The sequence below is a fragment of the Caulobacter sp. FG7 genome (assembly GCF_057808875.1).
The window spans coordinates 1-53535 of the sequence record NZ_JBMDIW010000033.1 but is presented as its reverse complement, the minus strand read 5'-3'; the positions used below and the strand labels follow the sequence as shown (position 1 = coordinate 53535).

At 69.2% G+C, this 53535-nt stretch carries 62 protein-coding genes (1 of these 62 only partly in view); 33 read left to right on the top strand and 29 right to left on the bottom strand.

Features of this window, described 5'->3' with window-relative positions:
* Together ACODR1_RS21515 and mutM are read right to left on the bottom strand one after the other, a co-directional pair.
* Positions 1-588 carry the 5' portion of a TraB/GumN family protein gene (locus ACODR1_RS21515; protein ID WP_488882254.1) on the bottom strand. 288 nt of this gene lie to the left of the window's left edge, so the window shows 588 of its 876 coding nt (coding positions 1-588); it begins with the start codon at positions 586-588; the stop codon falls past the left edge of the window.
* A gap of 51 nt (positions 589-639) precedes the next feature.
* Positions 640-1503: a bifunctional DNA-formamidopyrimidine glycosylase/DNA-(apurinic or apyrimidinic site) lyase gene (gene mutM / locus ACODR1_RS21510; protein WP_488882253.1), complete on the bottom strand. Its 864-nt coding sequence runs from the start codon at positions 1501-1503 to the stop codon at positions 640-642.
* A gap of 83 nt (positions 1504-1586) precedes the next feature.
* Between mutM and ACODR1_RS21505 the strand changes: the two genes are divergently transcribed.
* The gene (locus ACODR1_RS21505) at positions 1587-2345 is read left to right on the top strand and encodes a class I SAM-dependent methyltransferase (RefSeq protein WP_110118383.1); all 759 of its coding nucleotides are present in this window, start codon (positions 1587-1589) and stop codon (positions 2343-2345) included.
* A gap of 168 nt (positions 2346-2513) precedes the next feature.
* Positions 2514-4025, top strand: a complete 1512-nt coding sequence (gene ubiB, locus ACODR1_RS21500; RefSeq protein ID WP_488882252.1) for a 2-polyprenylphenol 6-hydroxylase — start codon at positions 2514-2516, stop codon at positions 4023-4025.
* 109 nt (positions 4026-4134) lie between these two features.
* Here ubiB and ACODR1_RS21495 read toward each other — a convergent pair whose 3' ends face one another.
* Both ACODR1_RS21495 and ACODR1_RS21490 read right to left on the bottom strand, forming a co-directional pair.
* Entirely contained in the window at positions 4135-4560 is a 426-nt protein-coding gene (locus tag ACODR1_RS21495; RefSeq protein ID WP_488882251.1) for an HIT domain-containing protein, read from the bottom strand.
* Positions 4553-5611: a MaoC family dehydratase gene (locus ACODR1_RS21490; RefSeq protein WP_488882250.1), complete on the bottom strand. Its 1059-nt coding sequence runs from the start codon at positions 5609-5611 to the stop codon at positions 4553-4555. Before ACODR1_RS21490 ends, ACODR1_RS21495 begins: the two co-directional genes overlap by 8 nt.
* Positions 5612-5743: 132 nt before the next feature.
* Here ACODR1_RS21490 and mdh point away from each other — a divergent pair, with 132 nt between their 5' ends.
* The gene (mdh, locus tag ACODR1_RS21485) at positions 5744-6706 is read left to right on the top strand and encodes a malate dehydrogenase (RefSeq protein WP_101720443.1); all 963 of its coding nucleotides are present in this window, start codon (positions 5744-5746) and stop codon (positions 6704-6706) included.
* A gap of 394 nt (positions 6707-7100) precedes the next feature.
* On the top strand, positions 7101-7469 hold the full coding sequence (locus tag ACODR1_RS21480; protein ID WP_488882249.1) for a YegP family protein: 369 nt from the start codon (positions 7101-7103) through the stop codon (positions 7467-7469).
* 50 nt (positions 7470-7519) lie between these two features.
* On the opposite strand, the gene ACODR1_RS21475 is transcribed toward ACODR1_RS21480, so the two are convergent.
* Together ACODR1_RS21475 and ACODR1_RS21470 are read right to left on the bottom strand one after the other, a co-directional pair.
* On the bottom strand, positions 7520-7951 hold the full coding sequence (locus ACODR1_RS21475) for a CBS domain-containing protein (RefSeq protein WP_488882248.1): 432 nt from the start codon (positions 7949-7951) through the stop codon (positions 7520-7522).
* A 77-nt stretch (positions 7952-8028) separates the two neighbouring features.
* Complete coding sequence (locus ACODR1_RS21470; protein ID WP_488882247.1) at positions 8029-8919, bottom strand: SDR family oxidoreductase; 891 nt, start codon at positions 8917-8919, stop codon at positions 8029-8031.
* A 96-nt stretch (positions 8920-9015) separates the two neighbouring features.
* On the opposite strand from ACODR1_RS21470, the gene ACODR1_RS21465 reads away from it, so the two are divergent.
* Together ACODR1_RS21465 and ACODR1_RS21460 are read left to right on the top strand one after the other, a co-directional pair.
* Positions 9016-9435, top strand: a complete 420-nt coding sequence (locus ACODR1_RS21465; protein WP_488882246.1) for a winged helix-turn-helix transcriptional regulator — start codon at positions 9016-9018, stop codon at positions 9433-9435.
* Between the two features lie 346 nt (positions 9436-9781).
* The gene (locus ACODR1_RS21460) at positions 9782-10288 is read left to right on the top strand and encodes a DUF1993 domain-containing protein (protein WP_488882245.1); all 507 of its coding nucleotides are present in this window, start codon (positions 9782-9784) and stop codon (positions 10286-10288) included.
* 233 nt (positions 10289-10521) lie between these two features.
* Here the strand turns inward: ACODR1_RS21460 and ACODR1_RS21455 are convergent, their stop codons facing one another.
* Together ACODR1_RS21455 and ACODR1_RS21450 are read right to left on the bottom strand one after the other, a co-directional pair.
* Positions 10522-11412, bottom strand: coding sequence for a methylated-DNA--[protein]-cysteine S-methyltransferase (locus tag ACODR1_RS21455; protein WP_488882244.1), 891 nt, complete (start codon positions 11410-11412; stop codon positions 10522-10524).
* A gap of 62 nt (positions 11413-11474) precedes the next feature.
* Positions 11475-11951, bottom strand: coding sequence for a DUF2244 domain-containing protein (locus tag ACODR1_RS21450; protein ID WP_488882243.1), 477 nt, complete (start codon positions 11949-11951; stop codon positions 11475-11477).
* A 52-nt stretch (positions 11952-12003) separates the two neighbouring features.
* Between ACODR1_RS21450 and nth the strand changes: the two genes are divergently transcribed.
* Positions 12004-12702 (top strand): endonuclease III, encoded by a 699-nt coding sequence (nth, locus tag ACODR1_RS21445; RefSeq protein WP_488882262.1) that lies wholly within the window; start codon positions 12004-12006, stop codon positions 12700-12702.
* 101 nt (positions 12703-12803) lie between these two features.
* Here the strand turns inward: nth and ACODR1_RS21440 are convergent, their stop codons facing one another.
* Complete coding sequence (locus ACODR1_RS21440) at positions 12804-14024, bottom strand: MFS transporter (RefSeq protein WP_488882242.1); 1221 nt, start codon at positions 14022-14024, stop codon at positions 12804-12806.
* A 43-nt stretch (positions 14025-14067) separates the two neighbouring features.
* On the opposite strand from ACODR1_RS21440, the gene ACODR1_RS21435 reads away from it, so the two are divergent.
* Positions 14068-14580, top strand: coding sequence for a MarR family winged helix-turn-helix transcriptional regulator (locus ACODR1_RS21435; RefSeq protein ID WP_488882241.1), 513 nt, complete (start codon positions 14068-14070; stop codon positions 14578-14580).
* Between the two features lie 128 nt (positions 14581-14708).
* On the opposite strand, the gene ACODR1_RS21430 is transcribed toward ACODR1_RS21435, so the two are convergent.
* The 5 genes from ACODR1_RS21430 to ACODR1_RS21410 form a co-directional block, all read right to left on the bottom strand.
* Positions 14709-15050, bottom strand: coding sequence for a DUF2218 domain-containing protein (locus tag ACODR1_RS21430; RefSeq protein ID WP_488882240.1), 342 nt, complete (start codon positions 15048-15050; stop codon positions 14709-14711).
* Between the two features lie 28 nt (positions 15051-15078).
* Positions 15079-15660 carry a PadR family transcriptional regulator gene (locus ACODR1_RS21425; protein WP_488882239.1) on the bottom strand — a complete coding sequence of 194 codons (582 nt, stop codon included), beginning with the start codon at positions 15658-15660 and terminating at the stop codon, positions 15079-15081.
* 90 nt (positions 15661-15750) lie between these two features.
* Positions 15751-16251 (bottom strand): hypothetical protein, encoded by a 501-nt coding sequence (locus ACODR1_RS21420; protein ID WP_488882238.1) that lies wholly within the window; start codon positions 16249-16251, stop codon positions 15751-15753.
* A 91-nt stretch (positions 16252-16342) separates the two neighbouring features.
* Positions 16343-17239, bottom strand: a complete 897-nt coding sequence (locus ACODR1_RS21415; RefSeq protein ID WP_101720453.1) for a hydrogen peroxide-inducible genes activator — start codon at positions 17237-17239, stop codon at positions 16343-16345.
* 251 nt (positions 17240-17490) lie between these two features.
* Positions 17491-18348 (bottom strand): ATP-grasp domain-containing protein, encoded by an 858-nt coding sequence (locus ACODR1_RS21410; protein WP_488882237.1) that lies wholly within the window; start codon positions 18346-18348, stop codon positions 17491-17493.
* 144 nt (positions 18349-18492) lie between these two features.
* Here ACODR1_RS21410 and ACODR1_RS21405 point away from each other — a divergent pair, with 144 nt between their 5' ends.
* From ACODR1_RS21405 to ACODR1_RS21380, 6 genes are read left to right on the top strand one after another with little or no spacing between them, the layout of a single operon-like run.
* Positions 18493-19482, top strand: coding sequence for an adenosine kinase (locus tag ACODR1_RS21405; protein WP_488882236.1), 990 nt, complete (start codon positions 18493-18495; stop codon positions 19480-19482).
* A gap of 37 nt (positions 19483-19519) precedes the next feature.
* Positions 19520-20110: an imidazoleglycerol-phosphate dehydratase HisB gene (gene hisB / locus ACODR1_RS21400; RefSeq protein WP_101713144.1), complete on the top strand. Its 591-nt coding sequence runs from the start codon at positions 19520-19522 to the stop codon at positions 20108-20110.
* A 10-nt stretch (positions 20111-20120) separates the two neighbouring features.
* Positions 20121-20762 carry an imidazole glycerol phosphate synthase subunit HisH gene (hisH, locus tag ACODR1_RS21395; protein WP_488882235.1) on the top strand — a complete coding sequence of 214 codons (642 nt, stop codon included), beginning with the start codon at positions 20121-20123 and terminating at the stop codon, positions 20760-20762.
* Entirely contained in the window at positions 20750-21484 is a 735-nt protein-coding gene (hisA, locus tag ACODR1_RS21390) for a 1-(5-phosphoribosyl)-5-[(5-phosphoribosylamino)methylideneamino]imidazole-4-carboxamide isomerase (RefSeq protein WP_165832324.1), read from the top strand. Before hisH ends, hisA begins: the two co-directional genes overlap by 13 nt.
* Complete coding sequence (hisF, locus tag ACODR1_RS21385; RefSeq protein ID WP_488882234.1) at positions 21484-22266, top strand: imidazole glycerol phosphate synthase subunit HisF; 783 nt, start codon at positions 21484-21486, stop codon at positions 22264-22266. Before hisA ends, hisF begins: the two co-directional genes overlap by 1 nt.
* On the top strand, positions 22263-22586 hold the full coding sequence (locus tag ACODR1_RS21380) for a phosphoribosyl-ATP diphosphatase (RefSeq protein WP_488882233.1): 324 nt from the start codon (positions 22263-22265) through the stop codon (positions 22584-22586). The genes hisF and ACODR1_RS21380 overlap by 4 nt, the downstream gene beginning before the upstream one ends.
* A gap of 109 nt (positions 22587-22695) precedes the next feature.
* Here ACODR1_RS21380 and ACODR1_RS21375 read toward each other — a convergent pair whose 3' ends face one another.
* The 3 genes from ACODR1_RS21375 to timA are packed head-to-tail and all read right to left on the bottom strand — an operon-like array spanning position 22696 to position 25029.
* On the bottom strand, positions 22696-23271 hold the full coding sequence (locus ACODR1_RS21375; protein WP_488882232.1) for a Smr/MutS family protein: 576 nt from the start codon (positions 23269-23271) through the stop codon (positions 22696-22698).
* A gap of 4 nt (positions 23272-23275) precedes the next feature.
* The gene (gene mltA / locus ACODR1_RS21370; protein ID WP_488882231.1) at positions 23276-24427 is read right to left on the bottom strand and encodes a murein transglycosylase A; all 1152 of its coding nucleotides are present in this window, start codon (positions 24425-24427) and stop codon (positions 23276-23278) included.
* The gene (gene timA, locus ACODR1_RS21365) at positions 24427-25029 is read right to left on the bottom strand and encodes a TIM44-related membrane protein TimA (protein WP_488882230.1); all 603 of its coding nucleotides are present in this window, start codon (positions 25027-25029) and stop codon (positions 24427-24429) included. Before timA ends, mltA begins: the two co-directional genes overlap by 1 nt.
* 165 nt (positions 25030-25194) lie before the next feature.
* On the opposite strand from timA, the gene secB reads away from it, so the two are divergent.
* On the top strand, positions 25195-25689 hold the full coding sequence (gene secB / locus ACODR1_RS21360) for a protein-export chaperone SecB (protein ID WP_277796083.1): 495 nt from the start codon (positions 25195-25197) through the stop codon (positions 25687-25689).
* 81 nt (positions 25690-25770) lie between these two features.
* Here the strand turns inward: secB and ACODR1_RS21355 are convergent, their stop codons facing one another.
* Complete coding sequence (locus ACODR1_RS21355; protein ID WP_058347127.1) at positions 25771-26457, bottom strand: response regulator transcription factor; 687 nt, start codon at positions 26455-26457, stop codon at positions 25771-25773.
* Between the two features lie 67 nt (positions 26458-26524).
* Here ACODR1_RS21355 and ACODR1_RS21350 point away from each other — a divergent pair, with 67 nt between their 5' ends.
* Entirely contained in the window at positions 26525-27043 is a 519-nt protein-coding gene (locus tag ACODR1_RS21350) for a L,D-transpeptidase family protein (RefSeq protein WP_488882261.1), read from the top strand.
* A gap of 137 nt (positions 27044-27180) precedes the next feature.
* Here the strand turns inward: ACODR1_RS21350 and ACODR1_RS21345 are convergent, their stop codons facing one another.
* Complete coding sequence (locus ACODR1_RS21345; RefSeq protein WP_488882229.1) at positions 27181-27825, bottom strand: YggS family pyridoxal phosphate-dependent enzyme; 645 nt, start codon at positions 27823-27825, stop codon at positions 27181-27183.
* Here ACODR1_RS21345 and ACODR1_RS21340 point away from each other — a divergent pair.
* Entirely contained in the window at positions 27824-28450 is a 627-nt protein-coding gene (locus ACODR1_RS21340; protein ID WP_488882228.1) for a thiamine phosphate synthase, read from the top strand. The genes ACODR1_RS21345 and ACODR1_RS21340 overlap by 2 nt on opposite strands.
* Positions 28451-28460: 10 nt before the next feature.
* On the opposite strand, the gene ACODR1_RS21335 is transcribed toward ACODR1_RS21340, so the two are convergent.
* Positions 28461-28883 carry an NtrZ family periplasmic regulatory protein gene (locus ACODR1_RS21335; protein WP_243410642.1) on the bottom strand — a complete coding sequence of 141 codons (423 nt, stop codon included), beginning with the start codon at positions 28881-28883 and terminating at the stop codon, positions 28461-28463.
* Between the two features lie 252 nt (positions 28884-29135).
* Here ACODR1_RS21335 and ACODR1_RS21330 point away from each other — a divergent pair, with 252 nt between their 5' ends.
* The 12 genes from ACODR1_RS21330 (at position 29136) to ACODR1_RS21275 (ending at position 40833) form a co-directional block, all read left to right on the top strand.
* A complete protein-coding gene (locus ACODR1_RS21330) occupies positions 29136-29663 on the top strand; it encodes a DUF3576 domain-containing protein (protein WP_488882227.1) in 528 nt (175 codons plus the stop codon).
* 217 nt (positions 29664-29880) lie between these two features.
* A complete protein-coding gene (gene leuS, locus ACODR1_RS21325) occupies positions 29881-32484 on the top strand; it encodes a leucine--tRNA ligase (protein WP_488882226.1) in 2604 nt (867 codons plus the stop codon).
* Between the two features lie 3 nt (positions 32485-32487).
* The gene (gene lptE, locus ACODR1_RS21320) at positions 32488-32982 is read left to right on the top strand and encodes an LPS assembly lipoprotein LptE (RefSeq protein ID WP_488882225.1); all 495 of its coding nucleotides are present in this window, start codon (positions 32488-32490) and stop codon (positions 32980-32982) included.
* Positions 32983-32992: 10 nt separating this feature from the next.
* Entirely contained in the window at positions 32993-34042 is a 1050-nt protein-coding gene (gene holA / locus ACODR1_RS21315; RefSeq protein WP_488882260.1) for a DNA polymerase III subunit delta, read from the top strand.
* 226 nt (positions 34043-34268) lie between these two features.
* Positions 34269-35906, top strand: coding sequence for a murein biosynthesis integral membrane protein MurJ (murJ, locus tag ACODR1_RS21310; protein WP_488882224.1), 1638 nt, complete (start codon positions 34269-34271; stop codon positions 35904-35906).
* Between the two features lie 173 nt (positions 35907-36079).
* Positions 36080-37123: a tryptophan--tRNA ligase gene (gene trpS, locus ACODR1_RS21305; RefSeq protein ID WP_116490844.1), complete on the top strand. Its 1044-nt coding sequence runs from the start codon at positions 36080-36082 to the stop codon at positions 37121-37123.
* A gap of 67 nt (positions 37124-37190) precedes the next feature.
* On the top strand, positions 37191-37763 hold the full coding sequence (locus ACODR1_RS21300; protein WP_277796112.1) for a NifU family protein: 573 nt from the start codon (positions 37191-37193) through the stop codon (positions 37761-37763).
* A 192-nt stretch (positions 37764-37955) separates the two neighbouring features.
* Positions 37956-38543 (top strand): malonic semialdehyde reductase, encoded by a 588-nt coding sequence (locus tag ACODR1_RS21295; RefSeq protein WP_488882223.1) that lies wholly within the window; start codon positions 37956-37958, stop codon positions 38541-38543.
* A 73-nt stretch (positions 38544-38616) separates the two neighbouring features.
* Entirely contained in the window at positions 38617-39282 is a 666-nt protein-coding gene (locus tag ACODR1_RS21290; RefSeq protein ID WP_488882222.1) for a DUF1131 family protein, read from the top strand.
* A gap of 2 nt (positions 39283-39284) precedes the next feature.
* Positions 39285-39929, top strand: coding sequence for a tRNA (adenosine(37)-N6)-threonylcarbamoyltransferase complex dimerization subunit type 1 TsaB (gene tsaB, locus ACODR1_RS21285; RefSeq protein WP_488882221.1), 645 nt, complete (start codon positions 39285-39287; stop codon positions 39927-39929).
* Entirely contained in the window at positions 39926-40378 is a 453-nt protein-coding gene (locus ACODR1_RS21280; RefSeq protein ID WP_488882220.1) for a GNAT family N-acetyltransferase, read from the top strand. The genes tsaB and ACODR1_RS21280 overlap by 4 nt, the downstream gene beginning before the upstream one ends.
* Positions 40379-40425: 47 nt before the next feature.
* Complete coding sequence (locus ACODR1_RS21275; protein WP_109101055.1) at positions 40426-40833, top strand: Fur family transcriptional regulator; 408 nt, start codon at positions 40426-40428, stop codon at positions 40831-40833.
* A 73-nt stretch (positions 40834-40906) separates the two neighbouring features.
* Here ACODR1_RS21275 and trmB read toward each other — a convergent pair whose 3' ends face one another.
* The 9 genes from trmB to ppa all read right to left on the bottom strand — a co-directional run bounded on the left by trmB (position 40907) and on the right by ppa (position 49458).
* Positions 40907-41587, bottom strand: coding sequence for a tRNA (guanosine(46)-N7)-methyltransferase TrmB (trmB, locus tag ACODR1_RS21270; protein ID WP_488882219.1), 681 nt, complete (start codon positions 41585-41587; stop codon positions 40907-40909).
* Between the two features lie 91 nt (positions 41588-41678).
* Positions 41679-42902, bottom strand: coding sequence for a methionine adenosyltransferase (gene metK, locus ACODR1_RS21265; RefSeq protein ID WP_488882218.1), 1224 nt, complete (start codon positions 42900-42902; stop codon positions 41679-41681).
* 161 nt (positions 42903-43063) lie between these two features.
* A complete protein-coding gene (locus ACODR1_RS21260) occupies positions 43064-43489 on the bottom strand; it encodes a helix-turn-helix domain-containing protein (RefSeq protein WP_116490837.1) in 426 nt (141 codons plus the stop codon).
* A gap of 33 nt (positions 43490-43522) precedes the next feature.
* Positions 43523-45121, bottom strand: a complete 1599-nt coding sequence (gene lnt / locus ACODR1_RS21255) for an apolipoprotein N-acyltransferase (protein ID WP_488882217.1) — start codon at positions 45119-45121, stop codon at positions 43523-43525.
* Entirely contained in the window at positions 45118-46020 is a 903-nt protein-coding gene (locus ACODR1_RS21250) for a hemolysin family protein (RefSeq protein ID WP_488882216.1), read from the bottom strand. The genes lnt and ACODR1_RS21250 overlap by 4 nt, the downstream gene beginning before the upstream one ends.
* Positions 46021-46032: 12 nt before the next feature.
* Positions 46033-46491, bottom strand: a complete 459-nt coding sequence (gene ybeY / locus ACODR1_RS21245) for an rRNA maturation RNase YbeY (protein WP_488882259.1) — start codon at positions 46489-46491, stop codon at positions 46033-46035.
* Positions 46492-46502: 11 nt separating this feature from the next.
* The gene (locus tag ACODR1_RS21240) at positions 46503-47450 is read right to left on the bottom strand and encodes a PhoH family protein (RefSeq protein ID WP_488882215.1); all 948 of its coding nucleotides are present in this window, start codon (positions 47448-47450) and stop codon (positions 46503-46505) included.
* Positions 47447-48799, bottom strand: coding sequence for a tRNA (N6-isopentenyl adenosine(37)-C2)-methylthiotransferase MiaB (gene miaB, locus ACODR1_RS21235; protein ID WP_488882214.1), 1353 nt, complete (start codon positions 48797-48799; stop codon positions 47447-47449). The genes ACODR1_RS21240 and miaB overlap by 4 nt, the downstream gene beginning before the upstream one ends.
* A 125-nt stretch (positions 48800-48924) precedes the next feature.
* Positions 48925-49458, bottom strand: a complete 534-nt coding sequence (gene ppa / locus ACODR1_RS21230) for an inorganic diphosphatase (protein WP_058347149.1) — start codon at positions 49456-49458, stop codon at positions 48925-48927.
* A 292-nt stretch (positions 49459-49750) separates the two neighbouring features.
* Here ppa and rimP point away from each other — a divergent pair, with 292 nt between their 5' ends.
* The 4 genes from rimP to ACODR1_RS21210 all read left to right on the top strand — a co-directional run.
* Entirely contained in the window at positions 49751-50455 is a 705-nt protein-coding gene (rimP, locus tag ACODR1_RS21225) for a ribosome maturation factor RimP (protein ID WP_488882258.1), read from the top strand.
* 2 nt (positions 50456-50457) lie between these two features.
* Positions 50458-52149, top strand: coding sequence for a transcription termination factor NusA (gene nusA / locus ACODR1_RS21220; protein ID WP_488882213.1), 1692 nt, complete (start codon positions 50458-50460; stop codon positions 52147-52149).
* A 53-nt stretch (positions 52150-52202) separates the two neighbouring features.
* Positions 52203-52853: an RNA-binding protein gene (locus ACODR1_RS21215; RefSeq protein ID WP_488882212.1), complete on the top strand. Its 651-nt coding sequence runs from the start codon at positions 52203-52205 to the stop codon at positions 52851-52853.
* 205 nt (positions 52854-53058) lie between these two features.
* Positions 53059-53535, top strand: a 477-nt coding sequence (locus ACODR1_RS21210; RefSeq protein ID WP_488882211.1) for a translation initiation factor IF-2 associated domain-containing protein, incomplete at its 3' end; no start/stop codon positions are given.

Below are 53535 nucleotides of genomic sequence, written 5' to 3'. Positions count from 1 at the left end.
CCTAATGGTGGCGTTGAGGGTTCTCACCTGGTCGGCCTCCGTCGCGCCGGCGAACAGCGCCATCTGCTCGTCGGGGGTCTCGAAGGCCTTGCGCACGACCTTGGGCGGCGCGGCCGCCTGCAGCCGCCGCTCGACCCCGCCCTCGGCCAGGCCGCGGTCCTGGGCGAAGGCGGCCGTGGTCAGCCGCACCTCGGCCATCCACGGCTTGAGGCGCTCCAGTTCGCTCATCGGCACGTCCAGGCGGCCGGCCAGCTTGCGCAGGCGGGCGGCGGCGCGGGGCTTGAGCCGCGAAGTCAGGGTCTGGCCGGGCGGCAACAGGCCATAGGCGCCGGCCAGGTCCTGCATCCGACGGTCGGCGGCCGCGTCCATCGGAACCTCGAACCACAGGTCGTCGGCCTGGGAGAGGGCGGCGTCCAGCGCCGGCGGCTTCCAGTCGAGATCCTTGGGCAGGACGTGCATCGAGCCGAACAGCACGATCTCGGAATCCGCGTCGCGCACCGTCCACACCGGCGGCGCGGCCAAAGCGGGCGCGGTGAGGGCGGGCGCGGCCAGCAGCATGGCCAGGGCGACGAGGAGGGAACGGAACATCACGCCAAACCGAAAAAGCCGCGCCTCAAGCTGGAGAAGGCGCGGCCAGGGTCATTTCTGACAAACGGGGCAGAAAAAGGTTGAGCGCCCGGCCTGGACCTCGCGGGCGATCACGCCCTTGCAGCCAAGCGTGGGGCAGGGCTCGCCCTCGCGGTCGTAGACCCGGAACCGGTGCTGGAAATAGCCCAGCGCCCCGTCGGCGGCGGCGAAGTCCTTCAGCGACGATCCGCCGACCTCGACGGCCTCGGCCAGCACCTCCTTGATGGCGGCGGTCAGCGGGCCTAGCCGCTTGCCGGCGATCTGGCCCGACGGCTTGAACGGCGAGATGCCCGAGCGATGCAGGGCCTCGCAGACATAGATGTTGCCCAGGCCCGCCACGGTCTTCTGGTCCAGCAGCAGGGTCTTGGGCCCCTGCTTGCGGCCGCCGAAGGCCTTGACCAGGGTCTTGGCGTCGAAGGCGTCGCTCAGCGGTTCCGGGCCCATGGTCGCAAACCACGGATGGCGATCGACGCGGTCGGTGGCGATCAGGTCCATGAAGCCGAAGCGGCGGGGGTCGTAATAGGTGATGGTCGCGCCCTCTTCGGTCTCGAACACGACGTGGGCGTGCTTGTCGTCCGGCTTGACCTCGCGGGCGAAGTCGCCGGGTCTCACGGCGCCCTCCGGGGCTGCGATCTCGAACCTGCCGGTCATGCCCAGATGCATCACCAGGGTGTCGCCGCGATCCAGCGGCGCCAGCAGATATTTGGCGCGTCGCTCCAGCCGCAGGATCCTCGCGCCGGTCAGCCGCTGGACGAAGCCGTCGGGCAGGGGAAAGCGCAGGTCGGGGCGGTTGGCGCGCACGCGGGAAAGGCGCGCGCCGGACAGGACGGGCTCGAGTCCGCGGCGGACGGTCTCGACTTCGGGCAGTTCGGGCAAGGAAGACCCCTTAAAACGATGACGCGGCGCGAGACGCGGTCTAATAGGCGAAGATCATATAGAGAGCCCGACCCGTAGACGTCATGAGCAAGCCCTCCGCCACTTTCGGATTCAAGGACGTCGATCCCGCCCTGAAGGCGGGCCTGGTGCGCGGGGTCTTCGACCGCGTGGCCAAGAACTACGACCTGATGAACGACCTGATGAGCGGCGGCGTGCACCGGCTCTGGAAGGACGCGGTCGCCGCCCGCCTCAACCCGCAGCCGGGCGAGATCATCATCGACTGCGCCGGCGGCACCGGCGACATGGCTCGCCGCTTCGCCAAGATGGCCCGCAACGCGCAGCAGCGCCGCGGCGGTCCGGACGCGACCATCAACATCGTCGACTACAACGCCGAAATGATCATGGCCGGGATCGAGAAGGGCGGCGAGCCCGAGATCACCTGGACGGTCGGCGACGCCCAACGCTTGCCGCTGCCCGACGCCTATGCCGACGCCTATGTGATCTCGTTTGGCATCCGCAACGTCACCGACATCGATGCGGCCCTGCGCGAAGCCCGCCGCGTGCTCAAGCCCGGCGGCCGCTTCCTGTGCCTGGAGTTCTCGCGCCCGGCCACCGAGGCGCTCGCGAAAGCCTATGACGCCTACAGCTTCAAGGTCATCCCGCAGGTCGGCGAATGGGTCGCCAAGGACCGCGACGCCTATCAGTACCTGGTCGAGAGCATCCGCCGCTTCCCCGACCAGAAGACCTTCCTGTCGATGATCGAGGCCGCCGGCTTCAAGCGGGCCACCTACACCAACTTCACCGGCGGCGTGGCGGCCCTGCACCAGGGCTGGGCGCTCTGAGCTCGACAAGCCCATCCATCGTCGACGGGACCGCCCTCGTCCTTCGACAAGCTCAGGATGAGGGCGACTGGCAAGCCGCTTCAGTAGAAATCCTCACCCTGAGCCTGTCGAAGGGCGGGATTTCGGACCAAGATCGATGACCTCTTCCTCCGTCGCAGTCTCGGCCGCATGAGCCGAACCGCCGCATTTCTCCGCCTGATCGGCGCCGGCTGGCGCCTGGTGCGCGCCGACGCCCTGGTTCCGAAAGAGGTCGAGCCGCTGCTGCCGCCGTCGGCGCGGCTGGCCGGCCGGTTCCTGCGCCTGTTCGCCGGCGGCAAGACCCGTAAGGGTCGTCCGGGCGAACGCCTGGCCCGCGCGCTGGAGGGCTTGGGCCCCGTCGCCATCAAGATGGGCCAGTTCCTGTCGACCCGGGCCGACATCTTCGGCGCGACCTTCGCCGAGGACCTGTCGCACCTGAAGGACCGTCTGCCGCCGTTCCCGACCGCGATCGCGCGGGCCGAGGTCGAGCGCAGCCTGGCCCGGCCGATCGACAGCCTCTACGCCAGCTTCGGCGAACCCGTGGGCGCGGCCTCGCTGGCCCAGGCCCACGAGGCGACCCTGCACGACGGCGCCAAGGTGGCCGTGAAGGTGCTGCGTCCCGGCATCGAGCGCCGCGTGGCCGAGGATAGCGCCACCCTGCGCCTGGCCGCGGATCTCGCCCATCGCCTGGTTCCCGCCGCCCGCCGCCTGCGTCCGCGCGAGTTCGTCGAGGTGGTCATCCGCGCGCTCGACCTGGAGATGGACCTGCGCTTCGAGGCCGCCGGCTGCGCCGAGCTGGGCGAGGCCATGGCGCTGGACACCCACATGCGCGCCCCTGCGGTGGTGTGGGACGGCGTCGGCAAGCGGGTGCTGACCCTGGCCTGGGCGCCGGGCGTGCCGCTGTCGGATCCCAAGGCGCTGGAGCAGGAAGGCCTCGATCGCAAGGCCCTGGCCGACAACGTCACGCGCGGCTTCCTGGCCCAGGCCCTGGACCACGGCCTGTTCCACGCCGACCTGCACGAGGGCAACCTGTTCGTCAGCGCGCCTGCCGCCATCACCGCCGTCGACTACGGCATCGTCGGGCGGCTGGGCCCGGCCGAGCGCAAGTACCTGGCCGAGATCCTCTACGGGTTCCTCAGCCGCGACTACGTGCGGGTGGCCAAGATCCACTTCGACGCCGGCTATGTGCCCGCCCACCAGGACATGGACGCCTTCGCCCAGGCCCTGCGCGCCGTCGGCGAGCCCGTGTTCGGACGCGACGCCCGCCAGGTGTCGATGGGCAAGCTGCTCGCGCAGCTGTTCGAGATCACCGCCCTGTTCGAGATGGCCCTGCGGCCCGAGCTCGTCCTGCTGCAGAAGACCATGGTGACGGTCGAGGGCGTGGCCCGCCGCATCGATCCGACCCACGACCTGTGGGCCGCCTCCGACCCCGTCGTCCGCCGCTGGATCGCCCGCGAGCTGTCGCCGGTGGCCCGGATGAAGGAACTGGCCGACGAGGCCCTGCGCGCCCTCAAAGCCATGGCCCGCTACGCCGAACAGCCGCCGGCGCCGCCGACGGTGATCGTGGAAAAGCGCGCCGTGTGGCCCGGGGTGCTGGCTGGCGCGGCGGCGGCCGCCCTGGCCTTCGCCGCCGGCCTCGGCGCGGCGACATTGCTGGGCTAGCGCAGCGCGTGATCCTCGTCCTTCGACAAGCTCAGGAAGAGGATCAAGGGATCGACCGTGCAGTCGTAAACCTCACCCTGAGCTCGTCGAAGGGCGAGGTTTTCGCAGCCTAGAGCCCCAGCGCCTCCCGCGCCGCGGCGATCGCGGCGGCGCGCACGTCCTCGGGATAGGGGACGCCTGCGCTGTGGCCCCACACCGGGCCCGGCCAGGCCGGATCGCCGGCGCGGCGGCCCAGCACGTGGACGTGCAGTTGCGGTGTGACGTTGCCCAGGGCCCCGAGGTTCAGCTTGTCGACCGCCAGGCCCAGCACCTTGGCGACGGCCCGCACGGCCGCGCCGGCGGCGACGGCTTCCTCGGTCAGGGCCGTGCGGCCCTCCGGCGACAGGTCCTCGATCTCGACCAGGCCGTCGGCGCGCGGGATCAGCACCAGCCACGGATAGCGGGCGTCGTCGTGCAGGCGAACGTGGCAGAGCTCCAGCTCGCCGATCGCGTGGGAGCTGGCCGGAAAGGCCGGATGCAGAGAAAAATCAGCCACGCTTGGGGACCCCCGCCCAGTAGTCGAAATCCAGGATCACCGCCGGATCGTAGGTCCCTTCGGCGTCCTTGTCGGGGAAATCCGTACACGGCCTGTCCTTGGTGGCAACCAGCCGTAACCGCAGGGCGCCGAGCGCTCCCCCAGACCCAGGCAGGTCCGCCTTGTCGAGCACCTCGCTCCAGGCGAACACCGTCGAGCCGGCGAAGAACGGCGCCACGTGCCGGCCGCCGTTGATCCCCAGGACCAGGCCGGCGTTCTGCAGCCCGTTGAACGACAGGGCCTTGGCTGTCGAGATCACCACCCCGCCATAGACGAGGCGCCGGCCCGACGGGTCCTTGGCGCGTTCGAACTGGTTGAAGTGCACCTTGGCGGTGTTCTGCCACAGGCGGGTGGCCATCTGGTGTTCGGCCTCTTCCACCGCCATGCCGTCGACATGGTCGATCTTCTCGCCGACCGCATAGTCCTCAAAGGCGTGAGCCGCCCCGGCCAGCGCCCAGTCGTAGCGTGAGAAATCCAGGCCTGGCGGAACGACCAGATCCTCGGGCGAGACCGCCTTGGCCAGGTCCGGAACCGACTGGGCCTCGACCACGGCCGCCGGGTCGCGCTTTCGCACCATGACCCAGCGCACGTAACTCAGCACCGCCTCGCCGCGTTGGTTGGTCCCGGTGGTGCGGACGTAGACGACCCCGGTCCTGCCGTTCGAGTTCTCCTTGACCCCGATCACCTCCGACGTCGCCGCCAGGGTGTCGCCCGGAAACACCGGGGCCAGGAAGCGGCCCTCGGCGTAGCCCAGGTTGGCCACCGCGTTCAGGCTGATGTCGGGCACGGTCTTGCCGAACACGACATGGAAGGCGACCAGCGGGTCGACCGGGGCGGCGGCCAGGCCGCTGGCGCGCGCGAATTCGTCTGACGAGAAGAGGGAAAACCGCGGTCCGTAAAGCGCCGTATACAGCGCGACGTCGCCGGCGGTCACCGTGCGCGGCGTGGCGTGAACCAGCACCTGGCCGGGCCGGAAGTCCTCGAAAAAGCGTCCAGGATCGGTCTTGCTCACGGCGCCTCTCCTTGTGTTTGTTGTGATCGTTTTGCCGCAGCGCAGCGAAACGGGAAAGGGGGCTTGAGACTGAGCCGCGAGGGGCGTAGACCGCGCCCCGACATTTCCTGTCCACAGCCTGATGGAGACCCCATGGCTCGCGCGAAGATCGCCCTTATCGGCGCCGGCATGATCGGCGGCACCCTGGCCCACATCGCCGCTCGCGAAGAGCTGGGCGACGTGATCCTGTTCGACATCGCCGAAGGCACCCCGCAGGGCAAGGCGCTCGACATCGCCGAAGCCTCGGCCGTGTTCGGCAAGGACGTGGCCCTGAAGGGCGCCAACGACTACGCCGACATCGCCGGCGCCGACGTCTGCATCGTGACCGCCGGCGTGCCGCGCAAGCCGGGCATGAGCCGCGACGACCTGCTGGGCATCAACCTGAAGGTCATGAAGGCCGTCGGCGAAGGCATCAAGGCCCACGCCCCGAACGCCTTCGTCATCTGCATCACCAACCCGCTCGACGCGATGGTCTGGGCCCTGCAGCAGTTCTCGGGCCTGCCGAAGGAAAAGGTCATCGGCATGGCCGGCGTCCTGGACTCGGCCCGCTTCGCCTACTTCCTGGCCGAAAAGACCGGCGTGTCGGTCGAAGACATCCACGCCTGGACCCTGGGCGGTCACGGCGACGACATGGTCCCGATGGTCCGTCACTCGACCGTCGGCGGCCTGCCGCTGCCGGACGCCGTGAAGGCCGGCTTCCTGACCCAGGAAGAACTGGACGCCATCGTCGAGCGCACCCGCAAGGGCGGCGGCGAGATCGTCGCCCTGCTGAAGACCGGCTCGGCCTTCTACGCCCCGGCTGAAAGCGCCATCGCCATGGCCACCAGCTACCTGAAGGACAAGAAGCGCGTCCTGCCGTGCGCCACCTTCCTGAACGGCGAGTACGGCCTGTCGGGCCTGTACGTCGGCGTGCCGGTCGTCATCGGCGCCGCCGGCGCCGAGAAGATCGTCGAGTTCGAAACCAACGACGCCGAGAAGGCGATGTTCGCCAAGTCGGTGGAGTCGGTTCAGGGCCTGATGGAAGCCTGCAAGGCCATCGACCCGTCGCTGGTCTAATCGTTTCCGCGATCACCAAAACGACGAAGGGCGGCCCCGAAAGGAGCCGCCCTTTTTCGTTTGCTCGGCGTGAAGCCCAAGATTGTTTCGATTGAAACTAAATTGTTTAGAGAGCAACCTCTCCCGGCCGCGTGAGCCTTGGCGCATCAAGCATAAGGGCGGCCTACTGAAGCATAGATAAAAAATTGTTTTCGATTTCGTCCGTTCATTTTGCTGCGTGAAATTGTCTTGAGTCTAAACAGACTCAACAGGCGAAATCTTATCATGAGGTCGAGAGGGTTTCGCCTAACTGATGCGCCTCAAGCCTCTACTAATGGGTGGGTGCTTGTGGTGGTGGCCCCATATGTAGTGCTGACCTATTGACGACTCAAAAATTGAGAGGTCTCATCTGCACATGACGCTGAAACGTCGAAGCCGCCCGGGTGGCACCCCAAGCGGCTTCTGCGTCAAGGCGGTTCCCGGACCTTTTGGCGGCATCGGGAAACGTTGGCTACGACGCCAAGACGATCTGTCTTGGAGCCATACGTGTCAAGCCGTCTCCTTTGACCCTGCGCCTAAGGACGCATTCAAAATGGCGACCGTTACCTACCCCTGCTACATTCAACGTAAAGACGCCAAAGGTGAATGGCGTTGGACCTACTTCGCGAAGAACGCGGAAGCGATCGCTGTCAGCAGCGAGAGCTACAAGAACCGCGCCGACTGCACCCACGGCATCGACCTCATGAAGGCCTCGAATGCCTCGCCGGTCTTCTTCTACGAATAAGGCCTGAAAGCAGGAACTTAGGCGGTAGCGGGTTTGCCCGCTGCCGCCTTTTAGTGCGCCGCCTCGCCGGTCTCCTGCGAGATCTCTTCCAGTGTCTTGCCGACCTGCTTGGCGCCGTAGTCCTTGGCCACGTCGCCGAGCGACAGGATGCCGGTAAGGTTTCCGCTCTCGTTGAGCACCACCAGGCGGCGGACCTGGTTGTTGGCCATCTTGGCGGTGGCGTCGGCCAGGATGTCGTCTTCCTTGACCGACAGCACCTCGCCGTCGCTCATCACTTCGGAGACGGGGCTGTCGAAGCTGCGGCCTTCGGCCACCACGCGCAGCACGATGTCGCGGTCGGTGACCAGGCCCAGCACCTTGCCGTTGTCGACCACCGGCACCACGCCGCTGTCGATCTTGGCCATCACCTCGGCGACCTTGCGGATGCTGTCGCCGGGACGGGCGACCGAGACCTGGCTGGTCATGGCGTCGCTGACTTTCATGGGTCTTCCTCCTTCTGGGGGAGTGGAATTGGACCCGCTAGAAACCCCGCGACGCCGCAGACCGTTCCGCTTGTTCTCTAGGCCAGCGCCGCCTTCTGGCTCGCCAGGAAGGTCGCGACCGAGGTCGGCGCCTTGCCGGTCAGGCTTTCGACCGTGTCGGTGAGCACGGCGTGGCGGCCCTCGGCGGTGTCGTGGTCGAAGACGGCCAGCAGATCCACATAGGCCGGCGGCAGGCCGGCGCTGGCCAGGCCCGCGCGCAGGGCGTCCAGCGGGATGTCCTGGTGGGTCACCGGCTTGCCCGAAACCTGCGCCAGCAGGGCGGCCAACTGGTCCTGGGTGACCGCCTCGGGGCCCGTCACCTCGAGGACCTGGCGGCCTTGCGCGCCCAGCAGGGCGGCGACATCGGCGCGGGCGCAGTCCTCGCGCGCGACATAGGCGCGGCCCTTGCCGGCCGTGGCGGTGTAGAGGGTCCCGCTGGCCAGGGCCTGGCCCGCGCCCATCAGGATCGTCTCGGCATAGAGGTGGTGGCGCAGGATGGTCCAGTCGAGCGAGGCCTCGGCGAAGATCGCCGCCTCGGTCCAGAAGTGGTCGTCTAGGCCCTGGGCTTGCGGACGCACGCCGGGGGCCGAGGTGTAGGCGATGTGCTTGATGCCGGCCTTTGCGGCCGCAGCGACGGCGGCGCGGTGCTGGGCGATGCGGCGGCCGGGCTTGTCCAGCGCGTCGGTGCTGACCAGCAGCAGGCGGTCCACGCCCGCGAAGGCGGTGTCCAGCGAGGCCGGATCGTCGAAGTCGGCGGCGCGCACCTCCACGCCCCTGGCGGCCAGGTCGGCCAGCTTGGAGGGATCGCGGGTGGTGGCGATCACGTGCGGGGCGCCGGCCTCCAGCAGCAGTTCGACTACGCGGCGGCCCAGTTGGCCTCCGGCGCCGGTCACCAGAAGGCGGTCGTTGAGGAAGGGTTGGGCGGTCATCGCAGGCGTCCTTTGCTGGTCTCTTTTCGAGACCAAGTGTAGATGTGAGACCGATCGTGCGCCGTAAAGACGGCAGTTTTCCGGGAGATAGGCACCTTGAAGGAACCACCTGCCCTTTCGCCAGAAGCGATGTGCGAGGCGATGGACGGCTGGCGCGGCCAGGGCTTCACCAGCGCCGATTGCCCGGTGCGCGACGTCGTCGACCACCTGGGCGACAAGTGGAGCACGCTGATCCTGTCGCTGCTGTTCATCGGCCCCAAGCGGTTCGGGGCCCTGCGCCGCGCCGTGCCCGACATCTCCCAGCGCATGCTGACCCAGACCCTGCGCGACCTGCAGCGCGACGGCCTGATCGAGCGTGAGGTGTTCCCCACCAAGCCGCCGAGCGTCGAATACAGCCTTTCGCCGCTGGGCATGTCGCTGCAGACGCCGCTGAACGCGCTGATCGCCTGGGCCGTGGAACATCACGGCGCGATCCGCGAGGCCCGGGCGCGCTACGACGGGGCCGAGGCGGCCTGAAAGATCCTCCCCCTCTGGGGGAGGTGGCCCGGAGGGCCGGAGGGGGGACGTTCTCAGCTGCCGCAACGCTGGCCGCCCACACCCCACCCGTAAAATCCCAGCGAAAGCGGGGACCCAGGTGTTTTATCGTCGAGCGCCGTGGGTTTCAGAAAAAGCCTAGGTCCCCGCTTTCGCGGGGATTTTACGGAAGATGGGCCGTTCTCAGCTTCCGCAACATCCGAAAGCCATCCCCCCACTGATCGCTGACGCGATCGCCTCCCCCACAAGGGGAGGTTCGCAACACCACAGGGCTGCGCTTGCCGCCGAACCACCCTACATCCAGCGCCCAAGCCTCACCGGAGCTCTCATGACCATCACCGCCCACCGCGTCAGCGTTCCCGTCTTCGTCCAGGGGCTGAAGGGCCTGTCGGGCGTGCTGGCCAAGGCCGCCGCCCATGTCGAAGAGCGCAAGCTCGACCCCGAGGCGCTGCTGAAGGCCCGGCTCTATCCCGACATGTTCCCGCTGATCCGCCAGGTGCAGATCGCCACCGATTTCGCCAAGGGCGCCAGCGCGCGCCTCGCTGGCGTCGAGGTTCCGGCCTGGGACGACGTCGAGACCAGCTTCGCCGACCTGTCGGCTCGGGTCGCGCGCGCCATCGCCTATGTCGAGGGCCTGGACCCGGCCGCCTTCGACGGCGCCGAGGACCGCACCGTGGCCCTGACCCGTCGCGGCGAAACCACCGAGCACAACGCCCTCGACTACCTGACCGCTCAAGCCATGCCGAACTTCTATTTCCACCTCTCCACCGCCTACGCGATCCTGCGCGAGAACGGTGTCGTGCTGGGCAAGCGCGACTTCCTCGGTACGGCCTGAGCCCGACAAGGCGGCGGCCCTCAGGGCCGCCGCCTGAACGCCCATACCAGGCCCGCCAGCGCGGTCAGCACCCCCGCCGCCGCCGACAGCACCACGGCCAGTTCCTTCAAAACCTCCGGTTCCATTCGCTCCACCCGTCACTCACCCCGCATCGCGGTCACGGATCAGCGTGGCCTGACGCGACGTCGAGTTCGGACGTATGTTCCCTTTTTGTTCTGAAGCGTAAGCGATGCTTACGCCACCTCGCGCGTGGCCACCGCTTCCAGGCCCAGGATCGCGGCCTTGCGGGCCAGGCCCCAGTGGTAGCCGGTGAGGCGGCCGTCCTTGGCGATGGCCCGGTGGCAGGGGATCAGCAGCGAGATCGGGTTGGCGCCGATGGCGCCGCCGGTGGCCTGGAAGGCCTTGGGCTTGCCGGCCCAGGCGGCGACCTGGCCGTAGGTCGCCGTGCCTCCGGCCGGGATCCGCAACAGCGCCTTCCACACCTGCACCTGGTAGGGCGAGCCGATTAGCACCACGGGGAGGGGGCCTTCGCCGGCGCCGAAGGCCTTCAGCGCGGTGTCCTGGGCGGCCATGTCGTCGCGCACCCATTCCGCGCCGGGCCAGCGGCGGTGCATGTCGGCGAAGCTGAAGTCGTCGTCGCCGTCGGAGAAGGCCAGGCCCGCCAGGCCTCGCTCGGCCAGAACGAACAGTCCTCGCCCGAACGGGGTGGGAGCCCAGCCCCAGCGCAGGGTCATGCCCGCCCCGCGCCGGCGCACCTCGCCCGGGGTGGCCGCCTCCTGGGCGATGAACAGGTCGTGCAGCCGCGAGGGTCCCGACAGGCCCGCATCATAGGCCGCGTCCAGCACGCTGGCCCCGGCCTCCAGCGAGCGGCGGGCCTCGGCGTGGGCGATGGCGGCCACGAAGGTCTTGGGGCTCACGCCTGCCCAGCGGGTGAAGATCCGCTGGAAGTGGAACGGCGACAGGCCAACGGCGTCGGCGGCCTCGTCCAGTGACGGCCGCTCCATCCAGCGCTGGGCCAGCCAGTCGAGGGCCGTGGCCATGCGATGATAGTCGGCCGAGCGCTCTGCCAGGCGCGCGAGGATTTCGGACGCGGAAGGTTCGGACTGGACGAGATCGAGGGCCATCGGCGCACTCTACGCCGGGCAGGGCAGTGCGTCCGCCCGGTTCTTGCGCTGCCCGTCCTGGCTCAGGCGTAGCGCTCGGCCCGCGCCGCCTTGATCGCCCGTTCCAGGGCGCGAGCGAAGGCCACGCGCTCCTCGGGGCTGAGCGCCCGGGCCAGGGTCAGGCGGCGGCGAGACATGAAGAGTCGCACGCGGCTCTCGTGCTCGCCCGGCTGGTCGAGGTCTACGCGGGTGAAAGCCGTCGGCGAGGTCCAGACCACCCGAGCGCCCTTGTCGTCTTCGCGGCTGACGGTGATCGCCTCGGCCGTGACCTTTACCCGTTCGGAGCGAGACAGGGCGCGGTTGCTGGCGCGCAGGGCCAGCCACAACGCCAGGACGTCCAACCCCAGGAACGGCAGCACCGGCGGCGCGCCGACCACCAGCAGGAAAACCGCGACCATCAGGTTGAAGGCGATCGCCACGCCCAGCACCAGGCCCATGCCGGCGCGGCTCAGCGACCGGTTGGGGCGGATCACGGCGTCCATGTAGAGCGCGGCGGCCATGCCAAAGGTCTACGCCCCTCGCGCCGCCTTGGCGAGCAGGCCGCATCACGGCATGGTCGCGCCGATGGCCGCCAGCAAATCCCTCGTCAAGAAACGCCCCGCCGGCAAGCGGATCACCGCCGCCGAGCGCGAACGCGTGCGCATCCTGTTCGAGCGCTTCGAGAGCCTCGAACTGCGTCCCAAGACCGAGCTGAACTACTCCAACCCCTACGAGTTGGTCACCGCCGTGGCCCTGTCGGCCCAGGCCACCGACGTGCAGGTCAACAAGGCCACCGGCCCGCTGTTCCAGGTCGCCGACAGCGCCGAGAAGATGCTGGAGTTGGGCGAGGACGGCCTGATCTCCTACATCGCCTCGATCGGCCTCTTCCGCACCAAGGCCAAGAACGTCATCGCCTCGGCTCACATCCTGATGGACCGCTACGGCGGCCAGGTGCCGTTGAACCGCGAGGCCCTGGAAAGCCTGCCGGGCGTGGGCCGCAAGACCGCCAGCGTGGTGCTGAACGAGTTGGACGTCGAGCCGGCCATCGCCGTCGACACCCACGTGTTCCGGGTCTCGCATCGCTTGAAGCTGTCGGCCGGCAAGACGCCGGACGCGGTCGAGGACGACCTGATGCGCGTGGTGCCCGGGCCCTACCAGACCCGCGCCCACCACTGGCTGATCCTGCACGGCCGCTACATCTGCATCGCCCGCAAGCCCAAGTGCGAGATCTGCAAGATCGCCGACCTCTGTCCGTCACTGGGGCTGTTCTGAGGCGTTGGGACCGAAACCTCGCCCTTCGACAAGTTTCCACCGAACGCCCGCAATGATCCTCATCCTGAGCTTGTCGAAGGACGAGGATCACGCATTGAGCCTCAGACCCGCGCGCCCGGCTTGAAGCGGGCGGTCATCGCCATCATCGCCACGACGCCCGCCGCCATCAGCAGCCAGGCGGCCGACAGGTCGGACGAGGCGTCACGCACCCAGCCGGCGAAGAACGGCATGACGCTGGCCATGACGTAGCCGCCGCCCTGGACGAAGGCCATCAGGTCGCCGGCGCTTTCCGGGTCGCTGGCGTGGTCCAGCGTGACGATCAGCGACAGCGGGAAGATCGCGCCGATGCCCGCGCCCAGCAGGCAGACGGTCGGCAGCACCAGCCAGGGGGCCAGCAGCAGGCAGGCGATGCCGGCCAGCAGCGAGGCCAGGGCCGCCGCCAGCAGCGGGCGGCGGTCGGGGCGACGGGCGATGGCGGCCGAGACCGCAAGGCCCGCCAGCACTTCGCAGACGGTCAGGGCCGACAGGGCATAGCCGGCCTGGTCGGCGGTCAGGCCCCGGCTGGCGTAGAACGGCGGAAACCAGGCCAGCACCAGGGTATAGGCGCCGGTGCCGATGCCGAAGAAGGTCAGCAGCAGCCAGGCGCGGGGGCTCTTCCACACCGACGGTCGGCGCAGGGCGACCGGGCCGCCGGCCGGTGCGGCCTCCTCGCGCTTGGCGGCGCGCAGCCACAACGCCAGAGCCAGCACGGCGGGCAGGGCCCACAGGCCGAACATCGCCTGCCAGCCGGCCAGGCGGGTGACGCCCGTGGCCATGGCGGCGGCCACGGCCGCGCCGGCCATGATCCCGGTAGTGTAGAGGCCCATCATCCGCGGCGCGCCCTCGCCGGTGGTCCGCTTGATGAAGCCGGGCATCAGGGCCTGCACGGCCGCGACGCCGACCCCGACCATGGCGGCGCTGGCGAAGAGGCCGGTGGTGCTTGGCCAGAGCGCCCGCAGGCCGCAGGCGATGGCGATGGCCAGGAGGCCGATGGCCACGCCCATGCGCTCGCCCAGGGCCCGGCGCAGCGGCGCGGCCAGGAGGGCGCCCAGGCCCATCAGCAGGATCGGCAAGGTCGTGAGCAAGCCTGCAGCCGCCGAAGATGCGCCGGTGGCGGCCTTCACCTGGTCGAGCACGGGGCCCAGCGCGGCCAGGGCCGGGCGCAGGTTCAGCGCCGCCACGACGATCGCCGCGATGGTGAGCAGGGCGCCGCTTTGGGCGGCACGGGTGGAGGCAGACGCGCTTTTACGCGCCTTGGCGTCTTCTTCGTAGGCGAGGACCACGATATATCTCGTTGGAAAGTATCTTGACGGCGAGATATATCCGATGACGGCGAAAGCCAAGCGTCATGACCGCGCAGGTGCGGCCTCGGTCCAGTGGCGGCGCGAGCGGCCGGACCTGGATCCATTCCCGATGGAGCTGGTCGGTCGCCTCTGCGAGGTGGCCGAGATCGTGCTCAAGGAGAGGCTGGCGCCGCTGTTCGCCGCCCATGGCCTGCAGCGCGGCGAGTTCGACGTGCTGGCCACCTTGCGCCGGGCAGGGGAGCCCTACGCCCTGACCCCGACCGACCTCTATGAGACGGCCATGGTCTCGTCCGGCGGCATGACCGCGCGGATCGACCGGCTGGAGAAGATGGGCCTGGTCGGGCGCCGCCCGCATCCCAGCGACCGTCGCGGCACGCTGGTGGCGCTGACGGAGGAGGGCAGGGGGCTGCTGGACAAGATCCTGCCCCTGCACATCGACAACGAGCGGGCGCTGCTGGCCTCGCTGGACGCCGGCGAGCAGCAGGCGCTCAGTGGGTTGCTGGCCAAGCTGTTGTCAGGGTTGGGGCCGACCTAGGGGCGAAACCTCGCCCTTCGACAGGCTCAGGGTGAGGTTTTCCGCAGTCCGAAGCCTTGCCCTGGTCCTCATCCTGAGCTTGTCGAAGGACGAGGACCACGCAGGGGCGATGGGGAGGGCGGCGGGGCTTAAACCCCCAGCCCCAGGCCGCCGCGCGCCTTGGGCGGGTCGATGTGACCGGCCTCGCGGGCGCGGGTCCAGTTCAGCTTCTCGACGTTCTCGCGGAAGGCGAAGCGCAGGATGTGGTCGGCGACCACCTGCTCCAGCTTGGCCAGGGACTCCAAATCCTCGGCCTCGACGGTCATGTCCAGGCCTTCGGCGTCGGCGGTCATCCGGCACGGGCCCAGCGGTAGCGGGAAGACGGCCGTGGTCTCGGTCAGCTCGACCTCGAACTTGTGGCCCCAGTGCTTGGCCAGCTGGGTCATGTAGCGGGCGGCCTTGTCGGTGACGAGGCGGGCGTGGCTCTGCATGAGATGTGCTCCTCTGTTCCGGCCCGGTTCAGACAGCTTCGATCTGCGTTGCGGCGTCGTCCAAAGCCTTGGCGATGGCGGCGATCTGCTCGGAGCTTAGGCTTCCGGCGTGCAGTTTCAACCGCAGGGCCGTCTTCAGGTTTTCGCGGGCTCGCAGGATCTGCGGCGCGAAGGCGGCGCTGCGCGAGGCGGCCTCGGCCATGCGCTCGAACAGGCCGTTCACCGGCTGGGCGTTGGCTTCCAGGAAGGCCTGGCCCTCGTCGGTGATCGTGTAGAGCTTCTTGCCGCCGCCGGCGTCGGTCGCGGCGACGTAGCCGAGCTCCTCCAGCAGGGTCAGGGTCGGATAGATCACGCCAGGGCTGGGGCTGTAGGCGCCGCCGGCCGCGGTCTCGACCGCCTTGATCAGTTCGTAGCCGTGGCTGGGCTTGTCGGCGATCAGCTTCAGCACGACCAGGCGCAGGTCGCCGTGGTCGAAGAAACGGCCGCGCGGGCCGCCGCGGCCGAAGCCCCGTCCGCCCATGCCGCCGTGTTCGCGGCCGTCGAAGCCGAACGGATGGCGGCTGTGATGACCCCCGTGGCGGCCGTGATGGTGATGATGTCGTCCAAACATGTGTGCTTCTTTCGATGCAGTTTCGTTATATCGAAATTATAGATATATCGAAACCGATCGGCGTCAAGAGCTATTTAGATATATCTGATGCTATCGGGATGCGACGGCGGCCGAAAAGGCCTGGGCGCACAACTCCTCGCCGAAGGCGTCGCTGAGCTGTTCCTCGGCCTCGCCCATCTTGATGACGGCCAGGCGCGAGCCGACGATGGTCTTGCCGATGGCGTAGTCGCCGACGGTCTTGCCGGTGCGCACGTCGACCAGCCGGGCCTGGCTGCGCAGCACGTTGGCGCCGCCGACCAGGGCGGTCATGGCCGGATTGGCCTTGTCGAAGCGGTCGAGCTTCACCTCCAGCCGCAGCGGCCGCTGGCCCTTGGCGCAGCCGTCCAACTTGGCCTGCACCCGCTGCTTGAACAGGGTGTCGAAGCCGTCGGTGACCTTCAGTTCGCCGCGCGTCAGCCGTACGTCGGAAATCCTGGCCTGGGCGCGCCAGTCGGCCGGCAGGTCGTCGACCGCGGCGCTGCGTGAGAGGCTGACGCAGCCCGTCGCCATCGTCGCCACGCCCAGCAGGGCCGCCATCTTGGCCGCGTTCATCCGATGTCCTCCAATCCCCGGCCCAGAACGCGCCGAACGGAGAATGGTCGCAGATCGAAAGAACGCCGGTATTGAATGATCGCGCGGCGCTTCAGGCCGCGCGCAGGGTCTCGGCCAGCAGGCGGCCCTCGGCGGCGCGGCTGGAGCCGGCCCGCCAGGCGACCACGATCTCGCGGGTGGACTGGGCGGTGGCGAGCGGCCGCACCGTCACCGGCGCGTTCTCGGCCAGGCCCGCCTGCACGGCCATGGCCGGCAGGAACGACACGCCCAGGCCCGAGCCGATCATCTGCACCAGGGTGGGCAGCGAGGTCGCCGCGAAGCTCTCCTCGTCGCCGACGCCCTTGGGCGGCTCCAGCCCGCAGGCGGCCAGGGCGTGGTCGCGCAGGCAGTGGCCGTCCTCCAGCAGGATGACGTCCTGGCCGTCGAGGCTGGCCGGGTCGACCCTGTCCTGCATGGCCATCGGATGGTTGGCGGGGGCGGCGGCCAGCAGTTCGTCGTGCTCGACGTGGGCCCAGTCCAGGCCCGTCATGTCGTAGGGCAAGGCGATCAGGGCCGCGTCCAGCGAGCCGGCCTTCAGCGAGGCGATCAGGCGCTGGGTCAGGTCTTCGCGCAGAAAGAGGCGCAGCTTCGGAAACTGGTCGCGCAGCAACGGCAGGGCGCGCGGCAGCAGGTACGGCGCCACGGTCGGGATCACCCCAAGGCGGAAGCGCCCGGCCAGCGGCTGGCCCGCGCCGCGCGCGGCCTGCACCAGGTCTTCGGTCTGGGCCAGGATCGAGGTCGCCCGGCGCACCGCCTCCTGGCCCGCGGCGGTCAGGATCACGCCGGAGCGCGCGCGGTCAACCACTGGCGCGCCGAGGATCTTCTCCAGTTCCTGAATCCCGGCCGACAAGGTGGGCTGGGTGACGTAGCAGGCCTCGGCCGCCCGACTGAACGAGCCGTGCTCGGACAGGAGCTTCAGGTACTGCATCTGGCGAAGGGTCGGGAGCATGGATCCGATATAGGCCGCCTCTATCGAAAATCCAAAAGCAATCGAGGCGACCTCAGGGTGGCGGCCATCGCCCGCAGACCTGCCGCGGTGGTGCATGCGACGGGGCGGCTGCTGGCGGCATCGTGCGTGGTCCTCGTCCTTCGACAAGCTCAGGATGAGGACCATTTACAGGCTGGCGACAGTAGAAAACCTCATCCTGAGCTTGTCGAAGGACGAGGTTTTCATCTCGATCGCCGAATGTCGGTCCCGCTTTACAGCGCCGCCTTCACCGCCGCCGCAAAGGCCGCGCCGTGGTCGTGGGCGTGTTGGAGGAAGAGGTCCGGCTCGATGATCTCAAGTTCCATCAGTTGCGGGGTGTGGTCGAGGCCCCGGATCAGGTCGATGCGGGCATAGGTCAGCGGCTGGTCCAGCGCGTCCAGCACCATGTGGGCCGCGTGCAGCGCCTCGGGCTCGGGCGCGATCTCCGAGACCTTGCCGCCGTACTGCGGCTGCACCCTGAAGTCGCCTGGCACGGCCACCTTGGTCACCGCGTGGCTGAAGGCGCCGTCGAAGAAGAACAGCGACAGCTCGCCCTCCTCGCCCACCGCCGGCAGGAACGGCTGGATCAGGGCCGGGCCAGTCGGGGCGTCGGTCAGGTCGGGGTCGCGGCCCAGCTTCACCGTACGGTGCGAGCCGCCCGAGACCTGCGGCTTGGCCACCACCAGGTCGACCTGGAAGCGGTCGCGCGCCTCGGCGACCGCTTCGGGGGTCACCTTGTCCAGCGTGATGGTCGGCACCACGGGCGCGCCCTTGGCGGCCAGTTCGGACAGATAGGTCTTGGCGGTGTTCCAGCGCAGCAGGCCCGGCGGGTTGGCGGTGCGCACGCCGGCCGCCTCCAGGGCGTCGAGCCGCGCGTACCACTCCGGCTCGCGGTGGTGATAGCCCCAGGAGAGCAACGGCAGGACGATCCCCTGCTCGCCGGCCTCGACCGGATTGGTCCACGGGCGCGAGGCCACGGTGAGGCCCAGGGCCCGCAGCGGGGTGGCCAGACGTTCGAACAGCGGCGGCCAGCTCTGGGCGAAGCGCGGCTCGTCGGCGGCGGGAACCAGGATCAGGACGTCGGGCTGCATGATGCTCATGCGCCAAGGGTTAGAAAGCCTCAGGGCGCGGGGCAAGGCCTGCGTTGCCCAAGCCTGCGTTGCCCAAGCCTACGTTGCCATGGCCCTCCCCTTCCTTTACTTGCGGTCGGTCAATCTTCCCGGAACAGAGCAGACATGACCGCCCTCTACGACGTCGCCGCCATCGGCAACGCCATCGTCGACGTGATCGCCCAGTGCGACGACGCCTTCCTGGACGCCCAAGGACTGGTGAAGGGCTCGATGGCGCTGATCGACACGACGCGCGCCGCCAGCCTGTACGACGCCATGGCCGCCGGCATCGAGGCCTCGGGCGGCAGCGCGGCCAACACCCTGGCGGGCGTGGCCAGCTTCGGCGGCAAGGCCGCCTTCATCGGCAAGGTCGCCGACGACCAGCTGGGCCGGGTGTTCACCCACGACATGCGCGCCATCGGCGGCGTCTTCACCACCCCGCCCCTGGCCGAGGGCCCGGCCACGGCCCAGTGCCTGATCAACGTCACCCCCGACGCCCAGCGCACCATGTCGACCTATCTGGGCGCCTGCGTCGAGCTGACCGCCGCCGACGTCGACAAGGCCATCATCGAGGGCGCCCAGTACGCCTATCTCGAAGGCTACCTGTTCGACCCGCTGGAAGCCCGCCGCGCCTTCGCCAAGGCCGCTGCCCTGTCGCACGGCGCCGGTCGCAAGATCGCCATCACCCTGTCGGACAGCTTCGTCGTCGATCGTCACCGCGAGGCGCTGCTGGGCTTCGTCGAGACCCAGTGCGACGTCGTCTTCGCCAACGCCTCGGAAGTCTGCGCCCTGTTCCAGACCGACGACTTCGACGCGGCCGTGAAGGAACTGGCCAAGCGCGTCGAGATCGCCGCCGTCACGCGAAGCGAAAAGGGTTCGGTGGTCGCCTCCGGCGAGCACTTCCACGAAATCTCGGCCTTCCCCGTGGAAAAAGTCGTGGACACGACGGGCGCAGGCGACCAATACGCCGCAGGTTTCCTCTACGGCCTCTCCCAGGGGCGCTCGCTGGCCGACTGCGGCAAGCTGGGCTCGCTGGCCGCCGCCGAGGTCATCGCTCACTACGGTCCGCGTCCGCAGGTCAAGCTGCGCGACCTGGCCGCCCAGAACGGACTCTAACCACCCCAAGGTCTCAAGGGACCTTCAAGGACGAAGCATGGCCCGCACCGCTGAAGTGGTCCGCGAGACGAAGGAGACCCAGATCCGGGTCTGGATCGATCTCGACGGGACCGGCGCCTCGACGATCTCCACCGGCATTGGTTTCTACGACCATATGCTGGAGAGCTTCGCGCGCCACGGCGGCTTCGACCTGAAGATCGAGACCAAGGGCGACCTGCACATCGACATGCACCACACGGTGGAAGACACCGGGATCGTGCTGGGTCAGGCGATCAACAAGGCGCTGGATGGCTTCAAGGGCATCCGGCGCTTCGGCCACGCCTATATCCCGATGGACGAGACGCTGACGCGCTGCGCCATCGACCTGTCGAACCGCGCCTATCTGATCTGGAAGGTCGAGTTCAAGCGCCCCAAGGTCGGCGAGATGGACACCGAGCTCTTCAAGGAGTTCCACCACGCCTTCGCCATGAACTGCGGCGCGTGCATCCATCTCGAGACGCTCTACGGCGACAACACCCACCACGTGGCGGAAAGCGGCTTCAAGGCCCTGGCCCGCGCCCTGCGCCAGGCGGTGGAGTTCGACCCGAAGACCGGCGGCCAGGCGCCGTCGACCAAAGGCGTGCTGTAAGGCTCATACCATGCAGACCCTCGCCCTGATCGACTACGGGTCGGGCAACCTGCGATCGGCGGAGAAGGCCCTCAACGAGGCCGCCCGCCGTCGCGGCGTCGCCGCCGACATCGTCGTCACCGCCGATCCCGCCATCGTGGCCAAGGCCGACCGGGTGTTCCTGCCCGGCGTCGGCGCCTTCGCCTCGTGTCGCGCGGGCCTGGACGCCTCGGGTGTCTACGAGGCCATGAACGAGGCCGTGCACCAGCGCGGCGCGCCGTTCATGGGCATCTGCGTCGGCCACCAGCTGCTGGCCACCGAAGGCCTCGAGTTCGGCGTCACGCCGGGCCTCGACTGGATCGGCGGCCAGGTGAAGAAGCTTCAGCCGTCCGATCCCTCGCTGACCATCCCGCACATGGGCTGGAACGCGATCACCTTTTCGCGCGCTCATGCCCTGTTTACGGGCATCGAGGACGGCGCCCACATGTATTACGCCAATTCCTTCGCGCTCGACGCGGCCGACCCGGCCGACATCGTGGCGACCAGCGACCACGGCGGCGCGTTCGTCGCGGCGGTGGCCAAGGGGAATGTCGCGGGCGTACAATTCCACCCCGAAAAATCACAAGCCGCGGGGCTCACCCTGCTCGCCAACTTCCTGGAATGGCGCCCATGATCCTCTATCCCGCCATCGACCTGAAGGACGGCCAGTGCGTGCGTCTGCTGCACGGCGACATGGACAAGGCCACGGTCTTCAACAACAGCCCGGCAGACCAGGCCCAGCGCTTCGTCAAGGACGGCTTCTCGTGGCTGCACGTCGTTGACCTGAACGGCGCCATCGAGGGCAAGTCGGTCAACACGGCCGCCGTGCAGTCGATCCTGGAATCGATCTCGATCCCGGTGCAGCTGGGCGGCGGCATCCGCACGCTCGAAGGCATCGAGGCCTGGATCGAGGCCGGTGTGTCGCGCGTCATCCTGGGCACCGTGGCCGTCCATGACCCGGACCTGGTCCGTAAGGCCGCCCGCCTGTGGCCCGAGCAGATCGCCGTCGCCGTCGACGTGCGTGACGGCAAGGTCGCCATCGACGGCTGGACCGGCCTGTCGGACATCGACGCCATCACGCTTGGCAAGCGCTTCGAGGACGTGGGCGTGGCCGCCCTGATCGTCACCGACATCAGCCGCGACGGCGCCCTGACCGGCGTCAATGTCGAGGGCGTGGGCGAACTGGCCGACGCCGTCTCGATCCCGGTCATCGCCTCCGGTGGCGTGGCGGCAGTCGCCGACATCGAGCGCCTGAAGGCGCGCAAGGGCGTCGAGATCGCCGGGGCCATCCTGGGCCGCTCGCTCTACGCCGGCACGATCAAGCCGGCCGAAGCGCTGGTCGCGGCGGCCGCCTGATGCTGAAGACCCGGATCATCCCTTGCCTCGACGTCAAGGACGGCCGGGTCGTCAAGGGCGTCAACTTCGTCGACCTGCGCGACGCCGGTGATCCGGTCGAACAGGCCGCCGCCTACGACGCGGCCGGCGCCGACGAGTTGATGTTTCTCGACATCACCGCTTCCAGCGAGGGTCGCGGCTTGATCCTGGACGTGATCTCGCGCACCGCCGAGGTCTGCTTCATGCCCGTCTCGGTGGGCGGCGGCGTGCGCCAGGTGTCCGACATGCGCCGCCTGCTGCTGGCCGGGGCCGACAAGGTCTCGACCAACACCGCCGCCGTCGAGAACCCCGACCTGATCGCCGCCGGCGCCGACGCCTTCGGGGCGCAGTGCGTGGTGGTGGCCATCGACGCCAAGGCCCGCCCCGACGGCTCGGGCTGGAACGTCTGGACCTATGGCGGCCGCAAGGACACCGGCCTCGACGTCGTCGACTGGGCCGCCAAGGTGGTCGAGCGCGGCGCGGGCGAGATCCTGCTGACCTCGATGGACCGCGACGGCGCCAAGATCGGCTACGACATCCCCCTCCTCCAGGCGGTGACGGGTGCGGTCAACGTGCCGGTGATCGCCTCGGGCGGCGCGGGCAAGACCGAACATCTGGTCGAAGCCGCGCGCGACGGCCATGCCGCCGCCGTGCTGGCCGCCTCGATCTTCCACTTCGGCGAGATCTCGATCGGCGAGGCCAAGGCCGCCATGGCCGCCGCCGGCGTGCCGGTGCGCCTGGATCCCGTGAAGGTGGTCGCATGAGCCGCCTGTTCGAGGTCCTGGAGCGCCTGGCCGCCACGGTCGAAAGCCGCAAGGGCGGCGACCCGGGCGCGTCCTACACCGCCAAGCTGCTCAACGATCCGGCCCTGGCCGCCAAGAAGCTGGGCGAGGAAGCCGTCGAGACGGTCATCGCCGCCGTCGCCCAGGGCCCCGAAGCCCTGGCTTCGGAAAGCGCCGACCTGCTCTATCACTGGCTGGCCCTGATGGCCGCCTCGGGCGTCTCGCTCGACGCCGTGGCCGAGAAGCTCGAGGCCCGCGAGGGAACCTCCGGGCATGCGGAGAAGGCGGCTCGGCCGAAGTAGCAGTGCGTTTCCTCGTCCTTCGACAAGCTCGGGATGAGGAAAATTCAAGCGCCGAGGATCAGTAGAAATCCTCACCCTGAGCTTGTCGAAGGGCGGGGATTTCGCGCCCCTACCCCTTCAGCTTCAGCGCTACGTAGAGCGCCCCCTCGCCGCCGTGCCGCTGATCCGCTGGCGACACCCCGGCGATCATCTCGCGCAGGGCCGGATCGGCCAGCCATTCGGGGGTGCGCTGGCGCAGGACGCCGTGGCCGACCTTGCCCTTGCCGGTGATCACCAGCACCGCCCGGTGGCCCTCGTCCCAGGCGCGGCGGATGAACCGCTCCAGCGTGACGCGGGCCTGGTCCTGGTCGAGGCCGTGCATGTCCAGCCGCGCCCCGATCGGGTCGTGGGCCTTGACGATGCGGCGGCGGCGATTGGGCTCGATGCCCTCGGGGGGCGGCTTGGGCGCGGGCTTGGGCTTCAGCGCCTTGATCTCGGACGGGTCGATGCGCAGCGGGGCCACCGAGGCCAGATGGGTGGGCGGCTCGACGTCGGCGGCGTGGGCCAGCAGATCGGCCTTGCCGGGGCGGATCCGGGCCTTGTCGCGCATCTTCAGCGCCTTTTCGGGCGCGCGGCCCGTCACCGTCGAGGCCACCAGACGCCAGAGGCGCTGGCCATCGTCTTCCGGCGGCCGCCGCTTGCTCATCGGACTAGGGCTGGATCTGGGGGACCAGCCGCCACAGGCGCAGGTCGTGGCGCACGCGGCCGGCTTCGGTCCCGGCCGCCTGGCCGGTGCCCATATAGAGGTCGGCGCGCACCTGGCCCTTGATCGCCCCGCCGGTGTCCAGCGCCACGACGGCGCGGCGATAGGTCGGGAAGGCGCCGGCCAGCTTCGGGGCGCTGGCGTCGATCCAGAAGAGGCCGCCCATGGCGTGCTGGCTGGGGTCGACGGCGATGGCGCGGCCGGCCGGCAGCGGCACGTTGGCCGCGCCCGTGGCCTGGCGGCCGTCGTCGGGCAGGGTCTGGAAGAAGATGTAGCGCGGGTTCAGCTGCATGATCGCATCGGCCTTGGGACCGCGATTGGCCGCCAGCCAGCCGCGGATGGCCTCGCCCGAGGTGTTGCCGTCGCTCAGCAGGCCTTGGTCGCGCATGGCCGTGGCGATGCCGACGAAGGGCTTGCCGTTGTGGGCGGCGAAGGCGGCGCGCACGCGGCGGCCGTCGGGCAGGGTCAGGACGCCAGAGCCCTGGATCTGCAGGAAGAAGAGGTCCTCGGGCCGCATCCAGGCCAGGGGGCGGTCCAGCGGCGAGGCCTCGATGACGGCGCGGTCGTCGTAGGGCACGAAGGTCGCGCCGGCGACGCGGCCGGCTACGGTCTTGCCCTTCAGGCTCGGATCGAAAGCGCCGAGGTCGAGCATGGCCAGGTCGGCCGGCCGGCCGCGCACAGGGGCGCTGAACTCGGCCGAGCGCGACATGCGGGCTTCGTATTCGGGGGCGAAATAGGCGGTCAGCAGGCCCTGGCCCGAAACGGCCTCGGGACGGAAATTGGCTTCCAGGAACTGGCGGGCGCGGGCGTCGTCGACCGGGCCGGCGGCCTTGGCGCGGCGGCAGACCTCGGCCGTGGCCGGGTCCTTGGCGACGCCGCAGGTCTCGCGGAAGGCCTGCAGGGCGGCGGCGTGGTCTTCCTCGTTCCAGCCCTGAAGCGCCGAGAAGCTTGCCGGCGACGGCGTCGTCGGCGGCTGCGGAACAGGCGTGGTGGGCGTCGTCGGCGGCGTGGCCGGGGCGACCGGAGGCGGCGGCGCGGTCGTCGTACAGGCGGCCAGCACCAGGGCGGCCGCCGCCAGCGTCAGGACGGAACGCAACATCAGGCTTCGGCGACCGCGACGCGCACCAGGGTCCAGTTGGGGTCGCGGCTCTTGAGGTCGCGCTCGAAGGTCCACAGGTCGGCCGTGCGGCGGTCGTCGACCGCCTCGCCGGCGGCGCTGGTCGAGCGGGTGCGCACTTCGGCCAGGATGCGAACCACCGCGCGGGCGGTGTCGCCCTGCACCTCGGCGCTGTCGAGGTCCATGCGCGGCGGGGCCAGGATCTCGACGCTTTCGGTGCGGCCCTCGGCCTCGCGGGCGGCCATGGCGCCTTCGAAATTGGCCATCACGTCGGACGCCAGCAGCGGCTTCAGCGTCTCGCGGTCACCGGCGGCGAAGGCCTTGAGGATCATCTCGTAGGCGTAGCGGGCGCCCGACAGGAAGCGGCCGGGGTCGAAGTCGGGCTGGCGAGCGCGCAGGGCGGCGAGGCCCGTGGCGTTGACCGGGATCGCCGTCTCGGCGCTGTCGGCCGGACGGGTGGCGGCCGGGGCGGCCACCGGGGCGGGCGTGTCCTCGGGCTGACGCCCCACCCGGCGACCGAGAGTGGCGTAGAGTTGGTAGAGGACGACGGCGGCGAGCACCGCGAAGACGATCAGTTCAAGCACGACAAGTTCCGCATCGGGGCCGTCGATTGAGACGACAGCCTTCCTATATAGGCCAAGCGACCGCCCGCGTCAGGCGCCTGACGTTGCACGGCGTTCTCCCGCATGTTAGCAGCGCCGCTCACGCCTAACGGCCGATATGCCGCGCCGAGTATGGAAAAACCCTTCATGACCGATACCAACGGCGCTCCGCCCGCCGCCCAGGACGACAACGAAGCGGCCGCCGCCGGGATCCGCATCGTCGCCCAGTTCGTTCGCGACCTGTCGTTCGAAAACCCGCTCGCGCCGGACTCGCTGCGCGCCTCGGCCACTCAGCCGGCCATCGACATGGGTGTCGAGATGAACGCCCGCGGTCGCGCCGACGGCCTGTTCGAAGTCGACCTGAAGCTGTCGGCTCGCGCCGAGCGCGACGGCCAGGCGGTGTTCCACGTCGAAGTCGTCTATGGCGGCCTGTTCCAGATCGCCGGCGTGCCGGAAGAGGCCCTCGAGCAGGTCCTGCTGATCGAGTGCCCGCGCTTCCTGTTCCCGTTCGCTCGTCGCCTGATCGCCGACGTCACCAGCGAAGGCGGCTTCCCGCCCTTCCTGATCGACCCGATCGACTTCGCCGGCGTCTATGCCGCGCGCAAGGCCCAGGCCGACGCCGGCCAGGTCGGCAACGCCTGATTTCAGGCTGACGACCCTGAGAACGAAGAAGGCCCGGAGCAGCGATGCTCCGGGCCTTTCTTTTTGGGTCCCCTAATGGGCCTACGGCTGAAGCCGGTAGCCGCCCGCCTCGGTGATCAGGATCCGCGCCGTGGCCGGATCGGGCTCGATCTTCTGGCGCAGGCGATAGACGTGAGTCTCCAGCGTATGGGTGGTGACGCCGGCGTTGTAGCCCCAGACCTCGGTCAGCAGCTCCTCGCGCGACACCGGCTTGGAGCCGGCGCGGTAGAGGTACTTGAGGATGTTGGTTTCCTTCTCGGTCAGCCGAACCTTCTTCTGCTTGTCGTCGACGAGCAGCTTGGCCGAGGGGCGAAACTCGTAGGGGCCGATGCGGAACAGCGCGTCTTCCGAGGCCTCGTAGCTGCGCAGCTGGGCGCGGATGCGGGCCAGGAGCACGCCGAAGCGGAAGGGTTTGGTGACATAGTCGTTGGCGCCCGATTCCAGGCCCAGGATCGTGTCGCTGTCGCTGGCGGCGGCGGTGAGCATGATCACCGGTGCGGTGACGCCGTTCTTGCGCATCAGCCGGCAGGCCTCGCGGCCGTCCATGTCGGGCAGGTCGACGTCGAGCAGGATCAGGTCCGGCTTGATCTCGCGGGCCTGCCGCACGCCTTCGCCGGCGGTCGGGCACTCGGCCACGGCGAATTCCTCGTGCAGGGCGAGCTGTTCGGCCAGGGCGCCGCGCAGGTCGTCGTCGTCGTCGATGAGAAGCAGGGTCTTGCGTTGCGCCATGAGGCGGAACATGACCGCTACGAGGCCCGGCGCCAAGGGGCGCGGGCTTGCGGGAGCGGGGTTTGCGATGATCTTCCAGGCGCGTTCGGTCCAAAACGGCGCTGTCATAGACCTCGGCGACGGCCGGATCGTGCGCTGCGCCCTGGGCAAGGCCGGGGTGATCACCGCCCCCGACAAGCGCGAGGGCGACAACAAGAGCCCGCTGGGGACCTGGGCGATCCGCCAGGTGCTCTACCGCCCCGACGTCTATCCGGAGGGCCCGAAGACGGCCCTGCCCACGGCCCCCATTGCCCCCGACGACGGCTGGTGCGATGCGCCGGGAGATCCGAACTACAACCGCCCCGTCAAGCTGCCCTACCCGGCCAGCGCAGAGCGCATGTGGCGCGACGACGGCGTCTACGACCTGGTGGGGATCCTGGCCCACAACGACGAGCCGCCGGTTCCGGGCCTGGGCTCGGCGATCTTCCTGCACCTGGCGCGCGACGGCTATCCCGGCACCGAGGGTTGCGTGGCCCTGGCGCGGGCCGATATCGAGGCGTTGCTGACGAAGGCCGCGCCGGGGGACGCGATCGGGATTTCGGAGTGAGATGCTCCCCCTGAAGGGGGAGCTGTCGCGAAGCGACTGAGGGGGAAGTGAGTGATGACTAGGCGCGGTATCGGCGTCAGGAGGTACTTCCCCCTCCGGCCCTCCGGGCCACCTCCCCCTTCAGGGGGAGGATCTTCCTACCGCGCCCCGAACAGCGCTGAGCCCACCCGCACCGAGGTGGCCCCGCAGGCGATGGCGGTCTCGAAGTCGTCGCTCATGCCCATCGACAGCTTCGCAAGCCCATTGCGGGCGGCGATGTCGGCGAGCATCCGGAAATGCGGTGCGGGGTCCTCGTCGGCCGGCGGGATGCACATCAGGCCCTCCACGGAAAGCCCGTAGACGCCCCGGCAGGCGGCGATGAAGGTGTCGGCCTCGACCGGCGTCACGCCGGCCTTCTGCGGCTCCTCGCCCGTATTGACCTGGGCGTAGAGGCGCGGGGCCGTCCCCTGCGCCTGGACCTCGTCGGCCAGCACCCGGGCCAGCTTCTCGCGATCGAGCGTCTCGATGACGTCGAAGAAGGCCACGGCGTCGCGGGCCTTGTTGGTCTGTAGCGGCCCGATCAGCCGCAGCTCAATCTGCTCGCGCAGCGGCGTCCAACGCTCCCTGGCCTCCTGCACGCGGTTCTCGCCGAAAACCCGCTGGCCCCCGTCGAACACAGGGGCGATATGGTCCCACGGCTGCAGCTTCGACACCGCCACCAGCTGGGCGGCGTCGGCGGGGCGGCCGGCCGCGAGGGCGGCGGCGGCGATGCGGGATCGGATGGCGTTCAGGGCTTCGGACATGGCGGACCAGGAAACAGGCAGTCTGGAGACCCTCTCTAGAACGGCCGCGCGGCTTCGCCCATGGGTCTGGCCGGGCGATCCCCTGCCGCGCCTGCTGTTTTTCACCGATCCGGTGCGGGTTCCCGATCCAGAGGCCGTCGCCGAGCGCCTGCCGGCGGGCGCGGGGATCGTCTACCGGCCCTTCGACGCGCCCGATGCGGTAGAGCGTGGCCTGCGCTTGGCCGTGATCGCCCGCCGTCGAGGCTTGCTGCTGCTGGCCGGCGCCGATCCGGCCCTGGCCGAGGCGATCGGCGCGCAAGGCGTGCATCTGCCCCAGCGTCTGGCGGACAGCGCGGCCGATATCCGCAAGGCCCATCCCTCGTGGCGGACAACGGCGGCGGCGCACGACGCCCCGGCCGTGCGGGCGGCGCAGCTGGCCGGCGTCGAGGCGGTGGTCGTCTCGCCGGTCTTTCCCAGCAACAGCCCTTCGGCCGGCGCCCTGCTGGGCGTCCCGGGCCTGGCGGCGATCACGGCGGGCGCGGCTTTGCCGGTCTACGCCCTGGGCGGCGTCAACGCGAAAACCGCCGACGCGCTGGTCGGCGCGGGCGTCTATGGCCTGGCAGGGATCGAAGGGTTCGGCGCCTGAGCGCCGAAGATCAGAACTTGAACGCCGTTTCCAGCTTCACGCGGGGCGCGGGCTCGCGGGTTTCGTTCTTGCGGGCGGCGGCCACGGGGTTGTTCTCGCCCAGGGCCACGGCGCCGCCGACGCGGATCGACGGGGTGACCTTGTAGTAGGCCCCGGCCTGGACGTCCTTCAGCTCCATCTCGCGGCCCACGGGCTGGTCGAGGTCGAGCTTGAGGCCCCACTTGCCCTTGCGGGCGTCGAATTCGAGGGTCTTCTTGGGGTTCTGCGGGCTGAACGGCGCACCTTGCGCCCCGGTGAAGTCGTTCTTCACCGTGAAGTCGGCGGTGGCCGGCGCGGTACGGGTCTTGGTCTGAGCATGAGCCAGCGAAGCCGATCCCGTGAGGATCAGCGCGGCGGCGCCCGCCAAGACGAATTGCGTCGCGACCTTCGTCACTCGACACCCATTCCCCAAAAATAACCCCTGCCCGAACCCTATATAGGTACGGACACCCTGAAAGCCGAATAAAGGCCTTGGTACAACGCGGTCAACAGGGCTTGGATCACGCTGATCGTCGCAGGTTACGATTCAAGCGGCGCCTGTGGCGGTCATGTCACGCGATTCCTGTTTTGACGCAGCGCGGCCATGCTATAGACGCGTTCCGGCTGCGGGGGCGCGCCTGGGCTGCGCGCACGCGCCGGCAGATTTTTGGAGCGAGGTACTATGGCGTTTGAGCGTGGGTCCATGTTGCGCGGCGTCGCCGCCGGCGTGCTGGCTCTGTCGGTTCTCGGCGTGGGCGCGTGCAGCAGCAACAAGCCGCCCAAGACCTTCACCAGCCAGAGCGAAGAGCCCGGTTTCCGGCCTTTCGGCCTGTTCAAGAAGAGCCCCAAGGCCGCCGCGAGCGAAGGCTCGATCGGCGTCAACGGCTTCCTGTGGCGCGCGTCGCTGGACACCCTGGCCTTCATGCCGCTGGCCTCGGCCGACCCGTACGGCGGCGTGATCGTCACCGACTGGTACATCAACCCGGAAAAGCCCGACGAGCGCTTCAAGGCCACCGTCTACATCCTGGACACCCGCCTGCGCGCCGACGGCCTGAACGTCACGATCTTCAAGCAGGCCAAGGACGCCTCGGGCGCCTGGGTCGACACGGCCGCCTCCGACCAGACGGCGACCGACATCGAGAACGCCATCCTGACCCGCGCGCGTCAGCTTCGTCTCTCGAACATCCGGAACTAAGGGCTCTTCAAGTCCCGAAGGATCCGCGCGGGAGCCCCTCGTCTGGCGACAAGGGGCTCCCGTTCGCATATTTAGGCGCGCCCCGGCCGCGAAACCGCTTATGAGCATTGCGGAACGCGACCATCTTTTAAAAGTTGGAGCGCGCCCGAGCGGGTTAACCGCTCGCACTTAACCCTGGCGCGCTCTCGCGCATCGACCGCTAGCTCTTCTGGTTTCCATGGCCCGCTACAATCCCAAAGACACCGAGCCGAAGTGGCGCGCCGCCTGGGCGAACGCCAACACCTTCCTGACGCCGATCGCTCCCGACGCGCGTCCGAAGTATTACGTGCTCGAGATGTTCCCCTACCCGTCGGGGCGCATCCACATGGGCCATGTGCGCAACTACGCCATGGGCGACGTCGTGGCCCGCTACAAGCGCGCCCAGGGCTTCAACGTGCTGCACCCGATGGGCTGGGACGCTTTTGGCATGCCCGCCGAGAACGCGGCCATGGAGCGCGGCGTCCACCCCAAGGGCTGGACCTACGACAACATCGCCTCGATGCGCGAGCAGCTGAAGGCCCTGGGCCTGTCGGTCGACTGGTCGCGCGAGTTCGCCACCTGCGACCCGGAATACTACGGCAAGCAGCAGGCCTGGTTCCTGCGCCTGCTGAAGCGCGGCCTGGTCTACCGCAAGGAAGCCTCGGTCAACTGGGATCCGGTCGACATGACCGTGCTGGCCAACGAGCAGGTCATCGACGGCAAGGGCTGGCGCTCGGGCGCGACGGTCGAGAAGCGCAAGCTGACCCAGTGGTTCCTGCGCATCACCGACTATGCCGACGCCCTGATCGATGGCCTGAAGACCCTGGATCGCTGGCCCGAGAAGGTCCGCATCATGCAGGAGAACTGGATCGGCCGGTCCACGGGCCTGCGCTTCAAGTTCGAATTCGCCAATTCCAATGGGGGCGAAGCGCCGGACGGCCTGGCCGAGGGCCTGGAAGTCTACACCACCCGTCCCGACACCCTGTTCGGCGCCAGCTTCGTGGGCATCGCCCCCGAGCACCCGCTGGCCGAGCAGCTGGCGGTCGAGAACCCCGACCTGCAGGCGTTCATCGCCGAATGCCGGAAAGGCGGGACTTCGGAGGCCGACATCGAGGGCGCCGAGAAGCTGGGTCGCGACACCGGCCTGCGCGTGAAGCACCCGCTGGACCCGTCGATCACCCTGCCGGTGTGGATCGCCAACTTCATCCTGATGGACTACGGCACGGGCGCGATCTTCGCCTGCCCGGCCCATGACCAGCGCGACCTGGACTTCGCCCGCAAGTACGACCTGCCGGTGCTGCCGGTAGTGCTGCCGAACGGCGAGGATCCGGCGACCTTCACGGTCGGCAAGGAGGCCTATGTCGGCCCCGGCAAGATCTTCAACTCCGAGTTCCTGGACGGGATGGAGGTCGAGGCCGCCAAGACCGAGGCCGTCTCGCGGATCGAAGCCGCCGGCCAGGGCCAGGGCGCGACCGTCTATCGCCTGCGGGACTGGGGCGTCAGCCGCCAACGCTACTGGGGCTGCCCGATCCCGGTCATCCACTGCGAGGCCTGCGGCCCCGTGGCCGTGCCGGAAGACCAGCTGCCGGTGACCCTGCCCGAGGACGTCACCTTCGATCCCAACAAGCCGGGCAATCCGCTGGTGCGGCACCCGACCTGGAAGCACGTCGCCTGCCCGTCGTGCGGCGCTCCGGCCGAGCGCGAGACCGACACGCTGGACACCTTCGTCGACAGCAGCTGGTACTTCGCCCGCTTCACCGACCCGACCGCGGCCGAGCCGATCGACAAGACCTGCGCCGACCACTGGATGCCGGTCGACCAGTATATCGGCGGCGTCGAGCACGCGGTGCTGCATCTGCTGTACGCCCGCTTCATCACCAAGGCGCTGAAGGACGAGGGCCTGCTGTCGGTGGACGAGCCGTTCGCGGGTCTGTTCACGCAAGGCATGGTCACCCACGAGGCCTACAAGGACGAGGCCGGCGACTGGGTCGAGCCGTCGGACGTGGTGATCACCGCGGAAGGCAATGTCCGCACCGCCAGGCACGCCAGGACCGGCGCGCCGATCGTCATCGGCGACATCGAGAAGATGTCGAAGTCCAAGAAGAACGTCGTCGCGCCCGAAGACATCTTCGAGGCCTACGGCGTCGACGCCGCGCGCCTGTTCGTGATGAGCGACAGCCCGCCCGAGCGTGACGTGCAGTGGAGCAACTCGGGCGTCGAGGGCTCGTGGCGCTTCACCCACCGCCTGTGGAACGAGTTCGACAGCCAGCCGGCCGGCGACTTCGCCCACGACGACGCCGACGAGACGGCCCTGGCCCTGCGCAAGGCGGCCCACAAGCTGATCGGCTTCGTCACCGACAGCATCGAGGGCTTCCGCTTCAACAGCGGCGTGGCGCGCCTGTACGAGTTCCTGAACGCCCTGAAGGCCGCTCCGGCGGAAGGTGGTTCGAACGCCGTGCTGGCGGCCCGCGCCGAGGCGCTGGACATCCTGGCCCGCCTGGTGGCGCCGTTCACGCCTCACCTGGCCGAGGAGGCCTGGGTGCGCCTGGGCCGCACCGGCATGGTGGTCGATGCGCCGTGGCCCAAGGCCGATCCGGCCCTGGCCGCCGACGACGAGCGCGTGCTGCCGATCCAGATCAACGGCAAGCGCCGCGGCGAGATCAAGGTCAAGGTCGGCGCCCCGGACGACGAGGTGCAGAAAATCGCTCTGGCGGATCCCGCCGTCATGGCCCACCTTGAGGGCGTCACGGTCCGCAAGGTGATCGTGGTCAAAGACCGCATCGTCAACATCGTGGCGAACTGATCCATGAAGCGTCTCCTGGCGGCCGCCGCCCTGCTCTCGACCCTGGCCCTGTCGGCTTGCGGCTTCACGCCGCTCTACGGCCAGCAGGGCGTAACCGGCGGCCTGGGCGCGATCGAGGTGGTGGCGGCCGAGGGCCGCGCCGGCTACCTGCTGCGCGAGCAGCTGGAAGACGCGCTGGCGCGGAACCCCAACGTGCTGCCCTCGCACCGCCTGACCTACAAGGTCGAGGAGCGGCGCTACGCTCGCGGCGTCCGCGTCGACAACGTGGCCAACCGTTACGAGCTCAACATGAAGGTCGAGTGGAAGCTCACCGACACGACGACGGGCTCGGACGTGCGCAAGGGAACGACGACGGCGGTGGTCACCTATGACTCCGCCGACCAGCCCTACGCCGCCATCGCCGCCCAGCAGGACGGCCAGGAACGCGCCGCCGCCGAGGTCGCCCGCAAGATCCAGCTGGACCTGGCCTCGTGGCTGGCCGGCAAGGCGCCCGCCTGACCTCGTGGCCATTCTTTCCAAGCGGCAGGAGGTCGAGCGGTTCCTGAGGGAGCCCTCCCCCGACATTCGCGCCGTCGTCATCTACGGCAAGGATCGTGGCGTGGTGCGCGACCGCGCCACCCAGCTTGCCCACAAGGTGGTCGAGCGGCCTGACGATCCCTTCGACACCGCCCTGCTGACCGAGGGCGACCTCGACAGCCAGCCTGGCCGCCTGGAAGACGAGCTGGCCGCCCTGTCGATGATGGGCGGCAAGCGCCTGGTGCGCCTGCGGCTGATGGGTGAGAAGGCCGGTCCCGACAAGCAGGCCGCCGAGGCCCTGACGGCCCATGTCGAGGGGCGGCTGAACCCCGAAGCCTTCTTCCTGGTCGAGGCCGGGGCCCTGGGGCGCGACTCCACCCTGCGCAAGACGGCCGAGAAGGCCGGCGGCTGCTACGTCATCCCCTGCTACGAGGACGAGGTCGGCGACATGGCGCGCCTGACCCGCGACGCCCTCTCGCGCGACGGGGTCAGCCTGAACGGCGAGGCCCTGGACCTGTTCGTCAATCGCCTGCCCAAGGAGCGCGGCGTCGCCCGCGCCGAGATCGAGCGGCTGGCGCTGTACCTGGGCCCCAACAGCGGCGTGGTCGCGACCCCCGCCGACCTGACCGACTTCCTCGGCGTCGAGCCCGAGGCCTCGCTCAGCGACGCCGCCGCCGACGCCTTCGGCGGCAAGATCGCCGCGGCCCAGGCGGGCCTGCGTCGCGCCGCCCAGGAAGGCGAGGGCGGTCCGGCCGCCGTGCGCGCCATGGGCTACTATCTGGGGCGCCTGCGCCGCACCCTGACCCTGCACAAGAACGGCGTCGACCTGGGCGCTGCCGCCAAGGCCTCGGGCGTGTTCTGGAAGACCGAGCGCGAGTTCCTGCGCCAGGCCCGCGCGTGGACGCTCGAACATCTTCTGACCGTGCAGCAGGACATCCTGGTCGCCGACAAGGCCTGCAAGACGTCAGGGTCTCCAGACCAGCTGATCGCCGAGCGCCTGGCCCTGCAGATCGCGGGGCGGGCGCGGCGGCTGGGGCTGTAGGAAGGATCCTCCCCCTCTGGGGGAGGTGGCCCAGGGGGCCGGAGGGGGGGGCGTTTTCAGCTTTCGAAGCATCGGAAGTTCATCGCCCGCTCCCCCACCGATCGCTGCGCGATCGCCTCCCCCACAGGGGGAGGTTCTCAGACCTCCAATGCACTTTCCGTCAAACCTCGGTGCAGGCCGCGCGCCCCCGCTTGACGCCCTCACGCGCAGCGCCCAGAAGCCGGACGTGACCGACACCTCCGCCGCGCCCGAACCGACGTCCGCCCCGCCCGTCAAGAAGGGCGGAGGGCTGCTGAAATCGTCGATGATCTATTCCGGCCTGACCCTGGTCAGTCGGCTGATGGGCTTCGTGCGCGACCTGGCGATCTCGTATCGCATGGGGGCCAGCGCCACGCCGGCCGCCGACGCCTTCAATACGGCGCTGGCCTTCCCCAACCTCTTCCGCCGCTTCTTCGCCGAGGGCGCCTTCGCGGCCGCCTTCGTGCCGGCCTACGCCAAGTCGCTGCAGGAGGACGGCGAGGACAAGGCCGACGTCATGGCCGCCGACGCCATGGCCACCCTGGCGGCGGCCACCATCATCATCACCGTGATCTGCCAGTTGGCCATGCCCTGGCTGATGATGCTGATCAGCCCCGGCTTCGCCGCCGATCCGGCCAAATACAAGCTGGCCGTGCTGCTGACCCAGATCACCATGCCCTACCTGCCGTGCATGGCCATCGTGGCGCACCTGTCGGGCGTGCTGAACGCCCGTGATAGGTTCATCCTGTCGGCCGGCGCGCCGGTGCTGCTGAACATCGCCACCCTGATCTTCATCCTGCCGCAGGCCGACGCCGTCTCGGCCGCCACCTGGGGCTCGGTGGGCGTGATCGTCGCCGGCGTCGCCCAGGCGGCCCTGCTGGTCTGGGGCGTCAACAAGTCCGGCGCCAAGGTCCACTGGCGGCTGCCCCGTCTGACGCCCGAGGTGAAGGCCCTGATCGGCAAGGCCATTCCCGGCGCCCTGGCGGCCAGCGCCACCCAGGTCAACATCTTCATCTCCGGCGCCCTGGCCAGCCACGTTCCCGGGGGCCGCACCTGGCTGGCCACTGCCGATCGCCTCTACCAGCTGCCGCTGGGCCTGGTGGGCGTGGCCATCGGCGTGGCCTTGCTGCCGCGCCTGGCGCGGGCGGTGAACACCGGCGACGGCGACGACGCCCAGAGCGCCATGGACCAGGCCATCGCTCTTGCGCTCGCGTTCACCCTGCCGGCCGCCGCGGCCCTGGTGGCCATGCCCGGCTTCCTGTCGGACGGCCTCTACACCCGCGGCGAGTTCACCGCCTTCGACGCCAGCCAGACGGCGTCGGCGCTGTTCTTCTACGGCCTGGGCACCCCGGCCTTCGTGCTGCAGCAGCTCTATTCGCGGGCCTTCTTCGCGCGCGGCGACACCAAGACGCCGATGCGGTTCGCCCTGATCTCGGTGGCGGTGAACATCGCCTTCGGCATCGTGCTGTTCAACTTGATGGGCGTGAAGGGCATCGCCGCGGCGACCGCCATCGCCTCGTGGCTCAATGTCGGCCAGATGGCCTTCACCCTCTGGCGCAAGGGCCACTACGGCCCGTCGGGCCAGACCTGGTCGCGGGTGACCCGCATCCTGCTGGCCAGCGTCGGCATGGGCCTGGTCCTGGCCGCCGCCTCGCACTGGCGGCCGCTGATCGAAGCGCCGCTGGAAGCGCTGGGCCTGCGCGGCCGTGTGATCGGCGCCAAGGAAGTCGCCCTCGTCCTGACCGTTCTGGTCGGCGGCGGCCTCTATTTCCCGCTGCTGTTCCTGTTCGGCGGGGTCAAGCCGAGCGAGCTGAAGGCCGCCCTGCGGCGCGGCAAGGCAACCTAGAGCCTTGTCCGGCGCGCGCGGGGACGGTAACGAGCATGCCCATGGTAATGATCGGTTCCCCCGCGCCGCGATGGCGCAGCTTCCGCTGAACCCGATCGCCGCGTCCCCGGACGCGGCCCGCGCCTCCGTGCGCGCCGCCATCCTGACCGTTTCCGACATCCAAGGCTGAAGCCATGACCGACCAAGCTCCCGTTCCGTACGCGGGTCCCAAGCGCATCCTGTCCGGGATCCAGGCCTCAGGGGCCCTGCACCTGGGCAACTATCTCGGCGCCCTCAAGCGCTTCGTCGACATCCAGGACGAAGAGCCCTTCATCTTCGTCGCCGACATGCACGCCATCACCGTCTGGCAGGACCCGGCGGTGCTGGCCCAGCAGACCCGCGAGATCGCCTGCGCCTACATCGCCGCGGGCCTCGACCCCAAGAAGGCGACGATCTTCCCGCAGTCGGCCGTGCCGGCCCACGCGGAACTCGCCTGGATCTTCAACTGCGTGGCGCGCCTGGGCTGGCTCGACCGCATGACCCAGTTCAAGGAAAAGAGCGGCAAGCACAAGGAGCGCAGCTCTGTGGGCCTCTACACCTACCCGGTGCTGCAGGCGGCCGACATCCTGCTCTACAAGGCCACTCACGTGCCGGTGGGCGAGGACCAGAAGCAGCACCTGGAACTGACCCGCGACATCGCCCAGAAGTTCAACAACGACTTCGGCGCGCCGGGCGGCCAGCCGGCCTTCTTCCCGGTCACCGAGCCGGTGATCGAGGGGCCGGCCACGCGCGTCATGAGCCTGCGCGACGGCACGGCCAAGATGAGCAAGTCCGACCCGTCGGACGCCTCGCGCATCAACCTGATGGACGACGCCGACGCCATCGCCGCCAAGATCCGCAAGGCCAAGACCGATCCCGAGCCGCTGCCCGAGACCATCGAAGGCCTGGCCGAGCGTCCGGAGGCCCGCAACCTCGTGGACATCTACGCGGCCCTGTCGAGCACCACCCGCGCCAAGGTCATCGAGGAGTTCGGCGGCAAGGGCTTCGGCACGTTCAAGCCGGCCCTGGCCGAGCTGGCGGTCGAGGTGATGAGCCCGATCGGCGCGCGCATGCGCGAACTGACCGGCGACCCGGCCCAGATCGACGCCATCCTCAAGGACGGCGCCGAACGCGCCCGCGCCGTGGCCGACCCGGTCGTGGCCGAGACCAAGAAGCTCGTCGGCTTCTGGGGCGCTTGATCCAATAGAAGGGGGCGCGACGCCGCGCCCCCTTGTTCTTCGCATCTCAAAACGCCACATCTCGCCCATGTTCATCCAGACCGAAACCACGCCCAATCCCGACGTGCTGAAGTTCCTCCCCGGCCGCGAGGTCCTGGTGGACGGCGCGCGGGAATTCCGCACCCCCGAGGAGGGCGAGGCCTCGCCGCTGGCCGACGCCCTGTTTCGGCTGGGCGACGTGACGCGGGTGTTCTTCGGTCCGGACTTCTTGACGGTGACCAAGGGCGAGGACGCCCAGTGGCCGCACCTGAAGGCGCCGATCCTGGCGGCGATCATGGATCACTTCACCAGCGGCCGCCCGCTGCTGCTCAGCGAGGACGCCGCCGGCGGCCACGACGAGGACGGCGTCTACGACGACGAGACCGCCCAGATCGTCTCCGAGATCAAGGAACTGCTCGACACCCGCATCCGTCCGGCCGTGGCTCAGGACGGCGGCGACATCGTCTTCAGCCGCTTCGAGCCGGCCACCGGCGTCGTCTGGCTGCACATGCGCGGCGCCTGCTCGGGCTGCCCGTCGTCCTCGGCGACGCTGAAGTCGGGCGTCGAGAACATGCTCAAGCACTATGTGCCCGAAGTGACCCGGGTCGAGCAGACGCTCTGAAGAGACCGCCCTCATCCTTCGACAGGCTAAGGAAGAGGGCTATTGCCGGCGTCGCTGTCGAAAACCTCATCCTGAGCCTGTCGAAGGACGAGGTTTTCGCCTCAGAAGCGGCCGGACGCCTTGCGCGATCCGCCGGGATCCCCATACTGTAACTACATAAGTTGCGATTATGGTTTCCTATAAGGATCGCTGATGTCCAAGCTCGACACCGCCGCTCTCGCCCAGCTGTTCACCAAGGCGCGCACGCGCAACGGCTGGAAGTCCGCCCCCGTGCCGGAAGCGGTGCTGCGCGAGCTCTATGACCTGGTGAAGTTCGGCCCGACCGCCGCCAACGCCAGCCCGGCCCGCTTCGTCTTCGTGACCAGCCCGGAAGCCAAGGAGAAGCTGGCCGCGCTTTCGTCGGGCTCCAACGCTCCGAAGATCCTGGCTGCGCCGGTCACCGTCATCGTCGGCTACGACCTCGACTTCCCCGAGACCCTCGACAAGCTGTTCCCGCACGCTCCGGGCGCCAAGACCTGGTTCAGCGATCCGGTCGCCAAGGAGTGGGGCGCGCTGCGCAACAGCTCGCTGCAGGGCGGCTACTTCATCCTGGCGGCCCGGGCCCTGGGCCTGGACGTCGGTCCCATGTCGGGCTTCGACAACGCCGGCGTCGACGCGGCCTTCTTCGAAGGCACGAACATCAAATCGAACTTCATCGCCTCGATCGGTTACGGCACCGACGAGGGGCTGTTCCCGCGCAACCCGCGCCTGGACTTCGAGGAAGCCGCCCAGATCCTCTGATCGGGCTTCCCATCGTCATCGCCTGGGCAAGCCGGGCGATGACGGCGAGGGGAGGGCGCGCTAGAACCACGGCATGACCCTCCGTCTCGCGCTCCTCGCCGCGCCGCTGGCCCTGCTGGCCGCCTGCGGCCCCGCCGAAAAGACCCCGGCCCAGCCTTCGGGCAAGCCGGCCGCCCAGGCCGCCCCGGAAGCGGCCAAGCCGGCCGACGGCTCTGCCGTGATCAAGATCACGCCCTATGTCGGCGGGCCGCTGCAGGTGGCCGCCGCGGGCGTCGGCCCCATTACCGCCGCCACCGCCTTCGACCAGCCGACGATCCAGGCCCTGTTCCCCAAGGCGGTGGTCAAGGCCGCCTTCATCCATGTGGGCGACGGCCCGCCCGGACCGATCATCACCGTCGAGCAGGACAACGTCCCGCTGCTGGAGATCGGCAAGGGCGCCGACGGCGGCATCGCCGAGATCCGTCTGGCGGCCGGCGACGTGCGCGGCCCCAAGGGCGAGAGCCTGCTGGCCAAGTGGGCGGCCCTGGGCTTCACCCGCGACCAGTGCCGGGCCGGCGAGGGCCGCACCGTCAACCAGACCATCTGCGTGCGCCCCGAGGCGCCGACGGTCTCCTACGTCTTCGGCGTGCCGGGCTGGACCAAGGGCGGCGTGCCCGACGAGGCGACGCTGAAGGCCAAGGGCCAGCTCAACGAATTCGTCTGGCGCCCCGCCGAGACCGCCCAGGTCGGGGCCGCCTGATCTTGCGCGTTCTTTCCGTCGACACCTGCCTGGCGGCCTCGTCGGTCGCCGTGATCGAGGGCGGCCGCGCCCTGGCCGCCCGTACCGAGCCCATGACCCGCGGCCACCAGGAGCGCATCGCGCCCCTGGCCAAGGCGGTCGCCGCCGAGGCCGGGATCGCCTTCTCCGATCTCGACCGCATCGCCGTCACCGTCGGCCCGGGCTCGTTCACTGGCCTGCGCGTGGGCCTGTCGTTCGCCAAGGGCCTCGCCGAGGCCCTGTCGATCCCCTGCGTGGGCGTGAACAGCCTGGAGGCCCTGGCGGCCTCCTCGGGGGCCTCCGGCTTCGTCGCGGCCGTGCTCGACGCCAAGATGGCCCAGGTCTACCTGCAGGTCTTCGACGGAGGGACGGCCCTGATGGCCCCTGACGCCCTCGACATCGGCTCGGCGACCGCTCGCCTGGCCGAACTCTATTCCGGCGGCCCGGCCACCCTGGTGGGCGCGGGCGCGGCCCTGCTGGACGGCGTGCTGCCCGGCGCGACCTGCCTGGACCTCGCCGTCGCCGATCCCGTGGCCATCGCCCGCTTGGCGGCCACGAGGCCCGCCCCGACCCATTCGCCACGGCCGCTCTATCTGCGCGCGCCCTACGCCACGATGCCGACGCCATGAACCTGCGTCCCGTCGGATTGGAAGCGTGCTGGGACCTGGCGGACCTGCACGAGAGGGCCTTCGACCGCCCCTGGGCCCCGACCGAGTTCGAGGCGCTGCTGAACTCGCCCGGCGTCTTCGCCGTACTCGGTTCCTCGGGCGAGCCTGACGAGCCGCGGGGCTTCATCCTGTGCCGGGCCATCGCCGGCGAGGCCGAGATCCTGACCATCGCCGTCGATCCGGCCACGCGCCGGCGCGGCTGGGGCGCCGCCCTGGTCGAGATGGCGGCTGGGATCGCCGCCGAAGCCAAGGCCTTCGACCTGTTCCTTGAGGTGGCGGCCGACAATGCCGCCGCCATCGCCCTCTATGGGGCCACCGGCTTTTCGCAAGTGGGTCTCAGGAAGGGCTATTATCCCCATCCAGACGGCGCCAAGGACGCCGTCGTCATGCGGCGGGCGCTTAACACTTAGGAATCGATTGCCTATTGTGCCCGCGAATCCCCGACGGAGACGCCGCCTTGGACCGCCTCGAAAAGCTTTGTATCGAAAAAGGCATGCGCATGACCGACCAGCGTCGGGTCATCGCGCGCGTACTGTCGTCGGCCGACGACCATCCGGACGTCGAGGAGCTGCACCGTCGGGCCCACGCCATCGACCCGCACATCTCGATCGCCACGGTCTATCGCACCGTGCGCCTGTTCGAGGAGAGCGGCATCATCGAGCGCCATGACTTCCGTGACGGTCGCTCGCGCTACGAAGAGACCCCGACCCATCACCACGACCACCTGATCGACATGAAGACCGGCAAGGTCGTCGAATTCGTGGACGAGGAGATCGAGGCCCTGCAGCACGCGATCGCCAGGAAGCTCGGCTACAAGCTGATCGATCACCGGCTCGAACTTTACGGCGTGCCGATCGAAGAGTGATTGATCCTGATCAAGACAAAAGGGCGCGGGTTCATCCCGCGCCCTTTTCTTTTGGCCTGACCCGGTGCGTGGATCAGGTGCGCACGAAATCGAGGAACACCGGGGCGCAGTCGCCCAGCTTCTTTTCCTCGTAGCGGGTGGTCACGTGGTCGGCGGGAATGGCCTGGCGGTCGACCCCCTCTTCGGCGAAGCGGAAGGCGGGGCTGGCCAGCACCCGCTCGATCGTCCACTCGGCGTAGTCGGCCCAGTCGGTGGCGAAGCGGAAGGCCGCGCCCGGCTTCAGCACGCGGGCCAGCTCGGTCACGAACTCCGGCTGGATGATCCGGCGCTTGTTGTGCCGGGCCTTGTGCCAGGGGTCGGGGAACATCACGAACAGGCGGTCGATCGAGGCGTCGGGCAGCCAGCCGACCACGTCGCGGGCGTCGCCCTCGTGGATGCGGACGTTCGAGAGGGCCTGTTCCTCGACATGGCGCACGGCGCTGGCCACGCCGTTGACGAACGGCTCGGCCCCGATCACCAGCACGTCGGGCCGGCGGCCGGCCTGGGCGGCCATGTGCTCGCCGCCGCCAAAGCCGATCTCCAGCCAGGTCTCCTTGGCGTCCGGCAGCAGGTCGCGCGGCTGGAAGGCCTCGTGCGGCACGGCGATGGTCGGCAGCAGGGTGTCGAGCAGGGCCTGCTGGCGCGGCTTCACCGGCCGCGACTTCAGGCGGCCGAACGAGCGCAGCGGGCCGTGGGGCTGTTGAGGATTGGTCATGGAGCGGGTCTTTAGAGGCTCGAGCGAGAAATGAAAACGGGCCCCGATCTCACGACCGGGGCCCGCTCTCAATTCGGAAGGAGGGAAAGGCTTACGCCAGGCCCTTCAGCTCCGACACCAGGTCGGTCTTCTCCCACGAGAAGCCGCCTTCGTTGTCCGGCGTGCGGCCGAAGTGGCCGTAGGCGGCGGTGCGGGCGTAGATCGGGCGGTTCAGCTGCAGGTGCTCGCGGATCGAGCGCGGGGTGGCGCCGCCGATCAGCTGGGGCAGGGTCTTTTCCAGGACCGCCGGGTCCACCTTGCCGGTGCCGTGCAGGTCGACGTGGAACGAGACCGGCTGGGCCACGCCGATGGCGTAGGCGATCTGGATCGTGCAGCGGTCGGCCAGGCCCGAGGCCACGACGTTCTTGGCCAGGTAGCGGCAGGCATAGGCGGCCGAGCGGTCGACCTTGGTGGGGTCCTTGCCCGAGAAGGCGCCGCCGCCGTGCGGGGCCGCGCCGCCGTAGGTGTCGACGATGATCTTGCGGCCGGTGACGCCGGCGTCGCCGTCCGGACCGCCGATCTCGAAGCGGCCGGTCGGGTTGATCAGCCACTGGGTCTTCTTGGTGATCAGGCCTTCGGGGAAGATCGGCAGGATGTGCGGCTTGATCAGGTCGAGCACGCGCTTGGAAGTCGGGGTCTTGCCGTCGATCTTCTTCTTGTGCTGGTGCGACACGACGATCGAGACGACGCGCTGAGGCACGCCGGCGCCATCGTACTCCAGGGTCACCTGGCTCTTGGCGTCGGGCTCGAGCTCGTGCAGCTCGCCGGAGTGGCGCAGCTCGGCCAGGCGCTTGAGGATGTTGTGGCTGTATTGCAGCGTGGCCGGCATCAGCTCCGGGGTCTCGGTGCTGGCGTAGCCGAACATGATGCCCTGGTCGCCGGCGCCTTCGTCCTTCTTGTCCGTCGCATCGACGCCCTGGGCGATGTGCGCCGACTGGCCGTGCAGGTAGCAGGCGTACTTGGCCTTTTCCCAGTGGAAGCCCTTCTGGGCGTAGCCGATGTCCTTGATGGCCGCGCGGACCTTGGGCTCCAGGGACTTGATGATGTCCTTGGTCAGTTCCTTGTTGGCCTTCTTGTCGCCCCCCGGCTTGCCCGCGCGCACTTCGCCGGCCAGCACGATGCGATTGGTCGTGACCAGGGTCTCGCAGGCCACCCGGGCTTCGGGGTCGGCGGTCAGGAACGCGTCGACGACGGTGTCGCTGATCCGGTCGGCGACCTTGTCGGGATGGCCTTCGGAGACGCTTTCGCTGGTGAAGATGTAGGACGAACGGCTCAAGTGGACGGCTCCGGCTTAGAGTCCAGCGCCCACGCGGCGACCGGCCCCGCGAGCTTAGCGAGGACCATATAAAGATAAGTTTATGTCCGCAAGCCGGCCGGCTACGTTTCGAGCTCCGGCGTGCGGGCGAGGCGCCCGGCCCAGAGGCCGGGCCGGAGGGTCTAGGCCTCTTCCTCGGCCATCGACCGGACGAGGTCGAGGATGCGGCGGCGCACGGGGGCGCGGTTCAGGCGCGGGAACAGCGAGGCCAGTTCCAGGCCCTCGGGCGTCATCAGGAACTCGTGCACCTGGTGGTCGTTGCGCGCTTCGCCGTCGGCCGGTTCGGACGGATCGGCAAGGCCTTCGAAGAAGTAGGCGACGGGGGCCTGCAGGCTACGGGCGATTTCGTAGAGCTTGCTGGCGCTGACGCGGTTGGCGCCGCGCTCGTACTTCTGCACCTGCTGGAAGGTCAGGCCCAGGCTCTCGGCCAGCTTCTCCTGGCTGACGCCCAGGATCTTGCGGCGCATGCGGATGCGGGCGCCGACATGCAGGTCGACGGGGTTGGGCGAACGCTCGATTTCGGCGGGGGATTCGGGGGCGACGGTCATGCTTAGGCATAGACCTAAGATTACGGCTTTAGTTCAGCCCATATCTTTCGCAGCGGCAAACTTCTGACCGCCGATACGTGAGATGCCGATACAGATCGCCGCCGACGCGAGGAGCAGGATCGCCAGCGGCCAGTCGCCCAGCCGCGAGGCCGGCGTGTCGCGACCGACGGCGGACAGGCGGGTGTCGATGACCCCGCGTACGCCCAGGTTCAGGCGCTGGCCCTCGACCACGCGGCCCTGGGCGTCGACCATGGCCGAGACGCCGGTGGGGGTGGCGCGGATCATCGGCCTGCCGGCTTCGATGGCGCGATAGCTAGCCAGGTTCAGGTGCTGCAGCGGGCCGGAGGTGACGCCGAACCAGGCGTCGTTGGAGACGTTGACCAGCGCCCGCACGCCGGCGTCGGGGCGGGCCAGGCCGGGGAACAGGCTTTCGTAGCAGATCAGCGGCTGGACCTTCAGGCCCGGCGCCACGCTCAGCGGGGCAGGGCGTGGTCCCGTGGCGAAGCCGTCGCCCAGGTGGGCCATGCTCTTGAAGCCGATGGCGGTCAGCAGGCCGTCGGCGGGCAGGTACTCGCCGAACGGCACCAGCCGGTGCTTGTCGTAGACGCCGACCATGACCAGGTCGCCGGGCTCGCGGCGCAGGGCCACAAGGCTGTTGTAGTAGACCGGCGCCTCGACGGACCCCTCGTAGCGATAGCCGCCGATCAGCAGCAACTGGCCTGGCTGCAGCGAGTCCATGATCGCCTGGCGCACCCAGGTCCCGGGGGCGAGGTAGTCGTTGATGGCGGCGGGCAGGGCGCCTTCGGGCCAGACCACGATGTCGGCCGGCTTGCCGTCGGCATAGGCCGTGGCGGTCAGGGCGGCGTAGTCGTTGACGATGGCCTGGAAGCTGGCGGCGTCCCACTTGGCCGACTGCTGGACGTCAGCCTGGACGATGCGGACCTTGGGGGCGGCCAGTGTCACGGGGCTCGGCGCGGTCTTCAGCGCCAGGGCGCCGCCGCCATAGAGGCCGGCCAGCGCCAGGGCGGCCGCGCCGACGGCGATCTTGCCCGTCCTGCCTTGCCGCCAGACGGCGGGGGCGGCGGCGATGGCGAGGGTCACGAAGGTCAGGCCGTAGGCGCCCAGCAGGGCGGCGGCCTGAGACGGCGCCGAGCCGGCCCGCCAGGTCTCGCCAGGCAGGTTCCAGGGAAAGCCGGTCAGCACGTGGCCGCGCACCCACTCCAGCGCCGACAGGGCCGCGGCGAAGGCCAGCAAGCGCACCGCGCCGGCCGGGCGCAGGCGGCGGTAAAGGACGGCGCCCGCGCCCCAGAACAGGGCCAGGCCCGCGGCCATGGCGGTCACGGCGAACGGGGCCATCCAGCCCTGGTTGGCGGCGTCGACCAGGAAGGCTTCGCCGATCCACCAGGTGCCGAGGCCGAAATAGCCCAGGCCGGCCAGCCAGCCGCGCAGGAAGGCCCCGCGCAAGGGCCTGGGGCCGTCGATCGTATCCAGCAGCCACAGCAGCAGGGCGTAGCCCAGCAGGCCGGGCAGGATCCCGAACGGCGGGTGCGCCAGGGCCGCGGCGAGGCCCGCGACCAGCGCCAGCACGCGGTCGCGCCAGGGGGAAGCGGCGGTCAGGGCGCGCAGGTTCAAGGAGCGTCCACCGGGGCGAGCGAGGTCTGCGCCTCGGCAGGCTCCGGCGCGCGGCGCACGCGCACCTTCAGGACGCGTCGGGAGTCGGCCTCCAGAACTTCCAGCTCGAAGCCTGCGGGGTGGCGCACCACCTGTCCCGGCTCGGGCACCTGGCCGGCCAGGGCGGCGACGAGGCCGCCGACGGTGTCGACCTCCTCCTCGTGCTCGGGTGGGTCCAGGGTCTCGCCCAGGGCGGCCTCCAGGTCCTCCAGCGGCGTGCGGCCCTCGGTTTCGAAGACGCCGCCGGGACGGGCGATCACGGTGGCCACCTGGGCGTCGTCGTGCTCGTCGTCGATGTCGCCGACCACGCTCTCGATCAGGTCCTCGATGGTCACCAGGCCGTCGACCCCGCCGAATTCGTCGATGAGCATGGCCATGTGAACGCGCTTGGTGCGCATGCGCTGCAGCAGGTCGGCGGCCCGCATCGAGGCGGGCACCAGGAACATGTCGCGGCGCAGCTGCTTGAGGACGCGGGCCTCCGGCTCGGGGCGCAGGTCGCCGTCGGCCAGCAGCCGGAACACGTCCTTGACGTGGACCACGCCGATCGGCTGGTCCAGGGCCTCGCGATAGATCGGCATGCGCGAATGGCCGGACTCGACGAACTGGGCCACGACAACGGCGAACGGGGTGTCGAGCTCGACCGCCACCACGTCGGGGCGGGGGGTCATCAGGTCGCCGACCTTCAGGGTCTTGAACGCCTCGGCCTGGTCGACGAGGTCGGGCGCGGCGGCGTCGTCGGAATCGACCGCGCGCGCGCGCTTGACCGGCGCGGCCCGCCGCAGCTCACGGAAGAACGCCCGCAGGCCCCGGCTGAATCTGGCCGGACCGGCGGGCGTGGAACTCTGGTCGTCGTCAGGCATGCCTTTAGGCTTTCACCTCTCGTCGGCGTAGGGATCGGGAACGTCCAGTCCCGCCAGGATCTCGCGTTCGAGCGCTTCCATGGCCTCGGCCTCTTCGTCGCCCTCGTGGTCATATCCTAAGAGATGCAGCACCCCGTGCGCCACAAGATGTTGCAGGTGGTGGCTCAGGGGCTTGCCCTGTTCCGCCGCCTCGCGGGCGCAGACGCCGTAGGCCAGGGCGATGTCGCCGATCTGGCCTTCCGGATTGGCCGCAGGATCCTGGGGCGAGGGGAAGGACAGCACGTTGGTGGCGTAGTCCTTCTGGCGGAAGTCGCGGTTCAGCGCCTGAACGCTGTCGTCGTCGGCCAGCAGGATGACGATCCCCTGGCCCTCGACGTCCTCGTGGGCGTCCAGCACGGCCTGGGCCGCGCGCCAGACCAGGGCCTCGGCCTCGGGTTCGGCCTTGGTCCAGGCCTCGTCTTCGATTTCGATATCGACGGTGATCATCGGGGAGTCGCCACCAGGGCCGCGTCGGCGTCGTAGGCCTTGACGATGCGCTCCACCAGCGGGTGGCGCACGACGTCGGTCGCGGTGAAGCGGGCCACGGCCACGCCCTCGACGCCGTCGAGGATCGAGACGGCGTGGGCCAGGCCGGAGTCGCGGGGGTTCAGAAGGTCGATCTGGGTCGGATCGCCGGTCACCACCATGCGGGCGCCTTCGCCCAGGCGGGTCAGCACCATCTTCATCTGCAGGCGCGAGCAGTTCTGGGCCTCGTCGACGATGACGAACGCATGGGCAAGCGTGCGGCCGCGCATGAAGGCGATCGGGGCGACCTCGATCTCGCCCTTGTCGCGGCGGCGGCGCAGCTGCTCGGCGCCCATGATGTCGGTCAGGGCTTCCCAGACCGGGGCCATGTAGGGGTCGACCTTCTCGTTCAGGTCGCCCGGCAGGAAGCCCAGCTTCTCGCCGGCCTCGACGGCGGGGCGGGTGACGATCAGGCGGTCGACCTCGCCGCGCAGCAGCATGCCCGCGCCCTGGGCCACCGCCAGGAAGGTCTTGCCGGTGCCGGCCGGACCCAGGCCGAAGACCAGCGGGTGCCGGGCCATCTGCTCCATGTAGGCGGCCTGGTTCTTGGTCTTGGGCGAGACCGCGCCGCGGCGCACGGCGCGCGGCGAGGCCTGGCCGCCGGCGCTGTGGGCTTCGCCCACGGCCACGCGGATGTCGGCTTCCACGACCTCATGGCCGGCGTCGGCGCGCTCGGCCAGGGCCAGCAGGGCGCGCTTGGCCGCCGAGCGGCCCTTGACGTCGCCGGTGATCTTGACGCCGCCGCCGGGCGTCTCGAGCAGGACCTTGAAGGCGTCCTCGATCAGGGCGGCATGGCGGCCGGACGGGCCGGTGACGGCGACGACGGCGTCGTCGGAAAGCGGCAGGAACTCGGGCGTGCGGCTCACGCGGTCTCCAAAGCGGGTTCGTTGGCGAGCACGCCGGCCAGGCTCATCTTGGCGGCGCTCTCGATACGGACGGGAACGATCGTCCCGATCAGATGCTCCCCGCCCGAAACGTGGACGGCTTGCAGGTAGGGGCTGCGGCCGACGATCTGGCCGGGGTGGCGGCCGGCCTTCTCGAACAGCACCGGCAGGGTCTTGCCGACCTGGCTGGCGTTGAAGGCCCGTTGCTGGTCGTCGAGCAGCTGGTTCAGGCGGTCCAGGCGCTCGGCCTTCACGGCCTCGTCGACCTGGCCGGGCATGGCCGAGGCCGGCGTGCCGGGACGGCGCGAATACTTGAACGAGAAGGCGCTGGCGAAACCGACCTCGCGCACCAGCTCCAGCGTCTTCTCGAAGTCGCCGTCGCGCTCGCCGGGGAAGCCGACGATGAAGTCGCCGCTCATGGCGATGTCGGGCCGGGCGGCGCGGATGCGCTCGATCAGCTTCACATAGCTTTCGGCCGTGTGGTCGCGGTTCATGGCCTTGAGGATCTTGTCGCTGCCCGCCTGCACCGGCAGGTGCAGGTACGGCATCAGCTGCGGCAGCTCGCCGTGGGCCTCGATCAAATCGTCGCCCATGTCGCGCGGGTGGCTGGTGGTGTAGCGGATGCGGTCCAGGCCATCGATCGTGGCCAGCTTGCGCACCAGCTTGGCCAGGGTCGAGCCGTCGCCGTCATAGGCGTTGACGTTTTGGCCCAGCAGGGTGACTTCGCGAACGCCGGCGCCGGCCAGGCGCTTGGCCTCCTCGACGATGTCGTTCACCGGGCGCGACCACTCGCCGCCGCGGGTGTAGGGCACCACGCAGAAGGTGCAGAACTTGTCGCAGCCCTCCTGCACGGTCAGGAACGCGGTGACGCCGGTGACGTGGCGTTCGGCCGGCAGGGCGTCGAACTTCTCGTCGGCGGCGAAGTCGGCGGCGAGCCGTTCACCAGAGGCCCGGTGGGCGCGGGCGATCAGCTCGGGCAGCTGGTGATAGGCCTGCGGGCCGACGACCAGGTCCACCGCCCGCTGACGATTCATGATCTCCTGGCCTTCGGCCTGGGCCACGCAGCCGGCCACGGCGATGGTCATCTTGCCGCCGGACTGGGCCTTGCGGTCCTTCATCTGCTTGATCAGGCCAAGCTCGGAATAGACCTTCTCGGTGGCCTTCTCGCGGATGTGGCAGGTGTTGAGCACCACGAGATCCGCGCCCTCGGGATCATCGACCACGCCATAGCCCAACGGACGCAGGACGTCGGTCATGCGCTCGCTGTCGTAGACGTTCATCTGACAGCCGTAGGTCTTGATATAGAGGCGCTTTTGCGGGGTCTCGCTCATCCGGCGAGCTTATGGGGTCGAGCGGCCCCCGGCGCAAGGTCGCGAAGGTCACACCCGGGGCTCGAAGCCGCAAAAGAAAACGGCGCCGGAGAGGTCCCCGGCGCCGCATCTTGATCCTTGAAGGATCAGTAGTTCTCGTCGTGACGCTTGATCGCCGCGCGGATCAGTTCGGCGGTCTCGTCCGGATCGGCCCAGCCGGTGATCTTGGTCGACTTGCCCTTTTCCAGGTCCTTGTAGTGCTGGAAGAAGTGGGCGATCTGCTCGGTCAGGATGGTCGGCAGGTCGCGCCAGCTGTTCACGCCCGTGTAGAAGGGGTGCAGCTTGTCGACCGGCACGGCCAGGATCTTTTCGTCAGACCCGGCTTCGTCGACCATCATCAGGGCGCCGATCGGGCGGCAGCGGATGATCGCGCCGGGCACCACCGGGGTCGGGCCCACGACCATGATGTCGGCCGGGTCGCCGTCGTCGGCCAGGGTGTGCGGAATGAAGCCGTAGTTGGCCGGGTAGAACATCGCCGTGTGCAGGAAGCGGTCCACCATCAGGGCGCCGCTTTCCTTGTCGATCTCGTACTTCACCGGCTCACCGCCCTGCGGGATCTCGATGACGGCGTTCAGGTCGTAGGGCGGGTTCACGCCCACGGCGATCTTGGAGAGGTCCATAGTGACTCTTCGTTGTGGGAAGGTTCCCGCGGGGAGGCGGGCCTCAAGCGGCCGTCTGTATAGGCCACAAGTGTTGCGATGCGAAAGAGGGGGCGTGTCCGCCCCTCGACTTGCGCCTCCAAAAGCAACTTCGATCTGTGGTCCAGCTTGTCGAGTGACCGCCAGAACAGCTTTTGCCGCTTGGCCTTGCGCCCTTGCAAAGGTCTCTCGCGCGCCGCGTGGGCCGGGGCCAGGAGGGGGCTTCCACACGCTCGCCTATCGCGCTATATAGCTCCTACATCGTCCGTTAGCGCTGATTGGCGCTTTCGAGCGGCGGCCCGAAAGGCTGCCGCTTTTTCTTTGGTCGCTCGCCAGCTGGGCCTTCTGGGTCTGGGCGGACGGCCACGAAACCGAGAAGAGAACCGTGCGCGGCAAGACGCGAGAAGACCTGGACCTGATCGAGATGCTCGATCCCGTCGCCGAAGCCACCGGCTACGAGATCGTCCGCCTGCGCCTGATGGGCGGGGCCGAACAGCGCCGCCTGCAGATCATGGCCGAACGCCCCCTGCTGGAAGACGGCAGCGGCGGCGACATGAATGTCGAGGACTGCGCCAAGCTGTCGCGCGCCATCTCCGAGGTGATGGACGCCGCCGACCCGATCGCCGGCGAATACACCCTGGAAGTCTCCAGCCCGGGCGTCGATCGCCCGCTGACCCGCCTGAAGGACTTCGAGACCTATGCCGGTCTCGAGGTGCGCATCGAGCTCGACCGCGTGGCCGAGGGCCGCAAGCGCTTCAAGGGCGAGCTCGCCGGTGTCGAGGACGACCAGGTCGGCCTCAACATCGAGGGCGAGGACGACGTCACCGTCTATTTCCCGTTCGCCTGGATCGTCGACGCCAAGCTCGTCCTGACCGACCAGCTGATGAAGCGGGGCGCCGATGCGCGCGCCGCCAGGATCGACCAGGACGGCGTCGACGCCGAGAACGACAACGATTTGTCCGAAAGTGAAGAGGACTGACCATGGCCATCGGCATCGCCGCCAACCGGCTTGAACTGCTCCAGATCGCCGACGCGGTCGCCCGCGAAAAGGGCATCGAGAAGGAAGTCGTCATCGAGGCCATCGAGGACGCCCTGCAGAAGGCCGCCCGCGCCCGCTACGGCGCCGAGCACGACATCCGCGTCAAGATCGACCCGCGCACGGGCGAGACGACGCAGAAGCGCGTGATCGAGGTCGTCGCCGACGACGCCGACCTGGAAGGCGAGATCGGCAAGGTCCACCTGACCTCGGCCAAGCGCACCTGGCGCGACGCCGAGATCGGCAAGGTCTACGAAGAAGCCCTGCCGCCGTTCGAGATCGGCCGCGTGCAGACCCAGATGGCCCGCCAGGTCGTCATGCACAAGGTTCGCGAAGCCGAGCGCGAGCGCCAGTACGAAGAATACAAGGACCGCTCGGGCGAGATCGTCAACGGCAGCGTCAAGCGCGTCGAGTACGGCAACGTCATCGTCGACCTGGGTCGTGGCGAAGGCATCATGCGTCGCGACCAGTCGATCCCGCGCGAGAACTTCAACGTCGGCGATCGCATCCGCGCCTACATCTACGACGTCCGTCGCGAGACCAAGGGCCCGCAGATCATGCTGAGCCGCGCCCACGGCGGCTTCATGGCCAAGCTGTTCGCGCAGGAAGTGCCGGAAGTCTACGACGGCGTCATCGAGATCCGCGCCGTGGCCCGCGACCCGGGTTCGCGCGCCAAGATGGCCGTCATCTCCAACGACAGCTCGATCGACCCGGTCGGCGCCTGCGTCGGCATGCGCGGCTCGCGCGTGCAGGCGGTGGTCGCCGAGCTGCAGGGCGAGAAGATCGACATCATCCAGTGGTCGGAAGACGAAGCCACCTTCATCGTCAACGCCCTGGCCCCGGCCGAAGTCTCCAAGGTCGTCATGGACGAGGAAGACGAGCGCGTCGAAGTCGTGGTGCCCGACGAGCAGCTGTCGCTGGCCATCGGCCGCCGCGGCCAGAACGTCCGCCTGGCCTCGCAGCTGACCGGCTGGCAGATCGACATCATGACCGAAAGCCAGGAGAGCGAGCGCCGTCAGCGCGAGTTCACCGAGCGCACGGCCCTGTTCCAGGAAGCCCTGGACGTCGACGAGGTCATCGCCCAGCTGCTGGTCACCGAAGGCTTCGCCGCCGTGGAAGACGTCGCCTATGTCGACACCCACGAGATCGGTTCGATCGAAGGCTTCGACGACGAGACCGCCGAGGAACTGCAGGCCCGCGCCCGCGAATTCCTCGAGAAGGAAGCCGCCGCCCTGGACGCCAAGCGCGTCGAGCTGGGCGTGCAGGACGAACTGCTGGGCGTCGAGGGCGTGACCCTGGCCATGGCTGTGGCCCTGGGCGAAGGCGACGTGAAGACGATCGAAGACCTGGCCGGCCTCGTCCCCGACGACATGCGCGGCTGGTTCGAGAGCAAGGGCGGCGAGCGCGTGCGCGAGCCGGGCATCCTCGAGAGCTTCAACCTGTCGCCCGACGACGCCGAGGCCCTGATCATGCGCGCTCGTATCGCCATGGGCTGGGTCGAGGCTCCGCCGGAGCCGGAGTACGAAGAAGTCGAAGGCGAAGAGCTTGAAGGGGAAGAGATCGAGGGCGAGGTCGAAGACGCCGCCCCGGTCGAAGGCGAGGAAGCCCCCGCCGAACAAGCCGCCGAAGAGCAGTAAGAGACAGAGCCGGCCCTTCCGATCCTCGGAAGGGCCGCTTCCTTTGAAGACGCATGATCGACCAGACCGCTCCCAAGACCCACGCCGAAGCCAGCCGCGCGCGCAAGGACATCGTCCTGGGCGAGGTTGTCGACGAGGCGCGCCTGGTGCGGTTCGTGGCCGGGCCTGACGGCGTCGTCATTCCCGACGTGGCCCGCAAGCTGCCGGGGCGCGGCATGTGGGTGGCGGCCGACCGCGAGTCGATCGCCGCCGCCGCCAAGAAGAACGCCTTCTCGCGCTCGGCCAAGGCCAAGCTTTCCGCCCCGGCCGATCTGGCCGACCAGGTGGAACGGCTGCTGGCCAAGCGGGTTCTGGACGGTCTGGGCCTTGCGCGACGCTCCGGGAGCATTATCTCGGGGTTCGAAAAGGTTCTGGCGGCCCTGGCCTCGGGCAAGACCGCCTGGCTGATCGAAGCCGCCGACGGCGCCGATGACGGCCGCCGCAAGGTCTTTTCAGCTGTCCGCAAAGCGCCGAACACCCCGAGAATCCTCGGTATGTTCACATCCGACGAATTGGGTTTGGCCTTGGGCGGGGAGAATGTGATACACACGGCGCTCCTCGCGGGGCGAGGCACGGATCGCTGGACTTTGGACGTCGAGCGGTTATCAGGCTTCCGTCCTTTCACGCCGCCGGACTGGGTGGTGCGTCAGAACGAGGAGCCCTAGGCTTCGATACGTCCTCGGATGGCTTCATTCGATGGCGAAAAGAGCCTAGAACCTGAATGTTGGAGCAAGCCGCCGCTGGCGTCGCGCTCTTGAGCGAAGGGCCGGGAAACGCGCTTCCTATTGGAGGTACGTCCGGGCCCCTTTCTCGTATGGATTGATCGGTTTTTGGGCCGGGAACCCGCCCGGCGGAAGTACAAGCGAGCGCATGAGCGACGAGAACGATAACGGTCGGCCTGGTTCCAACCCCGGTGGGCGCGCGCCCATCACCCTGAAGCCCCGCCAGGGCTCGGTGAGCGCCGGCGTTGTGAAGCAGAGCTTCAGCCACGGCAGGACCAAGACGGTGGTTGTCGAGACGAAGCGCACGCGCCCGCATGCGCCGGCTTCCGGCAACCTCGCCGCGCCGTCCCAGGCCGAGCGTCGCCACGACGCGCCGCGCCCGCAAGGCGGCGGTGGAGCCGCCGGCGGTCTGTCGCAGGACGAGATGCGCGCTCGCCAGCGCGCCATCGAGGCCGCTCGCGAAGCGCAGGAACGCCAGGCCGCAGAACGTCGCGCCGCTGACGCCCGCGCCGCCGCCGAGGCCGCCGCGGCTCGCGAAGCCGCCGCCAAGGCTGCAGCCGCGAAGGCCGCCGCCGAAGCCGCCGCCGCCAAGCCGGCTCCGGCTCCTGCTGCGCCGACCCCGGCC

What these genes read in the sequence shown, in the direction of transcription:
- ACODR1_RS21505 (WP_110118383.1), top strand. Translation starts at nt 1,587, where the DNA reads ATGAGCAAGCCCTCCGCCACTTTCGGATTCAAGGACGTCGATCCCGCC.
- ubiB (WP_488882252.1), top strand. Translation starts at nt 2,514, where the DNA reads ATGAGCCGAACCGCCGCATTTCTCCGCCTGATCGGCGCCGGCTGGCGC.
- mdh (WP_101720443.1), top strand. Translation starts at nt 5,744, where the DNA reads ATGGCTCGCGCGAAGATCGCCCTTATCGGCGCCGGCATGATCGGCGGC.
- ACODR1_RS21480 (WP_488882249.1), top strand. Translation starts at nt 7,101, where the DNA reads ATGACGCTGAAACGTCGAAGCCGCCCGGGTGGCACCCCAAGCGGCTTC.
- ACODR1_RS21475 (WP_488882248.1), bottom strand. Translation starts at nt 7,951, where the DNA reads ATGAAAGTCAGCGACGCCATGACCAGCCAGGTCTCGGTCGCCCGTCCC.
- ACODR1_RS21470 (WP_488882247.1), bottom strand. Translation starts at nt 8,919, where the DNA reads ATGACCGCCCAACCCTTCCTCAACGACCGCCTTCTGGTGACCGGCGCC.
- ACODR1_RS21460 (WP_488882245.1), top strand. Translation starts at nt 9,782, where the DNA reads ATGACCATCACCGCCCACCGCGTCAGCGTTCCCGTCTTCGTCCAGGGG.
- ACODR1_RS21455 (WP_488882244.1), bottom strand. Translation starts at nt 11,412, where the DNA reads ATGGCCCTCGATCTCGTCCAGTCCGAACCTTCCGCGTCCGAAATCCTC.
- ACODR1_RS21450 (WP_488882243.1), bottom strand. Translation starts at nt 11,951, where the DNA reads ATGGCCGCCGCGCTCTACATGGACGCCGTGATCCGCCCCAACCGGTCG.
- nth (WP_488882262.1), top strand. Translation starts at nt 12,004, where the DNA reads ATGGTCGCGCCGATGGCCGCCAGCAAATCCCTCGTCAAGAAACGCCCC.
- ACODR1_RS21435 (WP_488882241.1), top strand. Translation starts at nt 14,068, where the DNA reads ATGACGGCGAAAGCCAAGCGTCATGACCGCGCAGGTGCGGCCTCGGTC.
- ACODR1_RS21430 (WP_488882240.1), bottom strand. Translation starts at nt 15,050, where the DNA reads ATGCAGAGCCACGCCCGCCTCGTCACCGACAAGGCCGCCCGCTACATG.
- ACODR1_RS21425 (WP_488882239.1), bottom strand. Translation starts at nt 15,660, where the DNA reads ATGTTTGGACGACATCATCACCATCACGGCCGCCACGGGGGTCATCAC.
- ACODR1_RS21420 (WP_488882238.1), bottom strand. Translation starts at nt 16,251, where the DNA reads ATGAACGCGGCCAAGATGGCGGCCCTGCTGGGCGTGGCGACGATGGCG.
- ACODR1_RS21415 (WP_101720453.1), bottom strand. Translation starts at nt 17,239, where the DNA reads ATGCTCCCGACCCTTCGCCAGATGCAGTACCTGAAGCTCCTGTCCGAG.
- ACODR1_RS21410 (WP_488882237.1), bottom strand. Translation starts at nt 18,348, where the DNA reads ATGCAGCCCGACGTCCTGATCCTGGTTCCCGCCGCCGACGAGCCGCGC.
- ACODR1_RS21405 (WP_488882236.1), top strand. Translation starts at nt 18,493, where the DNA reads ATGACCGCCCTCTACGACGTCGCCGCCATCGGCAACGCCATCGTCGAC.
- hisB (WP_101713144.1), top strand. Translation starts at nt 19,520, where the DNA reads ATGGCCCGCACCGCTGAAGTGGTCCGCGAGACGAAGGAGACCCAGATC.
- hisH (WP_488882235.1), top strand. Translation starts at nt 20,121, where the DNA reads ATGCAGACCCTCGCCCTGATCGACTACGGGTCGGGCAACCTGCGATCG.
- hisA (WP_165832324.1), top strand. Translation starts at nt 20,750, where the DNA reads ATGGCGCCCATGATCCTCTATCCCGCCATCGACCTGAAGGACGGCCAG.
- hisF (WP_488882234.1), top strand. Translation starts at nt 21,484, where the DNA reads ATGCTGAAGACCCGGATCATCCCTTGCCTCGACGTCAAGGACGGCCGG.
- ACODR1_RS21380 (WP_488882233.1), top strand. Translation starts at nt 22,263, where the DNA reads ATGAGCCGCCTGTTCGAGGTCCTGGAGCGCCTGGCCGCCACGGTCGAA.
- ACODR1_RS21375 (WP_488882232.1), bottom strand. Translation starts at nt 23,271, where the DNA reads ATGAGCAAGCGGCGGCCGCCGGAAGACGATGGCCAGCGCCTCTGGCGT.
- mltA (WP_488882231.1), bottom strand. Translation starts at nt 24,427, where the DNA reads ATGTTGCGTTCCGTCCTGACGCTGGCGGCGGCCGCCCTGGTGCTGGCC.
- secB (WP_277796083.1), top strand. Translation starts at nt 25,195, where the DNA reads ATGACCGATACCAACGGCGCTCCGCCCGCCGCCCAGGACGACAACGAA.
- ACODR1_RS21355 (WP_058347127.1), bottom strand. Translation starts at nt 26,457, where the DNA reads ATGGCGCAACGCAAGACCCTGCTTCTCATCGACGACGACGACGACCTG.
- ACODR1_RS21350 (WP_488882261.1), top strand. Translation starts at nt 26,525, where the DNA reads ATGATCTTCCAGGCGCGTTCGGTCCAAAACGGCGCTGTCATAGACCTC.
- ACODR1_RS21340 (WP_488882228.1), top strand. Translation starts at nt 27,824, where the DNA reads ATGGCGGACCAGGAAACAGGCAGTCTGGAGACCCTCTCTAGAACGGCC.
- ACODR1_RS21345 (WP_488882229.1), bottom strand. Translation starts at nt 27,825, where the DNA reads ATGTCCGAAGCCCTGAACGCCATCCGATCCCGCATCGCCGCCGCCGCC.
- leuS (WP_488882226.1), top strand. Translation starts at nt 29,881, where the DNA reads ATGGCCCGCTACAATCCCAAAGACACCGAGCCGAAGTGGCGCGCCGCC.
- lptE (WP_488882225.1), top strand. Translation starts at nt 32,488, where the DNA reads ATGAAGCGTCTCCTGGCGGCCGCCGCCCTGCTCTCGACCCTGGCCCTG.
- trpS (WP_116490844.1), top strand. Translation starts at nt 36,080, where the DNA reads ATGACCGACCAAGCTCCCGTTCCGTACGCGGGTCCCAAGCGCATCCTG.
- ACODR1_RS21300 (WP_277796112.1), top strand. Translation starts at nt 37,191, where the DNA reads ATGTTCATCCAGACCGAAACCACGCCCAATCCCGACGTGCTGAAGTTC.
- ACODR1_RS21295 (WP_488882223.1), top strand. Translation starts at nt 37,956, where the DNA reads ATGTCCAAGCTCGACACCGCCGCTCTCGCCCAGCTGTTCACCAAGGCG.
- ACODR1_RS21290 (WP_488882222.1), top strand. Translation starts at nt 38,617, where the DNA reads ATGACCCTCCGTCTCGCGCTCCTCGCCGCGCCGCTGGCCCTGCTGGCC.
- ACODR1_RS21280 (WP_488882220.1), top strand. Translation starts at nt 39,926, where the DNA reads ATGAACCTGCGTCCCGTCGGATTGGAAGCGTGCTGGGACCTGGCGGAC.
- trmB (WP_488882219.1), bottom strand. Translation starts at nt 41,587, where the DNA reads ATGACCAATCCTCAACAGCCCCACGGCCCGCTGCGCTCGTTCGGCCGC.
- ACODR1_RS21260 (WP_116490837.1), bottom strand. Translation starts at nt 43,489, where the DNA reads ATGACCGTCGCCCCCGAATCCCCCGCCGAAATCGAGCGTTCGCCCAAC.
- ACODR1_RS21250 (WP_488882216.1), bottom strand. Translation starts at nt 46,020, where the DNA reads ATGCCTGACGACGACCAGAGTTCCACGCCCGCCGGTCCGGCCAGATTC.
- miaB (WP_488882214.1), bottom strand. Translation starts at nt 48,799, where the DNA reads ATGAGCGAGACCCCGCAAAAGCGCCTCTATATCAAGACCTACGGCTGT.
- ppa (WP_058347149.1), bottom strand. Translation starts at nt 49,458, where the DNA reads ATGGACCTCTCCAAGATCGCCGTGGGCGTGAACCCGCCCTACGACCTG.
- nusA (WP_488882213.1), top strand. Translation starts at nt 50,458, where the DNA reads ATGGCCATCGGCATCGCCGCCAACCGGCTTGAACTGCTCCAGATCGCC.
- ACODR1_RS21215 (WP_488882212.1), top strand. Translation starts at nt 52,203, where the DNA reads ATGATCGACCAGACCGCTCCCAAGACCCACGCCGAAGCCAGCCGCGCG.